The sequence below is a fragment of the Paraburkholderia tagetis genome (assembly GCF_022213065.1).
GTDB classification, from domain to species: Bacteria; Pseudomonadota; Gammaproteobacteria; order Burkholderiales; family Burkholderiaceae; genus Paraburkholderia; species Paraburkholderia tagetis.
Map to the genome: position 1 here is coordinate 1 of NZ_JAKLJA010000032.1, position 56,968 is coordinate 56,968.

Here is a 56,968-nt window from a genome sequence, read left to right on the forward strand (position 1 = left end):
GTTCTCTCGGTCTCCCCTCGGTTAGCCGGTAGTCGATCAACCGATCCGAACCGCCGTGTACGGACCCGTACGCACGGTGGTGTGGGAGGGGTCGGGCCGCGAGGCCTGCCCCTATCCCGATCGTCCGCCGCGCCCAGTCAGGGACCCTCCAGTCCCCATTTCCCATCTCATTCCGGAAACCCGGACGCTGCCCGGTCTCGTTTCTGGAAATCCAGATTCCTCCTGCACTTTCGCGACGCAAAGGCCTTGTCGATCAAGGCTGACGGTGCTCCGCGTCGCTGGCATCAACCTTGCTAAATAGATCGCGCGGCTACCCAGGCCGCGACAAAAAAACATCAAGGAGACAGCCGATGTCCGATCCCTACGTCCGGTTTCGCTGATCCCCCCGTTTCGACCTGTCGCGGCAATGCGCTCGAAAAAGCGCGGCCATCGGCTTAACCTATTTGCGGGATTCAATCGTGAAGAAACCTCTGCACAAAATCCTTTATGTCCAGGTGATCGTGGCGATCATCATCGGCGTGATCCTCGGCCACTACTCGCCGGCCCTCGGCATCGACATGAAGCCGCTCGGCGACGCCTTTATCAAGCTCATCAAGATGGTGATCGGGCCGATCATCTTCTGTACCGTCGTGACCGGTATCGCCGGCATGGAGGACATGAAGAAGGTGGGCCGCGTGGGCGGCAAGGCGCTGCTCTACTTCGAGATCGTCTCGACCTTCGCGCTGCTGCTCGGCCTGCTTGCCACGCACGTGCTCAAGCCGGGCGCGGGCTTCAACGTCGACGTCAACACGCTCGACGGCAAGGCCGTGGCGAGTTACGCGGCGAAGGCGCACGGCCAGAGCACGGTCGACTTCCTGATGCACATCATTCCGGACACGATGTTCTCGGCATTCGCACAAGGCGAGATCCTGCAGATCCTGCTGATCGCGCTGCTCTTTGGCGCGGTGCTCACGCATCTGGGCGAGCGTGGCCGCGTGGTCACCGATCTCATCGAGGGCGTCTCGGGCGTGCTGTTCGGCGTCGTCAAGATCGTCACGAAGCTTGCCCCCATCGGCGCGTTCGGCGCGATGGCGTTCACCATCGGCAAGTACGGCGTGGGCTCACTCATCCCGATGCTCAAGCTGATCGGCACGTTCTATCTCACGTCAGTGGTGTTCGTGCTGGTGGTGCTGGGCACGATCGCGCGCTTCACGGGCTTCTCGATCATCCGCTTCGTTTCCTACATCAAGGAAGAGCTGCTGATCGTGCTGGGCACGAGCTCATCGGAGTCGGCGCTGCCGCAACTGATGCAAAAGCTCGAGCGCCTGGGCTGCTCGCGCTCGGTCGTGGGCCTCGTGGTGCCGACCGGCTACTCGTTCAACCTCGACGGCACCAACATCTATATGACGATGGCGGTGCTCTTCATCGCCCAGGCGACCAACACCGACCTCACGTGGACGCAGCAGCTCACGCTGCTCGCCGTCACCATGCTCACCTCGAAGGGCGCGAGCGGCGTGACCGGCGCGGGCTTCATCACGCTCGCGGCCACGCTGGCCGTGGTGCCCACGATTCCGCTTTCGGGCATGGTGCTGATTCTCGGCATCGACCGCTTCATGAGCGAGTGCCGTGCGCTCACCAACATCGTCGGCAACGGCGTGGCAACGGTCGTGGTCTCTGCATGGGAGAAGGAGCTCGACCGCAACAAGATGCGCGCTGTGCTTTCGGGCCAGGCGGAAGATGTGAAGGAGAGCGCGGGCGTGTGAGCACGTCGGTTGGCTCGTAGTTGGCTCGTTGGCCTGTCTTTGCCGACGGGCCAATTCGATGACCAACGCGATGGACCAACTCGATGCGGCGGCGCGGCGTCCGGGCGGCGCGGGCCGCCGCGCCGAGCCGAGCCGCCGCCGTTCGCAAGATCCGTCGTATCGGTTTTCGCGGCGCCCGCCGCTTTTCCCGCCCACCCTGTGGCGATCCGCCCGCCTGCCCCTCCTGTTTCCCCCGGCGCTTGCCGTTTCTCACCGTGGGCCGCCTCGCGCGGTAAGCGTGTGCCACAATTCCAGCTATCCCCGCACGATCATCCGGAAGCTTCATTCGTGACGCGCCGCCTCCTTCTATTGTTCGCGCTCGCCGTCGGGCTCGCGGCGGTCTGCACGCTTGCGTGGTCGCTCGCCTGGCAGACCGGCGTCGACGCGCTGCGCCGCAATGCCGCCGTGCGCAACGACCGCACGACCGCCGCGCTCAAGAGCACGCTCGAGCGCTATGAATCGCTGCCCTATCTGGTGGGCGCGCATCCGCTCGTGCAGGACGTGCTCGCCGATCCGAAACCCGAGTGGGTGGCGCAGGCGAACCGCTATCTCGAGGACGTGAACCGCCACGCGCGCGCCACCACCACTTACATCATCCGCGCGGATGGCCTGTGCATCGCCGCAAGCAACTGGCGCGGGCCGGATAGTTTCGTGGGCGTGGGCTACCAGTTCCGGCCGTACTTCATCGAGGCGGCGAAGGGAGCGGTAGGGCGCTTCTTCGGCATCGGCACGATCTCGCACGACCCGGGCTACTACATTTCGCAGCCGGTGCGGCGCAACGGCAAAATCGTCGGCGTAGCGGTGGTCAAGCTCAATCTCGAATGGTTTCCGGGCTCGGACGCCTCCGAGCCGTTGCTGGTCACCGACGATCACGGCGTGATCTTTCTCTCCTCGGTGAGCGCATGGAAGTACCGCACGGTGCGCCCGCTGCCCGCTGACGTGGTGGCATCGATCGACGAGACGCGGCAGTACGCGCGCCAGGACATCGCACCGCTGCCCGTGAGCGTGGAGCGCGTGCTGGAGGGCGGCGCCGATATCGTGCGCATCGGCAGCGGCCTGCGCGCGCCGCGCTATCTGGAGACGCGCCGCGCGCTCGGCGGGCCCGACTGGCATCTGGTGACCATGTCGCCGATCGATCCGGTGCTGGACGCGGCGCGCAACGCCACGATCATGACGGGCTTCGGTTATGTCTCGCTGTGCCTGCTGGCGTTCTACTGGCGCATGCGCCGCGCGCGCGTGCGAGAAGTGCTGCGCAGCCGCGCAATGCTGCAAAAGGCCTACGCGATGCTCAACGACCGCGTGGCCGAGCGCACCGCCGATCTCTCGCAGGCCAACGAGCGCTTGCAGCGCGAAGTGGCCGAGCGCACGCGCACCGAAGCGGAGCTGCGCGCGACCCAGGACGAGCTGATTCAGGCGAGCAAGCTCGCCGCGCTCGGGCAGATGGCGGCCGGCATCACGCACGAGCTCAATCAACCGCTCGCGGCGCTGCGCAGCTTCTCCGACAATACCCGCGTGTTTCTGGAGCGCGGCCAGTACGACGTGGCGCACGAGAATCTGGAGGCGATCGGCTCGCTCACCGAGCGCATGGGCAAGATCGTGAATCAGCTCAAGCTCTTCGTGGGGCGCGCCAAGCCGAAGAGCCAGCGCTCGCCGGTGGGGCGCGCGCTGCGCAACGCGCTTGGGCTGCTCGGCAAGCGTCTCGAAGGCGTGAGCGTGGCGCTCACCGTCACCGACGGCGACGCCGCGAGCGTGCCGCTCGACCTGCATGCCGAGTATCCCGGGCTGGTCGCGCAGTGCGACGACCTGCGGCTCGAACAGGTGCTCATCAACCTGATCGGCAATGCGCTCGACGCGGTGGCTGGCACGAGCGCGCCGCGCATCGCGATCGACGTGCGCGCGCAGCCCGCGACCATCGAGATCGCCGTATGCGATAGCGGGCCCGGTATTCCCGCCGATGTCATGCCGCGCCTGTTCGAGCCGTTCTTCACGACGAAGGAGATGGGGCAGGGTCTGGGCCTGGGGCTTGCGATCTCCTCGTCGATCGCGCGCGATTGCGGCGGCGCGCTCGCGGCGCACAATGCCGTGGATGGCGGCGCCTGCTTCGTGCTGACGCTGCGCCGCACGCGAGTGAATGCGGCGCTCGCGGCCGCGAACGAAAGCGCGCCGCCGCCCGCCGATGCGAACATGGCGGGAACGACGAAGGAAAGCACGAAGCGCAACCCGGCGGCGCCCGCGAACGGCGTGCGCCACTGAACTCAGGAAGACGAACCAACATGGTCAGCTCGATGCCCGGCCGGGTGCTCTATGTGGAGGACGACGAACTGGTGCGGCGCGCCGGCGTGCAGAGCCTGCAGCTCGCGGGCTTCGACGCCACCGGTTTCGCGAACGCCGAGGCCGCGCTGCCGCTCGTGGATGCCGAATTCGCCGGCGTCGTGGTAAGCGACATTCGCCTGCCCGGCATGAGCGGGCTCGATCTGCTCGCGCAGTGCCACGAGCGCGCGCCCGACGTGCCGGTGATTCTCGTCACGGGCCACGGCGACATCTCGATGGCCGTGCAGGCGATGCGCGACGGCGCCTATGACTTCATCGAAAAGCCGTTCGCCTCCGAGCGCTTGATCGAGACGGTACGGCGCGCGCTCGAGCGCCGCACGCTGATGCTCGAAAACGTCGCGCTGCGCCGCGAGCTGGCGGGGCAGAACACGCTCGCGCCGCGCATCATCGGCAAGAGCCCGGCGATCGAGCAGGTGCGCAAGCTGATCGCGAACGTCGCGCCCACGGATGCTGCCGTGCTCATCAATGGCGACACCGGCGCCGGCAAGGAGCTGATCGCGCGCAGCCTGCACGAACTTTCGCCGCGTCGCGACAAGCCGTTCGTGGCCGTGAACTGCGGCGCGCTGCCCGAGCCGATGTTCGAATCGGAGATGTTCGGCTACGAGCCTGGCGCGTTCACGGGCGCGGCCAAGCGGCGCATCGGCAAGCTCGAGCACGCCGCGGGCGGCACGCTCTTTCTCGACGAGATCGAGAGCATGCCGCTCGCGCTCCAGGTGAAGCTTCTGCGTGTGCTCCAGGACGGCGTGCTGGAGCGCCTCGGCTCGAATCAACCCGTGCGCGTGGACCTGCGCGTGGTCGCGGCGGCCAAGGGCGACATGATGGAGCACGTGGCTGCGGGCACCTTCCGGCGCGACTTGCTGTATCGCCTCAACGTGGTGACGATTGCGCTGCCGCCGCTCGCCGAGCGCCGTGAAGACATCGTGCCGCTCTTCGAGCACTTCCTGCTGGACGCGGCGGTGCGTTATCAGCGCCCCGCGCCGCTGCTGACCGAGCGCGACCGCGTGCGGCTTGCACAGCGCGACTGGCCGGGCAACGTGCGTGAGCTGCGCAACGCGGCGGACCGCTACGTGCTTGGCATTCCCGACGATGTCGCGCCGCAGGCCGCGAGCGGCGCCGACGACGCGCTGCCGCTCAAGGAGCGCGTCGAGCAGTATGAGCGCGCGCTGATTGCCGATGCGCTCCAGCAGACGCACGGCGCGGTCGCCCAGGCGGCCGAGCGGCTACAGATGGCGAAGGCCACGCTCTACGAGAAGATGCGCCGCTACGGGCTGGTGGCGCGAGGGGAGAACGAAGTGCGCGGGTGAGAGGGGCGAGCGAGCACGGCGGAAATGAAAACGGCAGCGGGGTTCCGCTGCCGTTTGTGTCTGGTGTTACCTGGTGTTGCGTGCTTCTGCGTTCTGAGCGAAGCGCGTCAGGTCGCAAGCGCCTTTTGCAGCAGCGCGTCGAGCTCGGCGAACTTCGGCTCGCCCACATAGCGCTTGAGAATCTTGCCGTTGCGGTCGACCACGAAGGTGGTGGGCGTGAGCTGGACGTTGCCGAACTGCCTGGCCGCCGAGCCGTCGTCCATCGCCACCTTGAACGGCAACTGGCGCGTTTGCGCGTAATTGACGACGTACATGGGCGCGTCGTAGTTCATCGCCACGGCGACGAATTCGAGGCCTTCGCCCTTGAAGCGGTTATAGGTCTGGACCATCTGCGGCATTTCCTTCATGCAGGTGGTGCAACTAGTCGCCCAGAAGTTGACGAGATAGACCTTGCCCTTGAGATCGGCGGTCGAGACCTTTTGGCCGGAGAGCAGCGTGAAGGTGGCGTCGGGCACGCGCTGCTGGCTGCCGAAGAACGCGAAGTAGCCGGCGATTGCCAATGCGGCGACGACGACTACGGCGCCGATACTGCGGATCGCACTGGAGCGCGCCTTCGGGGGTGTCGGGGATGCTGACATGAGTGAAGCCTCGGGCGCCTCTTGGCGCGAAAATGAGCCGAACTATTGTAGCGCCGAATTTCCCGGCATAGCGGTTGCAGCGGCACGGGCGGACATAAGCAAAGGATAATGTCCCGCGCAGTCATTTCCTCACACTTTTCAGCCGCCACGCTTGCGTCCCATGGTCTTCAACGTTCTTTCCCGCACCCGTCTTTCGCAGATTCTGCCGTCGCGCTTGCGCACGCGCCTCGCGCGCGCGGCAGCCGCGGCACTGCTTGCGGGCTCGCTCGCGCCGCTCATCGCCTGCTCGCCCACCTACGACTGGCGCACGATCTCGAATGATGCGAGCGGCTATAGCGTCGATATGCCGGCCAAGCCGGGCTCGGACGAGCGCCGCATCGACGTGGACGGTACGCCGATGCGCATGCGGGTCCAGACCGCCGAGGTGAGCGGCGCGGTGTTCGTGGTCGGCACGCTCGACCTGCCCGACGCGCAACTAGCCACGCAGCAAAAAGCGCTGGCGTTCCTGCGCGCCGCGATCGCGCGCAACCTGAGCGCGGCGCCCGAGGCGCATGCGGTGGCGGTGCCGCTCGAGACGGGAGGCTCGGTCGAGGGCGTCGACATGGCGCTCGCCGGCAAGGCGGGTGGGAAGGAGGAGCAGCGCACGATCCATGCGCGGCTCGTCGTCAAGGGAGCGCATGCTTACCAATTGGCGATCATAGGGCGCGAGCAGCCGGCGACCGAGCAGGTCGATCAGTTCTTCCAATCGTTCAAGCTCCATTGACCGCCGCTTAGGATTACGGAACGACAGGCGGTTGCGAGCGGAAGTGAATGTGCAGCCCTGGGTTTACGGGCTAATACCCGGATTTCATTGAGGGTTTACGAGTTACCCACAGGTCCTGTGGGTAACTTTGTGGAAAAAGACGGTTCATTGCCCGCAAATGGCCACGCTGTGGGCTTTTTGTTAGTTTGGCGCACTTCTTGATAAAAGGTTAATTCGATAAAAATCAACGACTTGCGTTTTGGGTCAAAGCTAAATGCGAATCGTGCAAGAAATTGCCGTCAATAAGGCGAAGTGTGCATAAGTCAAGTCTTGACTTCCTTTTTTTGATCCGTCTGAAGGTTGGAATTCGGGTTTCGGCGCTGGCCGCTCACTGGCCGCTACTGATCGCTGAACACGCGCCGATACTGCACCGCTTCCGCGACGTGCGCCGCTTCGGGCATGGGCGCGCCAGCGAGGTCCGCGATCGTGCGCGCCACCTTGAGCGCACGGTAGTACGCGCGCGCGGACCAACCGAAGCGTTCGCCGGCCTCGCGTAGCAAGGCTTCGCCCGCAGCGTCGGGGTGGCAGACCGCGTCGGTCTCGCGCCCGCTCAGTTCGCGGTTGGTCTTGCCTTGGCGGGCGATCTGGCGCTCGCGCGCCGCCGCCACGCGAGCGGCCACGGCTGCGCTGGGCTCACCGGGCGCGCTCGCGCGCGAGGCGAGTTCGGCTGGCGGCAGCGCGGGAATCTCGATCTGGATGTCGATGCGGTCGAGGAGCGGCCCGGAGAGCTTGCGGCGATAGCGCGCCGCGGCCTCGGGCGTGCAGCGGCACCGCCCCGAGGTATCGCCGCGCCAGCCGCATGGGCACGGATTCATGGCAGCGACGAGCTGACAGGCCGCCGGAAAGTCGGTCTGCCACGCCGCGCGCGAGATGGTGATGGAGCCCGCTTCGAGGGGCTCGCGCAAGGTTTCCAGCACATGGCGGTCAAACTCGGGCAGCTCGTCCAGAAATAGGACACCTGAATGCGCGAGTGTGATCTCGCCGGGCTGAGGCGGATTGCGCCCGCCGATCAGCGCCGCCGCGCTGGACGAATGATGCGGTGCGCGAAACGGCCGCCGACGCCATTGCTGCGGTGAAAAGCCCAGCGCGCTCGACGAGAGCAGAGCGGCGCTGGCGAGTGCCTCGGCGTCGGTCATCGGTGGCAGGAGGCCGGGCAGGCGCGCGGCGAGCATCGACTTGCCCGCGCCCGGCGGACCGACCATCAACAAATGATGACCACCAGCTGCGGCGACTTCGAGCGCGCGGCGCGCGCCGCGCTGACCGATCACGTCGGCCATGTCGGGCTGCGGCGCGGCTGGCGCCGCATCGAGCGCGCCGGCGCGCACGGGCGCAAGGCACGCGTCTTCCGCGCCCGAGAGGTGAGCGCAGAGCGTGCGCAGGTCGGGGACGGCATAGACATCCACGCCGGGCACGAGCGCGGCTTCGGCGGCGTTGTCCGCGGGCAGGTAGAGCTCGGGGGTGTGCGCGCACGTCTCGGTGCACGTCTGGGTGCCGATGTGCGTGTGTGTCGGCGCCGCGTCGTATGTTTCAGGCGGCTGCGGGATGCCGGCATGCGCGCGTGCCGTGCCGCACGCCATCGCGAACGCGCCGCGCATGGGGCGCACTGCGCCCGAGAGCGAGAGCTCGCCCGCGAACTCGCGCGCGGGCGTGAGCGCCGCAGCGGGAATTTGCCCGCTCGCTGCGAGAATGCCTAGCGCGATGGGCAAGTCGAAGCGCCCCGACTCCTTGGGCAAGTCGGCGGGCGCGAGATTCACGGTGATACGGCGCACGGGAAAATCGAAGCCGCAGTTCGAGAGCGCTGCCCGCACGCGCTCGCGGCTTTCGCGGACTTCGAGATCGGGCAGCCCGACGATAGAGAACGACGGCAGCCCGTTGGCGAGATGGACTTCTACGGTCACATCGGGCGCGCGGCCAGCAGCCGGCGCGCGGCTGCGCACCACGGCAAGCGACATGGAGATCTCCGGAAAGGGGCACACGAATGGTGAACGCGAGTGGATGCAGCGAACCACCCTTCATGCGCCAGGCTGGTGAGGCGCGTGCCCCTTTACGGTTCCATTGCGGAACTGTTACGGCTCGCTTGCCTCAGGGCCCGCTGTTTCCGATTAACGATCGATTAATGATCGATTCGTCAGCGATTAGCGCGAACAGGCCCTGGTGCATTGAATTAATCAGGATGACTGGCCAGTGACCGGCTGCTTCTGTTCGAGCTCGGCCACGCGGCGCTCGAGTTCCTCGAGGCGCTGGCGCGTGCGTACCAGCACCTGCGTCTGCGCGTCGAATTCCTCGCGCGTGACGAGATCGAGCTTCGAGAAGCCTTGCGAGAGCATGGCGCGCACGTTGCGCTCGACATCGCGCGCCGGCGAGTTCTTCAGGAGCTCACTCACCTTCGATTGCAGATCGTTGAATACGTCGTTTGGCTGTTTCATTCGGTTCCCCTTACTACCCAAATTCGCTGCACAAAAAATGTGCAGATTTCGTTTCGACTGTGCCTCGCTTTGGATCGTGATCGATCTTGGTGCGAAACCCGCGAGGCTCATGACGCCCATGAGCGCAACTGGTGCACGGTGCGTCGCCCATACGCTGGCGGCGCCTCATGACGCGTACGCGGCCCGCGACCTGCGCTTGCGCCGCGCCGGCCTGCCTGAAAACACTCTAGCAACGATCGACAGGCGCCGCCACCGCGCAGCGTGAGCGCTGGCCGTCCGGCCAGGACCTTGGCGCAGGCCGCTCAGGCCCATTCGGCGCGGGTTGGCGCGCGTGGACCGGCATTGTCCACGGGTTACGCGATTCGTGCACCGAGATCCGTCAGAAAAGATGACGGAACAAATTGGCACGAGTGTTGCTAATACTGCATCGCACACCGAGCAGCGACTGGCTCGCGGTGCGCCAGCGAGGCGAAAGCCGCACCGCCGGCGCCCACTGCGAGACTGAATACGGGACGAAAGCAATCAAGAGCAACCGCGGACCAACCACAGGGCACCCGCAGCGAGGACAACATGAAACTGATCACAGCAATCATCAAGCCGTTCAAGCTCGACGAGGCGCGCGAGGCCCTCTCGGCCATTGGCGTCTCGGGGATCACGGTCACCGAAGTCAAGGGCTTCGGCCGTCAGAAGGGCCATACCGAGCTGTATCGGGGCGCGGAATACGTCGTCGACTTCCTGCCCAAGGTCAAGATCGAAGCCGCCGTCTCCGACGACATTGTCGATCAGGCCATCGAGGCGATCGAACGCGCCGCTCGCACCGGCAAGATCGGCGACGGCAAGATCTTCGTCGCCCCCATCGAACAAGTCATTCGCATCCGCACCGGCGAGACCGGCGCGGACGCACTGTGATCCGACCAATGAAGTCCTTGTGACAGACGAGAGAGACAAGAGGAAACCGAGATGCGCAAACTTTTGATGTCCCTGCTGATGGCCGGCTCGCTGCTGGCCGGTGGCATCGGCGCCGCGCTGGCCGACGATGCGTCCGCGCCGGCTGCTGCGTCCGCGCCTGCCGCGCCCGCACCCGAGGCCACGGCATCGGCCGCCCCAGCCGCATCGGCCACCCCCGCGGCTGCCGATACCGCCTCCGCACCCGCCGCGGCCGCAAGCGCTCCGGCTGAAGCCGCGCCCGCCGCCCCGACCGCGCCGTTCTCGGTCGACTCGTCGAAGATCAACTCGGGCGACACCGCGTGGATGCTCACCTCCACCGCGCTCGTGCTGTTCATGACGATTCCGGGTCTCGCGCTCTTCTACGGCGGCATGGTCCGCAAGAAGAACGTGCTCGCGACGCTCATGCAAAGCTTCGCGATTACCTGCCTCGTCACGGTGATCTGGACCGTGGTGGGCTACACCCTCGCGTTCACGCCGGGCGGCTCGTTCATTGGCGGCTTCTCGCGCGTGTTCCTTGAAGGCATGAACTACATCAAGGGCGACAAGGCGACGACGCTCACTGTGAGCCACCTCGCGCCGACCATCCCCGAGACGGTGTACTTCGTCTATCAAATGACGTTCGCGATCATCACGCCGGCGCTCATCACCGGCGCATTCGCCGACCGCATGAAGTTCTCGGCGATGCTCGTATTCATGACGATCTGGTCGATCGTTGTCTATGCGCCGATCGCGCACATGGTGTGGGAGCCGACCGGCTGGCTCGCCAAGGACGGCATCCTCGACTTCGCGGGCGGCACGGTGGTGCACATCAACGCCGGCGTCGCGGGCCTCGTATGCTGCATCGTGCTCGGCAAGCGCGTGGGCTATGGCCGCGAAGCCATGGCGCCGCACAACCTCGTGCTCACGCTGATCGGCGCGGCCATGCTGTGGGTGGGCTGGTTCGGCTTCAACGCGGGCTCGGCGGTCGCCGCCGACGGCCGTGCCGGCTTCGCGATGCTCACGACGCAAGTGGCGACCGCCTGCGCGGCGCTCGGCTGGATGTTCGCGGAGTGGATCGCCAAGGGCAAGCCCTCGGTGCTCGGTATTGCGTCGGGCGCCGTGGCGGGGCTGGTGGCCGTGACGCCGGCATCGGGCTACGTCGGCGTGATGGGCTCGATGGTGATCGGCGTGGTCGCGGGCGTGGTCTGCTTCTGGTCGGCTACCTGGCTCAAGCACAAGTTCAACTACGACGATTCGCTCGACGCGTTCGGCGTGCACGGCGTGGGCGGCATCCTCGGTGCGCTCCTGACCGGCGTGTTCGCGGTGAAGGACATCGGCGGCGCGGACGGCAGCGTTCTCCTCCAGGCCAAGGGCGTGCTCACGACCCTCATCTACAGCGGCGTGGTGAGCTTCGTCTTGCTCAAGGTGATCGACATGGTGATGGGCCTGCGCGTGAGCGAGGAACAAGAGCGCGAAGGCCTCGACGTGGTGCTGCACGGCGAGCGTGTGGAGTAAGCGGAGGGTGTTTCGCCGCGCGTCGCACACGGCGCGGCAGACCGGTTGAAGCAGTCAATTGAAGCAGTAATGCACCACGCAGCAAATTTGGCCCGCTTTTATGGCGGGCCTTTTTCTTTTTCAGGCGCTGGCTTGCGGCTTGCTGCTTGCGCAGGAATAAGCCTGGTTTCGCCTGCGTTGGCTCCAGTGTCCCTTCTTTTCGTGTGTCTCCATTGCGCCCGACCACGCGTGCGGTCCAGAATGGGTATTCGATGTGGATGAATGGGGGCGCCGAGTCACCCTATGGCGTGTAAGGGAAAAGCCGTCTTGCAACCGCTGCAATCGTCCCCAGATAAGCTCCCGGTTTCCTTACCCTCAATCAGCTTTTGTCCGCGAGTATTACCCTATGGTCCCGCATCTGGTTACGGCGTTGAACGGTCCGCTACTCGAGCTCGAGCAGCGCATCCTTGACGCGACGCCGTCCATCGAGCGCTGGTTCCGCCTCGAATGGCAGGAGCACACGCCGCCGTTCTACTGTTCGGTCGATCTGCGCAACGCGGGCTTCAAGCTCGCGCCGGTCGACACCAATCTCTTTCCCGGCGCCTTCAACTGCCTGCCGCAGGAAGTGCTGCCGCTCGCCGTGCAGGCCGCCATGGCGGCCATCGAGAAGATCTGCCCGGACGCCAAGAACCTGCTCGTGATTCCCGAGATGCACACGCGCAACGCGTTCTATCTGGAGAACGTTGCGCGCCTCGCCACGATCATGCGCCAGGCCGGTCTGAACGTGCGCTTCGGCACGCTCGACGAGACCATTGCCGGGCCGGTCACGATCTCGCTCGCGGACGGCCAGAAGATCGTGCTCGAGCCGCTCGAGCGCTCGCAGCGGCGCCTCGGTCTCAAGAACTTCGATCCATGCTCGATCCTGCTGAACAACGATCTCTCGGGCGGCATTCCGCCGGTGCTGGAGAACCTGCACGAGCAATACTTGCTGCCGCCGCTGCACGCGGGCTGGGCCGTGCGCCGCAAGTCCACGCACTTCTCCTGCTATGACGACGTGGCGAAGAAGTTCGCGAAGATGGTGGGCGTGGATCCGTGGATGATCAACCCGTACTTCGCGCACGTGGAAGGCGTCGACTTCGAGGCGCGCACGGGCGAGGAGAAGCTGGCGGCGTCCATCGACGCGGTGCTCAAGAAGATCGCGAAGAAGTATCGCGAGTACGGCATCACCGAAAAGCCCTACGTGGTGATCAAATCCGATGCCGGCACGGACGGCCGCGGCGTGATGACGGTGCACGACGCCTCCGAGGTCGCCGCGCTCACGAAGCGCGAACGTGCGAAGATGTCGGCCACGAAGGACGGGCTGGAGGTGCGCGACGTGATCGTGCAGGAGGGCGTCTACACGTTCGAGCACATCGGCGACGAAGTGGCCGAGCCGGTCGTCTACATGATCGATCGCTACGTGGTGGGCGGCTTCTACCGCGCGCACGGCAGCCGCGAGCGCGACCAGAACCTGAACGCGCCGGGCATGCACTATGTGCCGCTCGGCTTCGAGCACACGGCGCTGCCCGACACGCGCGCGAAGCCGGGCGCGGCGCCGCCCAACCGCTTCTACATGTACGGCGTGGTGGCGCGTCTCGGCTTGCTCGCGGCGTCGGTGGAGCTGGAGAAGACCGACCCCGAGGCAATCCAGGTGTAGGCACCGCCCGCACGGTTTTGCAGACAATTCAACGCAGCGCCCGCCCCGAGCGGGCGTTGCCGTCATAACACCCGGCACAACCCAGGCCAACCTGGGCATCAAGCAGGGACAAGCCAGGCACAAGGCAGAGACGAGGCAGGAACGAAATGGACATTCTCTTCATCGCCGATCCGCTCGAGCGGTTCAAGATCTACAAGGACTCGACCTACGCGATGATGGCCGAGGCCGCGAAGCGCGGCCACACGCTCTTCGCGTGCGAGCCGCAGCATCTGGCCTGGGTGAACGGCGGGGTCGAGGCCGACGTGCGGCGCTTCGAGATCGTCGGCGACACGGCGGATCTGCATCGTGAGACCTGGTTCAAGGCGACGCCTGACGCGCGTGCGCTCACGGGCTTTGACGCAATCATCATGCGCAAGGACCCGCCGTTCGACATGGAGTACGTGACCTCCACGTGGCTGCTCGAAATTGCCGAGCGCGCGGGTGCGAAGATCTTCAACAAGCCGCAGTCGATTCGCGATCACTCGGAAAAGCTCGCCATCGGCGAATTTCCGCAGTTTGTCGCGCCCACGCTCGTCACGCGCAGCGCGGCGCGCCTGCGCAAGTTCCACGAAGAGCACCAGGACGTGATCTTGAAGCCGCTCGACGGCATGGGCGGCATGGGCGTGTTCCGCGTGAAGGCGGACGGCATGAACCTCGGTTCGATCATCGAGATGCTGAGCCATGACGGCGCGCGCAGCGTGATGGCGCAGAAGTTCATCCCCGAGATCAAGGCGGGCGACAAGCGCATTTTGCTGATTGGCGGCGAGCCGGTGCCGTATTCGCTGGCGCGCATTCCTCAGGGCAACGAGGTGCGCGGCAACCTCGCGGCAGGTGGTCTGGGCGTGGCGCAGCCGCTCACCGCGCGCGACATGGAGATCGCGAAGGCGCTCGGCCCGACGCTCGCGGCACGCGGCCTGCTGCTCGTGGGGTTGGATGCGATCGGCGACTGGCTCACCGAAGTCAACGTGACGAGCCCGACGTGCTTTCGCGAGATCATGGAGCAGACCGGTTTCGACGTGGCGGCGATGTTCGTCGATGCACTGGAGCGCGCGGCGGCTTGAATCCCGCCGCGGCGCCGGCATGTTAGAAGGGCCGGGCGGCTCTGCTTGTGAGCCCGAAGCGCCGGCACGCTGTATCGTGCATGTAGCAGGGGCGCCGGGGGCAAAACAGCGCGCAAAGCGGGTTGGTGTGCGCGAAAATGACCCTGCTACAATGCCGCGAGTCCGCGTTCGGGGCTGGCTGTCCGGCGCACCGCGAGGCGCGCCGGAGTTGTCGCGTGGCGCGTGTTCCGACCCTGCTAGCTCACGGCTGGCCGCAGGTTCGGCGCTGCTGGATGCGATCGACGGGATTGGATCCCGGCCGGGAAGGTCTCGGTATCAACTGAAGCCGTTATTTGCAGCTGACATGGCAGGAATTCTGATCATCGCCCACGCGCCGCTCGCTACCGCGTTGCGCGAGTGCATCGCCCATATCTATGGCGGCTGTCCGGCGCGCATTGGCGCGCTCGACGTGCTGCCCGACAGCGACCCCGTCGAGGTGGTTGCCCAGGCGACGGCCGAAATCGAGCGTCTGCGCGAGGAAAACGGCGCGCTCGTACTCACCGACATGTTCGGCGCCACGCCTTCGAATATCGCCGCCCGACTCGCTACCGTGCCTCAGGTGCGCGTGTTGGCGGGCGTCAATCTGCCGATGCTCGTGCGCGCCGTATGCTACCGCACGACGTCGCTCGATGTGCTGGTGGAAAAGGCGCTCGCAGGCGCGAGCAAGGGCATTCAGGCGATCGGGCCGAGCGCGCCGGCGCCCGCGCACGAATGCGGCTGCGCGCCCACGCCGTGCGCCGAGGCGGCCTCCGATGCAGCGGCCCAGGCCGCCGCTGGCGCGGCGGGCCCGGCATGCGGGACGGATGGCGCCAAGGCAACAAGCACCACAGCGGCGGGCGGCCTTCCTGCCGGGATTCTGAAGCCTGCCGGCGCGGCTTGATTGGGCAACCGATCAGCCGATCAGCTAGCCGATCAAGTCACTGAGCGGGCCAACTCGACAAACCGGATACACGCGGCGAGGGCGCAGCCCACGCAAGCGCGCAGCGCTCTTGCACCGCAATGCGCACCATCGACGCACGAGCGTGAATGGGCCACAGCGGCGAACAGCGACACACAGCGACACACAGCGACACACAGCGACACACAGCGGGCACGCAGTAGATACACAGCGCGTGTCCCGCGCGAACGACGCACAATCACCGAGCATTACATCAACACACACTGCGCCTGGATCGACGAACTATGCTGCAACAAGAAACGACCATCGTGAACAAACTCGGCCTGCATGCGCGCGCGTCGGCGAAGCTGACGCAACTGGCGGGCAACTATCAGTCGGAAATCTGGATGAGCCGCAATGGCCGCCGGATCAACGCCAAGAGCATCATGGGCGTGATGATGCTGGCGGCAGGCATCGGCAGCACGGTGGTGATCGAAACCGAAGGCCCGGACGAGGCCGACGCCATGGGCGCGATGCTCAAGCTTATCGCCGACAAGTTCGGCGAAGGCCAGTGAATTTCGCGCATCGGCGTGCGATGCGGTCCCGGCAATTGCCGCCGGCCTGATGGCTGCCGGGGCGTTGCCATTGGGTTGTCGGCGGATTGCCAGTGGTTACTGGCAATGAGTGAAGATTGCTGACCATTCCTGAGGGCCGCCGCAGCATCGACTGCCGCACCCGACCTCCCCACGACGCCGCGCTTGCCCGCGGCGTTTTCGTTGCTGGGCACCGAGCCAAAGCGTAAGCCGCAGTGCAGCAGTGCGAAAGCTCGCAATCCCTTATGGCAAGGGACATTGGGCAACATCGGCGCGCTGCGGAATTTATAATGAAACCCGGGGTCAGAGAGAGCGCATTGCAGCGGTTTGCCGCGGCATCACATAACCAGAGGAGGTGCGCGTGCCGTTCACGCTGCATGGAATTCCCGTTTCGCGCGGTATTGCCATCGGGCGAGCGTACCTGATCGCTCCGGCTGCGCTCGACGTCGACCACTATCTGATCGAGCCGCCGCAGATCGAAGGCGAAATCGAGCGCTTTCGCGCCGCGCGCGTGCTCGTCGAGCGCGAGCTCGACACGCTGCGCGCCGACCTCGCCGCCGACGCGCCCACCGAAATGGGCGCCTTCATCGATGTGCACCTCATGATCCTGCAAGACGTCATGCTGGTTCAGGAGACCATCGACCTGATCCGCACGCGGCGCTTCAACGTGGAGTGGGCGCTCACCGAGCAGCTCGAACGGCTCACGCGCCACTTCGACGACGTCGAAGACGAATATTTGCGCGAGCGCAAGGCCGACATCGAGCAGGTGGTCGAGCGCATCCTGAAGGCGCTCGCGGGCGCTTCGCCCGCCGCGCTGCACGGCGGCTGCGACGAGATGATCGTGGTTGCGCACGACATCGCGCCCGCCGACATGCTGCAGTTCAAAGGGCAGACGTTCCAGGGCTTCGTCACCGATCTGGGCGGGCGCACCTCGCACACCGCGATCGTCGCGCGCAGTCTCGGCATTCCGGCCGCCGTGGGCGTGCAGCAGGCGAGCGCGCTGATTCGCCAGGACGACCTCATCATCGTCGACGGCGATCACGGCGTCGTGATCGTCGATCCCGCGCCGATCGTGCTGGAGGAGTACACCTATCGCCAGAGCGAGATGGCGCTCGAGCGGCGCAAGCTGCAGCGTCTGAAGTTTTCGCCCACACAAACCTTGTGCGGCGCGAAGATCCAGCTCTACGCGAACATCGAGCTGCCCGAGGACGCCCAGGCCGCGCTCGACTCGGGTGCGACGGGCGTGGGCCTGTTCCGCACCGAGTTCCTGTTCATGAATCACAAGGACCGGTTGCCGGAGGAGGAGGAGCAGTTCATCGCCTATCGCCGCGCGGCCGAGCTGATGAACGGGCTGCCCGTGACGATCCGCACGATCGACGTGGGCGCGGACAAGCCGCTCGACTCGATTGGCGGCGGCGACGGCTACGAGACCGCGGCGAACCCGGCGCTCGGCCTGCGCGCGATCCGCTGGAGTCTTTCCGAGCCGCAGATGTTCCTCACGCAGCTACGCGCGATCCTGCGTGCCTCGGCGTTCGGCACGGTCAAGATCCTGATCCCGATGCTCGCGCACGCGCAGCAGATCGACCAGACGCTCGACCTGATCCGCGAGGCCAAGCGCCAGCTCGACGACGCGGGGCTCGCCTACGACCCGAACGTGCAGGTGGGCGCGATGATCGAGATTCCGGCGGCGGCGCTCGCGGTGCCGATGTTCCTGCGGCGCCTCGACTTCCTCTCGATCGGCACCAACGACCTGATTCAGTACACGCTCGCGATCGACCGCGCCGACAACGCCGTGGCCGATCTCTACGACCCGCTGCATCCGGCCGTGCTGCAGTTGATCGCGCATACGCTGCGCGAGGCGAAGCGCGTGGGCGTGCCGGTCTCGGTGTGCGGCGAGATGGCCGGGGATCCGCAACTCACGCGCTTGCTGCTCGGCATGGGGCTCACCGAGTTCTCGATGCATCCGAGCCAGTTGCTTGTGGTGAAGCAGGAGATCCTGCGCTCGCAGCTCAAAACGCTCGATAAGCCGGTGGCCGACGTGCTGGCCGCCTATGAGCCCGAGGAGCTAGAGGCGGCGCTCGGGCGGCTCGCGCTCGCGTAGCGGCAACGCTACCCCCGAGCGCACGCGGCCCGTAGCGCTCGACATGAAAAAGCCCCGCTGCGTTCATTCACAGCGGGGCTTTTTGCTATCTGGCCGCCAATTTGTCACCTGGCGCCTGCTGTGCGCGCTCAGCCGTGTCGCTCGCCGCAGACCGAGCAATCGGGCTGGCGCGCCACGCGCATCGTGTTCCACTCCATGCGCAGCGAGTCGAGCATCATCAACCGCCCGACGAGCGTGGTGCCGATGCCGCCGATCACGCGCAGCGCCTCGGCGGCCTGCATCGTGCCGATGATGCCCACCGTGGGCGCGAACACGCCCATCGTCGAGCATGCCACTTCCTCGAAGGGCTGATCCTCGGGGAACACGCAGGCGTAGCAGGGCGAGGCCGCGTCGCGGAAATCGAACGTGCTGATCTGTCCGTCGAAGCGCAGCGCCGCGCCGGAGACGAGCGGCACGCCATGCTTCACGCACGCGCGGTTGATGGCGTGGCGCGTGGCGAAGTTGTCGGTGCAGTCGAGCACCACGGTCGCGCCCGGCACGTGAGCGTCGAGCCATGCGTCGTCGATGCGCGCCTGCACGGCGTTCACCTTTACCTCGGGATTCAGGCGCGCGATGGCGCCGCGACCCGACTCGACCTTCGCGTGGCCCACCGAAGCCGTCTCGTGCATGATCTGCCGCTGCAGATTGGTGAGGTCGACGGTGTCGTTGTCGACGAGGGTGAGCGTGCCCACGCCCGAGGCCGCGAGATACATGGCCGCTGGCGAGCCGAGGCCGCCCGCGCCGATCACGAGCGCGTGCGCATCGAGAAAGCGCTGCTGCGCCTCGATGCCGATCTCGTCGACGAGGATATGGCGGGAATAGCGGAGGAGTTGGTCGTCGTTCATCGCAATGCGCACGGTGCTTGGGCGCTGCGACGGGCCTGGGAGCCGTGACGCGCGCCGTGAGTACGGAAGCCTTATTGTACTGGCGCGGGGAGCTTCGTCCTCGCGGCCCACGTTGCGTGCGCCGCGAGACGGGTAACAGCTAACGGCGGGAAGACAGCAAGCAGCCGGTAATCAGTCAGCAAGCAGCCGACGAGCAGCCGGCAAGCAGCGAGCAAGCCGCTTGCCGAACTCCGGTGTTATTTCGCCGGTGCCGAGGCCGGAGCGGGTGCCGAAGCGCCCGGCACCACCGAGGCTGCCGGCTTCACGGCGATCGGAGCGGAAGCCGAGGTAGGCGGCTTCTGCTGCGCGAGGCGGCGCTCCATCGGCGACTTCGATTCCGCCACCGGCTTGCCCTGGAGCTTGTTCAGCGCTTGCTGGAGCATGAAGTCGTCGGGCGTGCCGAACTCGACGGGCTTGCGCTCGCGGTCCTTCTGGCGCTGCTCCGGCGTCTTCTTGTCGTTCTGCTCCTCGAGCTGGCGCAACATGTCCATGCGCTCCTGCTCGCGCGCTTCCTGCTCCTTCTTCTCGTTCGGATCCTGCGTGTTCGCGAGGTGGTTCTGATAGTCGACCTCGCGGGTGACGAGTGCGTCGTCCGGATCGCCGTCGGCGTATTGATCGACCGGCATGTCAGGACGGATGCCCTTGTTCTGGATCGAGCGGCCGCTCGGCGTGTAGTAGTACGCCGTGGTCAGACGCAGCGCCGTGTCGGCGGTCATCGGACGCACGGTTTGCACCGAGCCCTTGCCGAAGGTCGTCTTGCCGATGATGAGCGCACGTTTCTGATCCTGCAGCGCGCCAGCCACAATCTCCGATGCCGACGCCGAATAGGCGTTGGTCAGCACGATCATCGGCACGGTCTTGAACTCGGCTGCTTCGCCCTTGAGCGGGTCGCCGTCGAACGAAGGCAGACGGTAGTTCTCATAGGTGTCGCGATAGACCTGCTTGGAATCCGGGATCTGGCCGTTCGTGGAGACCACGACCGAGTCCGGCGGCAGGAACGCGCCCGCCACGCCCACGGCGCTCTGCAACAGGCCGCCGCCGTTGTTGCGCAGGTCGAGAATGAGGCCCTTGAGATTCGGCTCCTGGCGCGCGATGTCCTGCAGCTTCGCGGCGAGGTCGGGGACCGTGCGCTCCTGGAAGCTCGTGATGCGCACATAGGCGTAACCCGGCTGCACGATCTTCGACTTCACGCTCTGCACCTTGATGATGGCGCGCGTGATGGTGAGCGGGAAGGTGCGGTCGTCGGTCTTGCGGAAGATCGTGAGCGTGACCTTCGTGCCCGGGTCGCCGCGCATCTGCTTGACGGCCTGGTCGAGCGTCATGCCGCGCACGGGCTTGTCGTTGATGCGCGTGATCAGGTCGCCCGGACGGATGCCGGCACGAAACGCGGGCGTGTCTTCGATCGGCGAGATCACCTTGATCAGACCGTCTTCCGACGAAATCTCGATGCCGAGGCCCGCGAAGCGGCCCTTGGTTTGCTCCTGGAGCTCTTGATAGTCAGTCTTGTCGAGATACGACGAGTGCGGGTCGAGGCTCGACACCATGCCCTTGATGGCGGCGGTGAGGAGTTTCTTGTCGTCGACCGGCGTGACGTACTCATGCTTGATTTGACCGAACACTTCGGCGAAGAGCCGGAGCTGGTCGAGCGGCAGCGGCTCGATCACGGTTTGCTGGGTTTGCTGCGCCGAGGCGGAAATCTGCAGAGTGGCAAATACGCCGGTCGCGAGGCCAGCGGCGATCAGGCCGATGTTTTTGAGGTTCTTTCGCATAGAGATTGTTGCGTGCGGTCGAAAGGCGCGTGGCAGCGTCTAATGGAAAAGCGACGGACAAGTATAACTGCACACTTGGCCGCTCTGTGTATAAGGCGCGATCGATCCTGATGGACGAAGTGCCCATGAAGGCGAAACGAAGTGCGGCGCAGGGACGAACGTTGCGGGTTCGACAGTCCGGACCCGGCGGGGTTCGCACGTTGCGTGCCGCAAAGCCTTGCTGGGCATGGGGCTGGCGCGAAGCTGACGGGGCGCGGGCTGCAGGCTGGCGGTGAGCTGACTGCGAGCTGGCCGCAAATTGGCAGCGAGTTGACCGTGCGTTGACTGATTTGTCAGCGAAGGTGGAGGCGCGGAAGGATTTACGCGTTTGGATTTACGCGTTTGAAGCGCGATCGAGGTGTGGTGGCGTGGCTGCGGAGGCCCGGCGAGCGGACCGCCGGCCCCACGCGACTGCGCGGGGCGGCGGTTCTGATGCAACACGGACGAGGAAAGGCTTAGCCCGCCTTCTTGCCCTGGCTCGCGACGGCGGCCGCGGCCTGCGCGATGGCTTCGGCGTCGCCCAGATAGTAGTGCTTGATGGGCTTGAGGTTCTCGTCCAGTTCATAGACGAGCGGCACGCCGTTCGGGATGTTCAGGCCGACGATGTCCGAGTCCGAGATGCCGTCGAGATACTTCACGAGCGCGCGGATCGAGTTGCCGTGCGCGGCGATCACGACCTTCTTGCCTGCCTTGATGGCCGGCGCAATCGATTCGTTCCAGAGCGGCAGCACGCGCGCCACCGTGTCCTTCAGGCACTCGGTGAGCGGCAGCGCTTCGCGCGGCACCTTCGCATAGCGCGGATCGTCGTAGGCCGTGCGCGAGTCGGTGGGCTCGAGCGCGGGCGGCGGCGTGTCGTAGCTGCGGCGCCAGACCAGCACTTGCTCGTCGCCGTATTTCGCGGCCGTTTCCGCCTTGTTCAGGCCCGAAAGCGCACCGTAGTGACGCTCGTTCAGGCGCCACGAGTGGACCACGGGCAGGTACATCTGGTCCATCTGGTCCTGCACGTGCCAGAGCGTGCGGATCGCGCGCTTGAGCACCGACGTGTAGGCGATGTCGAACGAATAGCCTGACTCCTTGAGCAACTGGCCGGCCTGCTGGGCCTCGCGGTTGCCCTGTTCGGTCAGGTCGACATCGACCCAGCCGGTGAAGCGGTTTTCCTTGTTCCACGTCGATTCGCCGTGGCGGATGAGTACGAGTTTGAACATGAAGATGACGGTCGGTAGTGATGGAAGCGGTAATCGGGGCCGGGTGCGTCTGGGTAGATCCTGTGGCGCGAAGATCAGGCGGCAGCCTCGCGATGGCGGTCCGGCCCCGTGGGTCGCATACCAGGTTGCATACCCGGGCTTGGGGGCGGCAACCTTGCGACAAACGGTTATTTTATAATGAGCGGATTGCCTGAATCAGTTTCCTCCCGATTTCTCTTTTTCCCGGCGGATCATCCGTGACGTTCTTTACTAATTACATCAACCTTGTACTCATCGCGATCGTCCTCATCTCGGGAGGGTTGCTTCTGTGGCCGACGCTCAAGCGCGGCGGGCGCGGCGGCATTTCCGCTGCCGAGGCGACGCAGCTCATCAACCGCCGCAACGCGGTGGTGATCGATCTGCGTTCCGCGGCCGACTTCGCGAAGGGCCACCTGCCCGCCGCCCGTCATCTGGAGTTCGGCGAGTTGCAGGCCAAGGTTGGCCAGCTCGTGAAGAACAAGAGCAACCCGGTATTGCTGGTCTGCCAGACGGGCCAGCAGTCGCACAAGGCGCAGCGCCTCGTGAAGGATGCCGGTTTTGCCGAAGTCCACGTGCTGGACGGCGGCGTCAACGCCTGGCAGCAGGCCGGCATGCCGGTCGTGAAACAAGGAGCTTCGAAGTGAACAAGGTGGTCATGTACAGCACCCAGGTGTGCCCGTATTGCCAGATGGCCGAGCGTCTTTTAAAGTCGCGCGGCGTCGACCATATCGAGAAGGTGCTGATCGACCGGGACCCGGCGCGTCGCGAGGAAATGATGACGCGCACCGGTCGCCGGACCGTGCCGCAGGTTTTCATCGGCGAGACGCACGTGGGCGGCTACGATGACCTCTCCGCGCTCGATCGTGCCGGTGGCTTGATGCCGCTGCTCGAAGCCGCGGCCTGACGCTGTTTTAAACGGCGTGTCACCGCGCCGCAGTTTTTCGCCCGCGCGAGCCGGTAAGGCTTGCGCGGGCGCGTTGTCGTCTGTTGCTGCTCATTGCGGCTGCACCGCGTTGCCTCGACATTGCGAGACGGCACGATACTGTGCGGTTGCAACTCAATTTAATCAGGAAGCCAAACACCATGTCTGACGAGAACAACCAGCCGTTCTTCAACATCCAGCGCATCTATCTCAAGGACCTGTCGCTCGAGCAGCCGAATTCGCCGGCCATCTTCCTCGAGCAGGACATGCCTTCGGTGGAAGTGGAAGTCGACGTGAAGGCCGAGCGTCTCGCTGAATCGGTGTTCGAGATTCTCGTGACCGGCACGGTTACCGCCAAGATCAAGGACAAGGTCGCGTTCCTGATCGAAGCCAAGCAAGCGGGCATTTTCGACATCCGCAACATCCCGGCCGAACAGGTCGACCCGCTCGTCGGCATCGCCTGCCCGACCATCCTGTTCCCGTACCTGCGCTCGAACATTGCGGACGCCATCACGCGCGCAGGCTTCCCGCCGATCCACCTGGCCGAAATCAACTTCCAGGCGCTCTACGAGCAACGTCTGCAGCAAATCGCGCAGCAGCAGGAAGGCGCGAGCAACGCCACGCATTGATTGAGCGCTGAAACGAAACCACCGGTGCGGAGTACTGGAATGAAAGTCGCCGTTCTCGGCGCCGGAGCGTGGGGCACCGCGCTGGCAGGGCACCTGGCCCAGGCGCATGACACGGTGTTGTGGGCGCGCGATGCCGCGCTCGTCAACGCAATGCGTCAGACGCACGAGAACGCTCGCTATCTCGCGGGCGTCTCGCTGCCGAAAAAACTCCGCTACGAAACGGATCTTGCCGTCGCGCTCGACCATGCGTCGGACGAGGCGGATCTCGTCGTGCTCGGCACGCCCGTGGCAGGCCTGCGCGATATGCTGCGCACCATGCGCGGCATGAATCGCACGCCCGCGCACTTCGTGTGGCTTTGCAAGGGCTTCGAGGCCGACTCGCAGCGCATGCCGCATCAGGTCGTGGCGGCCGAGTTGCCCGGGCATAAAAGCAACGGCGTGCTCTCGGGGCCGAGCTTCGCACGCGAGGTGGCCGAAGGGCTGCCCGTAGCGCTCACCATTGCGAGCGCTTCGGCCGACTGCCGCGAGCGCACGCTCGCCGCCTTCCATCACCGTGCGATGCGCATCTATACCGGCGACGACGTCGTGGGCGTGGAAGTGGGCGGCGCGGTCAAGAACGTGCTCGCGATCGCGACCGGCATCTCCGACGGCCTCGGCCTCGGCCTGAACGCGCGCGCCGCGCTCATCACGCGCGGCCTCGCGGAGATGACGCGCCTTGGCGTGACGCTCGGCGGGCGCGCGGAAACCTTCACGGGTCTCACGGGTCTGGGCGATCTCATCCTCACCGCGACGGGCGACCTCTCGCGCAACCGCACCGTGGGCAAGCAGCTTGCGAGCGGACGCACGCTCGACGATATCCTCGGTGCGCTCGGCCATGTGGCCGAAGGCGTGCGCTGCGCGCGCGCCGTGCTCGCCATCGCGCGCGCGCACAATATCGAAATGCCGATCACCCAGGCGGTATGCGCCGTGCTGTTCGATGGCGTGGCTTCGCGCGATGCCGTGAGCGCCCTGCTCAGGCGCGACGCGAAGGCGGAGTAGGCTCCAAGGCGCCAACTCCGGATCGCAAGGAGGACCGTCATGCTCACCATTGGAAATTGCTGCATCGAAGCGCAGGTCGTCGACATCACGACGCTGCACGTCGACGCCATCGTGAACGCCGCGAACACATCGCTGCTTGGCGGAGGCGGCGTGGACGGCGCGATCCATCGCGCGGCGGGGCCGGACCTGCTGCGCGAATGCGAGACGCTCCACGGCTGCCCGACTGGCGACGCCAAGGTCACCGCCGGCTACCGGCTTCCCGCGAAACACGTGATTCATACCGTTGGGCCCGTCTGGAACGGCGGCGCGCGCGACGAGGCGTCGCTGCTTGCATCGTGCTACCGGCGCTCGCTCGAATGCGCGCGCGAGGCCGGCGTGAAGAGCATTGCGTTTCCGGCGATCAGTTGCGGCGTTTATCGTTTTCCGCCCGATGAGGCCGTGAAGATTGCGGTGCGGACCGTGATCGACGCGCTGAGTGCCGATCCGTCGCTCGAACGAGTCGTGTTCGCCTGCTTCGACGAGGCGATGCTCGCGCGCTACGAGCGCGAGCTGGGTGCGAACCGAGCTTGATTTAACTTCACTCGCCGCCTTCGAAGCCCGCCTGCCGCCACGCCTCGAACGCCACCACCGCCACGGTGTTCGACAGATTCAGGCTGCGGTTGCCCGGCCGCATCGGCAGACGCACACGCTGTTCGGGCGTGAAACGCTCGAGCACGGCGTCGGGCAGCCCGCGCGTCTCCGCACCGAATACGAACCAGTCGCCCGGCAAGAACGCGTGATCGTGAAAGCGTCCCGAGCCGCGTGTCGTGAACGCGAACATGCGTGATGGATCGGGCGTTTCGGTGGCAATGAACGCATCCCAGTTGCGATGCACGTGCATTTGCGCGTATTCGTGATAGTCGAGGCCTGCGCGACGCATTTTTGCGTCGTCGAGCGGGAAGCCGAGCGGTTCGATCAAATGCAGCCGCGCGCCGGTGTTCGCGCACAGGCGGATCACGTTGCCGGTGTTCGGCGGGATTTCGGGTTCGACGAGAACGACGTTGAACATGGCGATGAAAGTCTTGAAAAGGGCGATAAAAACGATAAAAGCGCGAAAGCGGCGTTCAATCCTTCGGTGTGCGCAACGCCACGAAATTCGTCACGCGGCGCGCGCCCGCTGCCTTTAGCGTGTGCGCGAGTGCATCGAGCGTCGCGCCCGAAGTCATCACGTCGTCGACGACACCTACATGCAGGCCGCAAAGCCCATGGCTCGCACGCATGAGCGCGAACGCCTGGCCCACGTTGCGGCGGCGCGTCTCGCGGTCGAGCTTCGATTGCGCCGCCGTATGCAACGTGCGGCGCACCAGCGTGGCGTCGGCGCGCGTGCCGAGCGCGCGGGCGAGCGGTCGCGCGATCTCCCACGCCTGGTTGTAGCCGCGCTCAATCAGACGTTCGCGCGAGAGCGGCACCGGCACGATGAGACCTGGCGCGTCGGCGGTGTCGAGAACGTCGGCGGCCGCATGCGCGAGACGCCGTGCAAACTCCTCACCGAGCGCGAGCCGCGCGCGAAACTTCAGGCCGAGCGCGAGCGCATCGAGCGGCGCGCGATAGTCCGCAAGTGCGAGCGTCGCGTCGAAAGCAGGTGGCGCTTTCACGCAAGCGTCACATCGGTAGCGATCGCCCGCATGCGTGTGCCGCATTGAGCGACGCATGCCTGGGAGCGGCAGTGCGCAAACCGTGCAGCGCAGACGCGCTTCGTTCCAGTACGCGGCATCGCAAGCCGCGCACAACACGGCGCGCTCGTTACTGCGCACGTCGCGGGCCACACTGTTGACCGCCTCGCGAGTTCTGCGCGACAAATTGCCGCATAATGGGCACAGATCAGGCAGCCCGAACTGGGCAAGCCGCGGCCAATGCGCTTGCACACTCTGCCGGATGCGCGCCATTGCGTGCCTCGCGTGCGTCGTGTGCATTGCGTGCCGTATTGCCTGCGCTTTCGCCACGGTTTGTTCCGCGAGGCGAGCGCGTCGCAAGGCGGGCGACTGGCTTGACGGCGAAGTGGGGGGCGGTGCGGGCTGCTGCGGCATCGAAGGACGGCCCGAACCCGATTCGGGACTCGCGACTGAAAGGATAGGAGTGAGCGAGTATACTTCGCAGACTTCGCCAATACGACCGACATGTCTCCGTCTCACCCCAGACCCGGCCGTCCGGCCTACGATTCGCGCTATCTGCGACGAATATTCGACCGTCGCGCGGCGACGTTCGACGAAGTCGCGTTCCTGCCGCGCGAAATCTCCCAACGCATGCGCGAGCGCCTCGAGTACATCAAGGTGAGTCCTGCGAGCGTGCTCGACATGGGCTGCGGACCCGGCGACGACCTTCCCGGTTTGCGCGAACGCTTTCCCGAAGCGCCCGTGTTCGGTGCTGATCTCTCTTTCGCCATGCTCGAGCGCGCTCGCGCACACGACGCCGGCGACACGAGCTGGCGGCGCTTTCTTCCCGCGTCGATTGGCCGCGCGCTCGGCGCACGCGGCCCGCGTTTCGCGCAAGCCGACTTCGCCGCGTTGCCGTTTGCACACGGCGCGTTCGATATGCTCTGGTCGAATCTCGCCTTGCATTGGCATCCGCGTCCCGACCTCGTGTTCGGCGAGTGGCAGCGCGTGCTCAAGGTGAACGGCCTGCTCATGTTCAGCACGCTCGGTCCCGACACGCTCAAGGAACTGCGCGGCGCCTGGGCCGAAGTCGAAGCGGCGCACGGCGTGCCCACGCGGCCTCACGTGATCGATTTCGTCGACATGCACGATCTCGGCGACATGCTCGTCGAGAACGGCTTCGAGATACCGGTGATGGACCAGGAGACGCTCACCGTCACCTACAAGACGCCCGAGAAACTGCTCGCCGATGTGCGCCGCTGGGGCGCTTATCCGTTTAGCCGCGCATTCGCGGGCGAAGGCCATGAAGGCGATCAGGCCGAAGGCCTCGCATCGCGACGCCTCAATCGCGCACTCGTGGCTGCGCTGGAGGCACGCCGTTTGAAGGACGGGCCCAACGCGGGTACGATTGGGCTCACCTTCGAAATCATCTACGGGCACGCATGGAAGGCCGTGCCGCGCACGACAGCGGAAGGTCACGGCATCGTGCGCATCGAAGATATCGGGCGCGGTCCGACCAGGAATCGCTAACGTGGTAAGGGGGCTTTCGTTATGCCTGAAATTAGCACCGGAAAAGCCCTCGAAAAATTCTGGGAAAATGGCTGAAAGTCCCGCCAGTACTGGGTTTGCGGTAGATCGTGGCTTGCTTGTGAGTGCTTGAGATCGCGCCTATAATGCGTCGGTTGCTGTATGGATTGCCGTCCCCAAATCCGATGCAGCAAGTCCAGATCTCCCGCAGTTGTGTAAGGCGTAAAGCGGCGATAGTCTGCGAATGTTGTAGTGGGGGAGGCGGGCAATGCAGACATCTGATCTGCTGGCGAGTCCGGAGCCGGTCCTGAAGGACTGGGTCATGAAGCGCAACTGTTCGGTTTCGCCCAGGCAATTCGTTTTGTTCTATGTATCGCTGGCGCTGGTATCCATCGCGATCGCCGTTCTGTTGTTGATCCGCGGCGCCTGGCTGGTATTGCCGTTCACCGGCATCGATCTGTTGGTAGCAGGTGGCGCGTTTTTGGTGTATGCGCGCCATGCTGTCGATTACGAACGTATCAGGCTTTATCCGAACCGGCTGGTGATTGAGCAGATGAGCGCCGAAGCGCTCACACAGTTCGAATTCAATCCCCGCTGGGTCCGGGTCGAACCGGGCGCGACCCCACGCGATCCGGTACGTCTCGTGTCCCGTGGCCAGGCGGTCGCTGTCGGGTTGCATTTGCCGCAGTATCGGCGTGCGCAGTTCGCGCTGGAACTGCGCACGTGGCTCGCGCGCGCCGCTTGAATGCGCAAGCGCGTGGCAGGGTGTGGTTCATTCAGAGTGCGCGTCATGATTCGATGCGCACCCAGGGCGTGACCTGGTTGCAGAACCTTCCTGCGGGGTCGAGGGTTTGAATGGAATTTATGGGTAAGGAAGCTATGAAAACAATCAAGCGAGCCCTGATGGGCGTGCTGGCGTGCAGCGGACTCCTCGTCGCCGGCGCGGCACTCGCAGTCGGAGACAGTCCCGGCGGCCCAGCCGTCAACGAGATCAATTTCCAGCCGCCCGTCACACGCATCGCAGAAGAGCTTTACAACCTGCACATGATGATGCTGCTGTTATGCACCGTGATTTTTGTCGGTGTATTCGGCGTCATGTTCTATTCGATGTACGCGCACCGTAAATCGAAAGGGCACAAGGCTTCGCATTTCCACGAGAGCACGACCGTCGAAATCATCTGGACGATCGTACCGTTCGTGATCGTCGTGCTGATGGCGCTGCCGGCCACCAAGGCCGTGGTCGCCATGAAGGACACGACCAACGCCGACCTCACGGTCAAAGTCACGGGTTACCAGTGGAAATGGGGCTACGACTACGTGAAGGGGCCGGGCGAGGGCATCAGCTTCCTCTCGACGCTCACGACGCCGCGCGCGCAAGTGAACGGCCAGGCGCCGATCACCGACACCTATCTGCAGGAAGTCGATAACCCGCTCGTCGTGCCGGTCAACAAGAAGATTCGCATCATCACCACCGCCAACGACGTCGTGCACTCGTGGTACGTGCCCGCGTTCGGCGTGAAGCAGGATGCGATCCCCGGCTTCGTGCGCGACACCTGGTTCAAGGCCGACAAGGTGGGCACGTATCGCGGCTTCTGTACCGAGCTGTGCGGCAAGGAACACGCATTCATGCCGGTCGTGGTCGAAGTGCTCTCCGACGAAGACTATGCAAAGTGGGTGGACACGCAAAAGGCGAAGCTGGCTGCGGCGAACGACGACCCCAACAAGACGTACACGATGGCTGAGCTCAAGGAGCGCGGCGAGAAAGTCTACGCGGCGAACTGCGCGGCGTGCCACCAGGCCAGCGGCAAGGGTGCGGGTGCATTCCCCGCGCTCGACGGCAGCAAGATCGCCAACGGCCCGATCGCCGGGCACGTGAACATCGTGCTGCATGGCAAGGCCGCCATGCCGTCGTGGGCGCCTACGCTGAACGACGTCGAGATTGCCTCGGTGATCACGTTCGAGCGCAATGCATGGGGCAACCATATGGGCGACATGCTGCAACCGCGCCAGGTGGCCGACGCACGCAACGGCAAGATGCCCGAGGGCGGTACGGCTACGGCGGGCGCGAATACGGCGGCAAGCGGCGCCGAGCAGGCGAACGCGGCGAGCGGCGCTGCACAGGCATCGGGCGCAGCGCAAAGCAGTGCAGCGGCACCCGCTGCTGCGGCGGCAGCGCTCCCGGCCAGCATCTACTTCGAAGTGGGCAAGAGCACGCTGCCCGCCGACGCGAAAGACGCAATCCAGGCTGCGGCCGATTACGCGAAGGCGCATCCGGACGCGAAGTTCGCGCTCTCGGGTTTCACCGACGCGAGCGGCAAGGCCGACGCAAATGCGGAACTCGCGAAGCATCGTGCGCAAGCGGTACGCGACGCGCTGAAGGCAGCGGGCATCGCCGAGGACCACATCATCCTCAAGAAGCCGGAGACGGTTACCGGCGGCGGCGACGCGAAGCAAGCGCGGCGCGTGGAAATCAGCGCGGCAGCCTGAGCGAGCTGATCGGCACGGAGCGCGATAAGAAGGAAAGAGGCGCGCGCCGGGCCTCAAAAGAACAGTCGGTCGACAGGCCAATACGGTAGTACGAGACGCAAAGCAATTCGCTTCAGGAGAGAGTCATGTCTAGCATCGGACACGATGTAGCGGGCCACGGTCATGTGCACGGGGACCACGCCCACGAGACGCCCCACGGGTGGCGACGCTGGTTGTTCGCCACCAATCACAAGGACATCGGAACGCTGTATCTGATTTTTTCGTTCGTGATGTTCCTGTCCGGCGGTGTGATGGCTCTGGCCATTCGTGCCGAGCTGTTCGAGCCGGGGCTGCAGATCATGCGCCCCGAGTTCTTCAACCAGCTCACCACAATGCACGGCCTTATCATGGTGTTCGGCGCGATCATGCCGGCATTCGTGGGCTTCGCGAACTGGATGGTGCCGTTGCAGATCGGCGCATCGGACATGGCGTTCGCGCGCATGAACAACTTCAGCTTCTGGCTGCTGCCGGCTGCCGCCGTGCTGCTCGTGGGGTCGTTCTTCACGCCGGGCGGCGCCACTGCCGCGGGCTGGACGCTCTATGCGCCGCTCTCCACGCAGATGGGCCCGGGCATGGACTTCGCGATCTTCGCGGTGCACATCATGGGCGCGTCGTCGATCATGGGCGGCATCAACATCGTCGTGACGATCCTGAACATGCGCGCACCGGGCATGACGCTCATGAAGATGCCGATGTTCGCATGGACGTGGCTGATTACCGCCTATCTGCTGATTGCCGTGATGCCGGTGCTCGCTGGCGCAATCACGATGCTGCTGTTCGACCGTCACTTCGGCACGAGCTTCTTTAATGCGGCAGGCGGCGGCGACCCGGTCATGTACCAGCACATTTTCTGGTTCTTCGGCCACCCCGAGGTCTACATCATGATCTTGCCGGCGTTCGGGATCGTTTCGCAGGTGATTCCGGCGTTCTCGCGCAAGCCGCTGTTCGGCTATAGCTCGATGGTGTATGCCACGGCGTCGATCGCGATTCTCTCGTTCATGGTCTGGGCGCACCACATGTTCGCGACCGGCATGCCGGTCACGGGCCAACTGTTCTTCATGTACGCGACCATGCTGATCGCCGTGCCCACGGGCGTGAAGGTGTTCAACTGGGTGGCGACGATGTGGCGCGGCGCGCTTTCGTTCGAAACGCCGATGCTGTTCGCCGTGGGCTTCCTGATCGTGTTCACGTTCGGTGGCCTCTCGGGTCTGATGCTCGCCATGGCGCCGCTCGATATCCAGTACCACGGAACCTATTTCGTCGTTGCGCACTTCCATTACGTGCTGGTGGCCGGGTCATTATTCGCGTTGTTCTCAGGGTGGTATTACTGGTCGCCGAAATGGACCGGCTGGATGTACAACGAGATGCGCGGCAAGATCCACTTCTGGTGCTCGCTGATCTTCTTCAACCTCGCGTTCCTGCCGATGCACTTCGTCGGTCTCGCCGGGATGCCGCGTCGCTATGCCGACTACCCGGCCCAGTTCACCGACTGGAACCAGGTGATCACGATCGGCGCGTTCGGCTTCGGTCTCTCGCAGGTGTACTTCCTGTTCTTCGTGGCGCTGCCCGCATACCGTGGCGGCGGCGAACTGGAAAAGGCCGCGGACAAGCCGTGGGACGGCGCGACCGGCCTCGAGTGGACCGTGCCGAGCCCGGCTCCGTTCCACACGTTCGAAAATCCGCCGACGGTCGAATAAGCCATCGGTCCAGGGCGTCCGGCGCGTGCGCGGCCGGACGCGAGACGAAAGCCGCGTTTGCGCAATTCACCAGACATAGCGGTCACAAGCATGAATACGCATCCCGCGGCAACCGGCAACACAGGCATGACCCGGAATCCACAAAAAAGACGTACACCCGAACAGATCCGTGCGGGCAACCTGCGGCTCGGCCTCGTATTGCTGGCTATCGTCGCCGTCTTTTTTCTGGGTGCCGTCCTGAAGCAACTGTATTTCGGCGGCCTGGCTAATTGAAGCCGCATTGACACTATTGGTAGTGAGGCGCTTCGCAGCGGCGTGAGCGCTGGTGTTCGTACGAGGAAGTCCGATGTCTACGCAGCACTCTGGCAACGATCGCGCGTTTAACCGCTCGATGCTTATCAAGCTCGTCGTTGTCGCGTTCCTGATGTTCGGTTTCGGTTTTGCGCTCATCCCGATGTACCGCGCGATCTGCCAGATCACCGGCGTCAACAATCTCGTGCAGCGCGACGCCACCGAGCGCGAGGCGCGCAACACGCAGGTGGACATGACGCGCACGATTTCGGTGGAATTCGACGCGAACGCTCGCGGGCTGCTCGGCTTCAAGCCTGAGCAGACGAGCCTCGACGTGCATCCAGGCGAAGTCATGACGGTGATGTACGACATTTCGAACAACGAAGGACGCACGATCGACGCGCAGGCGATTCCGAGTTACGCGCCGAAGCAGGCGACGGAGTACTTCCGCAAGATCGAGTGCTTCTGTTTCAAGCAGCAGACTTTGAAGCCGAACGAGACGAAGCGCATGCCGGTGGTGTTCGTGATCGATCCGAAGCTGCCGAAGGACGTGAAGACGATCACGCTGTCGTACACGTTTTTCGAACTGAACAAGCCCGCAGTGCCGAAGGCGCCGAAGCAGTCGGCCGGCGCCTGAGGTGAGCGAGGCGTGACGCCACTGAGACGAAGCGCATGAACGGCAATGAATCGAACGGAGAGCGTGACGGCGCAAAGCAGGGCGCCGGCGCGGCAAAGAAGAAGAGCGGCGTGCTGCAACTGGCGAAAGCCGTGGGTTGGTCGTTCTTCGGCATACGCAGGCGTGCCGATCTCGAAGCGGACGCAGCACAGTTGCACCCCCTGGCGCTGATTGCGGCGGCGCTCATCGGCGCGGTGATTTTCATCGTCGTGCTGCTGCTGATCGTGCACGCAGTGGTGGGCTAGGTGCAGGGCGGCGCGCAGGACGCATGCTCTCGCGCTTGAAGTGAATACGAATAACGAAGACAGACCGCCGGCAGAAGTCGGCAAAAGCCGGCACTGTCCGGAGCAACTGGAAATTGGAGAATCAGGCATGAGCGGCCAAAACGATAGCCCGTACTACTTCGTACCGCACCCGTCGCGGCATCCGATCAGCGCGTCCATTGGTCTTCTGATCATGCTCGCGTCGCTTGCGTCGTGGATCAACGGCGAGTCGTGGGGGCCGATCGGCGTGGCCGCCGGTCTGCTGTGGGTGCTCTTCACGCTGTGGCACTGGTTCGGCGACGCCATCGCCGAATCGGAAGGCGGCATGTACGGCAAGCGTGTCGACAAGTCGTATCGCTGGAGCATGAGCTGGTTCATCTTCTCCGAAGTGATGTTCTTCGGCGCGTTCTTCGGTGCGCTCTTCTACGCGCGCCAGATCGCACTTCATCAGCTCGGCAGCCTCGACTACAAGCTGATCTGGCCGGACTTCGCGGCGGTGTGGCCGAACAACGGTCCGGCGGCGCTCGTATCGCATTTCCGTTCGATGACGCCCTGGCCGGTTCCGACCATCAACACGGCGCTGCTGCTCTCCTCGGGCGCGACGCTCACGGTTGCTCACCACGCACTGCGCGACGATCATCGCAAGAAGACCATCGCATGGCTCGCGGCGACGATAGCGCTGGGCCTGTGCTTCCTGTGCCTGCAGGTCTTCGAGTACGTTCACGCGTACAACGAACTGAACCTCACGCTCGCTTCGGGCATCTACGGTTCGACGTTCTTCCTGCTCACGGGCTTCCACGGCTTCCACGTGTTCCTCGGCGGCACGATGCTCACGGTGGTGATGATGCGGCTGATTCGTGGCCACTTCACAGCGGAGCACCACTTCGCATTCGAAGGCGCCGCGTGGTACTGGCACTTCGTGGACGTGGTCTGGCTCGGCCTCTACGTTGTCGTGTACTGGCTGTAACGCGCAGGATGCGGGGCATTCGCGTGACACGCGAATGCCGCAGCGCAGCGGACATAAAAAAGCCAAGGCGCCGCTCCGACATCGTCGGCGCGGCGCCTTGGCTTTTGCAGGATCGGATGTGAACGTCAGCGGTTGAGCGGAATCCCGGTGGACTGGATCCAGCCCATCCAGTGCGCGAAGAGGATGAAGAGGAACAGCGAGATGGACAAGCCGACGCGCGTCGCGAGCGACCAGACCATCCGCTTGCTGCGGCCCCGGTCGTGCATCATGAAGTAAAGCGCCGAGATCATACTCGTGATGATCAGCGCAAATGCAATGGGGACAAGTATGTGCATGAAATTCACTGAAGTTGGCATGCCTGAAAACGCCTGTCTCATTATCGCACCGTGCTCCCAAGGGCGGGGTTCGGTCCTGCGAATGCTACGCATCGGATGTGCCTGATGAAGATCCGTCTCGTTCCCGCGCTGCTTATCCTGATCGTGATGGCCGTGACAATTCGTCTCGGCTTCTGGCAGCGCGACCGCGCCCATCAGAAGGAAGCGCTGCAGGTGCAGATCACACGCTATGAGAACGCGAGCCCGCAGGCGGTGGGCACTGCGCCCATCGCCCTGAAGGACATCGAGTTCCATCGGGTGAGCGCAAAGGGCACGTTCATGCCCGAACGTGTGGTGTATCTCGACAATCGTCCCTATAACGACCAGCCAGGCTTTTACGTGGTGATGCCGCTTAAACTGGAAGGCGGTGGCTATGTGCTCGTGAACCGCGGCTGGCTGCCGCGCAACATTCAGGTTCGCGAGCGGATTGCGCCCTATCTGACCCCGGCGGGTCCGGTCGAAGTAGTGGGCATTGTGCGCGCCGATGCTTCGCGTGCCTTCGAACTGGGGACCGGCGGCTCTGCAGCGCATCAGAAGATACGGCAGAATCTCGGCGTCGCTTCCTACGCGGCGGAAACCGGGCTGCCGTTGCAGCCCTTCGTGATCCAGCAAACGGGCGCGGTGCCGGCCTTGAAGGACGGCCTCGTGCGCGACTGGCCGGTGCCGGCCACGGACGTCGAACGCAACTATGGCTACATGCTTCAGTGGTGGGGCATGGCGGCCGCGGCGCTCGGATTCGGCCTTTACGCGGCTCGTCGGGCCGCGACAAAAGAGCGCAGCAAAGAGCGCGGTCAGGGGCCGGCTCACAGCACAAAGGACGCCTGACGATCGGTTGGCTTTTAGCCGATTGCATCGCCGGACGATTCCGCCGGACGATTCGTCAGGCACAAGGATTCGCTGCAACCTGGCAGCGCATGGATAACTGGAAGCGACAGAAACGAGGTTCAGGCAGTGTCGACGCATTCTCCCGATTCATCGCAGGTTTCGAGCAGCGCATCGCTGCAAAAGGGCGCTTCGTCCAAGGGCGCTCCGCCCAAGGGTGCCCAGCCGAATGGCGCTGCACCCAAGGGCGCCCCCCGGAAGGGCTCATGGCAGCGCGGCCGCTGGATGCTGCTGCTGATTGCGGTGATCTGCGGCGCGCCCATCGCGCTTTCGTACTTCACCTATTACGTGATCAAGCCGAAGGGCGGCTCGACGAGTTACGGCACGCTGATCGAGCCGCAACGCACGATTCCGTCCGCGCTGATGGTGACCGGCGACGACGGCCGCGAAGTGCCGCTCGCCTCGCTCAAGGGCCGCTGGCTGATGATCTCGGTGGACGGTGGCGTGTGCGGGGCGTCGTGCGTGCAGAAGCTCTACTTCATGCGTCAGGTGCGCGCGACGCAAGGCGTGGAGCGCGAGCGCGTCGTCACGGTCTGGCTGCGTACCGACGACGCCGCGGTGCCGGCCGTCGTGAAGACCGCCTACCCGGACACGCGCATGCTGCGCGCCGATTCGACCTCGGTGTCCGCATGGCTGCCCGCGACCGACAAGACGAAGGACACCGACCACATCTACCTGGTCGACCCGAACGGCAACCTGATGATGCGGTTCCCCGAGCAGCCGGACCCGTCGAAGATCAAGCAGGACTTGACCAAACTCCTCAAGTGGTCGCGCATCGGTTAAGGTGCGCAGCGCAAGTCTGACAGAGAAGAGTACGAGAGATGTTTATTCTGGAGTTGGGCCTGATTGGCCTGTGCATCGCGTTGCTGCCGCTGTCGTGGGTCTGGGTGAAGGCCGACGACGACAAGTTCCGCAAGCTCGTGTGGCTCACGACGTTCATGACGCTCGACCTCGTGATGTTCGGCGGCTTCACGCGCCTGACCGACTCGGGCCTCGGCTGTCCTGACTGGCCGGGTTGCTACGGCACCTCGTCGCCGTTCATCGCGCATGCGCAGATCGCGGCCGCGCACCTTGCCATGCCGAGCGGCCCCGTGAGCATGACGAAGGCGTGGATCGAGATGATTCACCGCTATTTCGCGATGGCCATCGGTGTCCTGATCATTGCGCAGACGGCGATCGCCTGGCGCGCGCGCATCAAGCGGATGGCGCTGCATGTCTCGCCGTGGTGGCCCACGGCGCTGCTCGGCCTGATCGTCTTGCAGGGCGTGTTCGGCGCGTGGACGGTGACGATGAAACTGCAACCCATCATCGTCACTACGCACCTCATGCTTGGCCTCATGCTGCTCGGCTCGCTCGCGTGGCTCGCCGCGCGCATGACGCCGCTGCCCGCGTTCGAGCCCGACGCCGCGCGCTGGCGCGTGGCCGCGCTCGCGGCGCTGGTCCTGCTCGTCGCGCAGATTGCGCTGGGCGGCTGGGTGAGCACGAACTACGCGGTGCTCGCGTGCACGGACTTCCCGACCTGCAACGGCGCGCTGATCCCGCCGATGGACTTTCACCATGGCTTCCATCTCTGGCGCGCGCTCGGCATGGACGGCAACGGCGACGTGATTACGCAGGACGCGCTCGTCGCGATCCACTGGACACATCGCACGTTCGCGTTCGTGGTGATCGCTTATCTGGTATGGTTCGCCCTCAAGTTGCGGCGTTACGCTTCGCTGCGACGCCCCGCTAACTGGGTCCTGATCGTGATCGCGATCCAGTTTCTGACAGGGCTATCCAACATCGTGCTGCAGTGGCCGCTGCCCGTGGCAGTGGCGCACAACGGTGGCGCGGCGATCCTGTTGCTTCTTGTCGTCGTGCTAAACTTTCGAATTGCTTGTAGCCGCCCCGGCCGCGCCGTCCTCCCTGCGCGCGACACCGCTGCGGTGTGACCCCGCCCCATGGAAAGTACAACCCTCTCCCAGACATCAGGTAAGCCCGGTAGCCGGATTTCCCAATATCTCGCGCTCACCAAGCCGCGTGTCACGCAACTGGCCGTGTTCTGCGCGGTCATCGGCATGTTCCTCGCCGTGCCGGGCATGGTGCCCTGGAAGCAACTCGTTGGCGGCACCATCGGCATCTGGCTGACGTCCGGTGCAGCCTTCGCGATCAACTGCCTCGTCGAGCAGAAGGTGGATGCGCGCATGCGTCGCACCTCCTGGCGTCCTTCGGCGCGCGGCGAGATCACCAGCGCGCAGATCCTGCTGTTCTCCGCAGTGATCGGCGGCATTGGCATGTGGACGCTCTACACGTTCACCAACCCGCTCACCATGTGGCTCACGTTCGCGACCTTCATCGGCTACGCGATCATCTACACGCTGCTGCTCAAGCCCGCCACGCCCCAGAACATCGTGATCGGCGGCGCCTCGGGCGCGATGCCGCCGGCGCTCGGCTGGGCGGCTGTCACGGGCCACGTGCCCGCCGACGCCTGGATTCTCGTCCTCATCATCTTCGTGTGGACGCCGCCGCACTTCTGGGCCCTCGCGCTCTATCGCCGCAAGGACTACGAAAACGCCGGCCTGCCGATGCTGCCCAACACGCACGGCGAGAAGTACACGCGCCTGCATATCCTGCTCTACACCGTGATCCTTTTCGCGGTCACGCTGATGCCCTATATCTCGGGCATGAGCGGCCTCGTGTATCTGGTCACGGCGGTCCTGCTCGGCGCGGTGTTCCTCGCCTATGCGTGGAAGATCTACGTCGACTATTCGGACGCACTCGCACGCAAGACTTTCCGCTATTCGATCGTTTACCTCTCGGTGCTGTTCGCCGCGCTGCTCGTCGACCACTACGTGCACGCACTCATCGGGATGTAACCATATGGCCCATTCAACGCTCGCGCGCGCAGCACGCGCCGCGCGTATCACGCTCATTGCGCTCGCCGCGGCGGGCGCGCTCGGCGGCACGTTGCTGCTCGAAGGCTGCGGTCAGCAGCCACCATCGTTCTCGAACCTCGACATCACCGGCAACACGCAGTTCGGCAAGGACTTCTCGCTGCCGGACACGAGCGGCAAGATGCGCTCGCTCGCCGACTTCAAGGGCAAGGCGGTCGTGCTGTTCTTCGGCTACACGCATTGCCCGGACGTCTGCCCGACCACCATGGCCGAGCTTTCTCAGGCGCTCCAGCAACTGGGACCCGATGCCGCGAAGCGCGTGCAGGTGATCTTCGTGAGCGTCGATCCCGAGCGTGACAGCGCTGCGATCCTGAGTCAGTACGTGAGCGCGTTCAATCCCACCTTCATCGCGCTGCGCCCGGCCAACGAAGAGCAGCTCAAGCAGATCACGAAGGACTTCCGCGTCTACTACGCGAAGGTGCCCGGCAATACGCCCGATAGCTACACGATGGATCACACCGCCGCGAGCTACGTGTTCGACACCACCGGCAAGCTGCGGCTCTTCGCGCGCGACGGGCAGGGCGTCACGCCATGGCTGCACGATCTGAAGATCCTGCTCGCTTCGAACGACTGAAGCTGCCAGGGTCTCTGGCACATTCCGGCTTTCTAAACACGTCGCCGCTAGCCGGCGACGTGTTTAGTTGTGCACGCCGGCATATCTGTATGCGATTTCTTTATTTCGCGGGGCCTGCGCCATATGAGACCATTTATGTCCACCCGGCGGGCGGCACACAATGCCGCCACAGTCGGGATATGACAAACACGCAACAAGCGGGAACAACAACGCCATGCAGCGCAGAAATCTGATTAAAGCTCTCCTCGCCGGCTTTGCAGCCGCCACCACGCTCGCGGCCAGCTTCGGCGCCCACGCCGACGACAAGGTCATCAAGGTCGGTACCGTTTCGGGTCCGGACGCACAGGTCTGGACCGTGGTCCAGAAGGTCGCCAGGCGCGAAGGCCTGAACGTCAAGGTCATCGAATTCAACGACTACGTGCAGCCGAACGCGGCGCTCGACTCGGGCGACCTCGACGCCAATAGCTTCCAGACGGGGCCGTACCTCGACGGCCAGGTCAAGCAGCGCGGCTACAAGCTCGTGAACGTGGGCCTCACGTACATCTCGCCGATCGGCGTGTACTCGAAGAAGCTCAAGTCGCTGAACGACCTGCCGCAAGGCGCAAAGGTCGCGGTGCCGAACGATCCCTCGAATGAGAACCGCGCGCTGCTGCTCCTGCAGAACAAGGGTGTGATCAAGCTGCGCGCCGGTGCGGGCACGAACGGCAATAACGCGACGCCGCTCGACGTCGCCGAGAATCCGAAGAAGGTGAAGCTCGTCGAACTGGATGCCGCGCAACTGCCGCGCGCGCTCGGCGATGTGGACGCCGCCGTGATCAACACGAACTACGCGCTGGCGGCCGGCCTGCAGCCGACCAAGGACGCCATCGCGCTGGAAGACACCCACAGCCCGTACGCGAACCTGATCGCGGTGCGCGCCCAGGACAAGGACAAGCCTTGGGTGAAGAAGCTGGTCGCGGCTTATCAGTCGGAAGACGTGCGCCAGTTCATCAAGAACGAGTTCAAGGGTTCGATGATTCCGTCGTTCTAAGCGACGCAAACTCTCATCCCGATCGCAGCGCGCGGCGTGCAAGCCGTTCGCTGGCGATCCAGCAAATTGAAAAGCCGCTTCCATGAAGCGGCTTTTTTGTGTTCGCTGACACGTCTTTGCGAGCGGTTCGACTGCTGCGCGGCGGCGAGAACCGCTGGACATATTCAGACTCAGGGCTGCGCGCTCATCCCAGCAGCCTCTGCACGACCTCCATCGCGTCGACCAATTGTTGCTGCTCGGCGGCCGAGAGCTTCGCGAGCAGCCCCATCACTCCGCCGACTGCCGCCGCGGCAAGCGATGCGCACGCGATGCGGCCCGCTTCGGTCAGGCTCACGTGCGTCAGACGTGCGTCGGCTTCGGAGGCGCGCCGCGTGATCAGTTGCTGGCGCTCGAACCCGGCAAGAATCCGGCTCAGATAACCCGAATCGAGCGTCAGATCGCGTGCGAGAGCCGCAGCGGTGTCCGTGCGACCGCTCTCCAGCTCGCGAAGAATGCGGATCTCAGTCAGCGAAAAAGAGGTGCGCGGAAGCTCGCTATGTCGCGCACCAAGAAACTTCCGATAGAAGCGATTGAACTGAAGGACGGCCTCGGCGCGCCGTTTCATGGCGGAATCGTTCGACAACCCTGTACCTCGTCGTCACTTGTGGATGTTGATCAGGCACCACTATATGGGATGTCAGGGCATCGCGATATCGCCTTTGTGTCCTCCGAAGCGGTGTGGTGGTCCTGATCCGGTATCCGGTTGGTCTGCATGGTTGGTATGTCGAGCGGTCCGCTGGCTTCTCAAAAAGAGCCCACAGGTATCTTTCCAGGGAAAGTCCCAATCTCCAGTTTGCCTCAACGGCGCCTTTGTTAATCGCATAACACATTGATTTTTAAGTTATTTTTGTTGATTCGCGAGTGGCGATCGCACATGTTGACTGGTATTATTGTGGTTATATAATGGGCTCAAATTCGCACCGGGACCCTGCCATGACGGCACTGCTGAAAGTGCCAGATGGCCTGCCCGGATGCGCCACGATCTGTCCAACCGCTGGTCGGAGTTCCATGGAAACCCGTTGGTCTGCCCTGATGCCCGATGCGCGCAATATCACGCCGCTGTATCTGCAACTGGCGCGCAACCTTGCCACCGCGATTCATTGCGGCGTGTGGTCGGCGGGCGAGGCGCTGCCGTCGGAGCGCACGCTCTCGGACGCCATCGGCGTTTCGCGCATCACGGCGCGCAAAGCCATCGAGTTGCTAGTCGAGCAGGGGTTGATTCGGCGCGCACGCGGCGCGGGCAGCTTCATCACGCCGCGCGTGGAGGATCCGCTTTCGCGCCTGACCGGTTTCACGAAAAAGATGGAGCAGCGCGGCTTCACGCCCGACTCGGTGTGGCTGGAACGCGAGGTGCGTCCCGCACACCGCGAAGAGATCGTGCAGCTCGGGCTTTCGCCGGGCGCCTCGGTCGCGAGCCTGCGGCGTCTGCGCCGCGCGGACGGCATCGTGATGGCCGTCGAGCATACGGCGCTGCCGGCGTCCATCGTGCCGGACCCAAACGCCATCGACGGCTCGCTCTATGCGTATCTCGAAGGGCGCGGCATGCCGGTCGTGCGCGCGCTCCAGCACTTTCGCGCGGTCAACGCGACGGGCGAGGTCGCGACGCTGATGGGCGTGGAGCCGGGCGCCGCGCTGCTCGTGATCACGCGCGTGGGTTTTTCGCGCGATCAGCACGCCATCGAGCTCACCGATACCTACTGCCGCGACGGCTTTTACGACTTCGTCGCGGAGCTCAGGCAATGAACGGAGTAACGATCGGAATAACGATCGGAACAACAGCAGCGGCTCGCGGGAACGGAACGCCGCGCCACGAATCTCTCATGCACGTCACCGTCAAGACTCACCGCGCACCCGAATTCGTGGTGCACAAAATCGGAAAAATCTCATGCTGAGCGGAAACATTCTCACCCCTGATGGCTGGATCAACGGCACGCTGACGTTCGAAAACGGACGCATCACGTCGATCGAGGGCGAGGCCACGGATCCGGCGAAGAACGATGCGCCTTATATCCTGCCTGGCTTCATCGACCTGCACGTGCATGGCGGCGGCGGTGCCGACGTCATGGAAGCGGGCGACGCCATCGAAACCATCGCGCGCACCCATGCACGCTACGGCACGACGAGCCTGCTCGCCACCACCATGACCGCGCCGCGCGAGGAGCTGATGAGCGTGGTCTCGGGACTCGGCGACGTGGCGCGCCGGCGCACACCAGGCGGCGCGCGCGTGCTGGGCGTGCATCTGGAAGGGCCGTACATCAATCCGGGCAAGCTGGGCGCGCAACCCGACGCGGCCGTGTCCGCCGTGCTCGACGAAGTGCTCAGGTATCTGTCGATCGCGCCGATCCGCGTGGTGACCGTGGCGCCGGAAATCGCGGGCCATATCGAGATTATCGGCGAGATGGCGGCGCGCGGCGTGCGCGTGCAACTCGGTCACTCGCTCGCGACCTACGACGACGCAGTCGCCGCGCTCAAGCATGGTGCGCGCGGCTTCACGCACCTCTTCAATGCGATGTCGCCGCTGCATCACCGCAATCCGGGCCTCGTTGGCGCGGCGCTCGCGCACGCGGAATACGCGGAGATCATTCCCGACCTGCTGCACGTGCACCCGGGCGCGATCCGCGCGGCGCTGCGCGCCATTCCGCGTCTCTATGTCGTGACCGACAGCACCTCGGCCACCGGCATGCCCGACGGCGAATACCGTCTCGGCAGCCAGCACGTGACCAAGTGCCTCGGCGGCGTGCGCCTTGCCGACGGCACGCTGGCCGGCAGCACCCTCACCATGGACCAGGCCCTGCGCAATCTCGTGTCGCTCGGCTTGCCTATCGCAGATGTTTCCGCGCGCCTGTCGCGCTATGCGGCCGATTATCTCGGCGTCGAAGACCGTGGCCGCCTCGTGCGCGGCGCATGGGCCGATGTCAACGTGTTCGACCGCGAACTGACGCTTACCGCGACCTATGTCGAAGGAGAATCGATTGTCGAATATGCTTAAAGAAGCGCTGGCCTCGGCTAGCGTCGTCGCCGCGCAGCTCGCGGACACCTCGCGCGTCGAGGCGCTCGCCCGCGCGCTCGAGGCCGAGCCCCGCAACGTCGCGCTCACGGTCGCGCGCGGCAGTTCGGACCACGCGGCGAGTTATTTCGCAGCACTCACCATGAGCCGCATCGGTGTGCCGGTCGCCTCGATTCCCATGTCGATCGCGACGCTGCAACAGGCACCTTTGCGCGTAAAGGGCCAGTTTGCCTTGGCTTTTTCCCAATCGGGCAGGAGTCCTGATCTGGTGGCAACGCTGCGCGCGCTGCACGATGCAGGCGCGCTCACGGCGGCCATGGTCAACGTGGCCGGCTCGCCGCTGGCTGACGCTGCAAGCGCGGAGCTGCCGCTGCTCGCGGGCCCGGAGCTGAGCGTCGCGGCCACCAAGAGCTATATCGGGATGCTCGCGATGTCGGCGCAACTGGTCGCGTTCTGGCAGCGCGACGCCGCGTTTCTCGACGCCGTGCGCGCGCTGCCGGAAGCGCTCGGCCGCGCGGGCGCGCTCGACTGGTCGAAGGCCGTGGACGAACTGCGCGACGTCTCGCAGATGATCGTGATCGGACGCGGCCCGGGTCTCGCCATTGCGCAGGAAGCGGCGCTCAAGCTCAAGGAGACGTCGGGCATCCAGGCCGAAGCGTTTTCGAGCGCCGAAGTGCGCCACGGCCCGATGGAGCTGATCGACCGCGACTATCCGCTGCTCGTGTTCGCGCCGCGCGGGCCGGAGCAGGCCGGTCTCGTGCAGTTCGCGCACGACATGCAAAAGCGCGGCGCGCGCGTGCTGCTCGCAGCGCCCGCCGACGTGCCCGAGGCCACGCTGCCGCTCGTCGCGACGGCCGACCCGGCGCTCGATCCGATTACCTCGATTCTTTCGTTCTACGTGATGGCGGCGAGCCTCGCCGCCGCGCGCGGCCGCAACCCGGACGAGCCGCGCTACCTGAACAAAGTCACCGAAACCCACTAGATTGGAACGCTGATGGAACGCATCCAGGAGTCTCGCCTGATGAAGCCGGAAAATTCCGCCAAGGGCGGTATCGAACTGATCGCGCCGCTGACCGGCCCAGTCGTGCCGCTCGCGTCGGTGCCCGATCCGGTGTTTTCGGAAGGCCTGTTCGGCGACGGCATCGGCATCGATCCGCTCGTCGGCCGGCTGGTCTCGCCGTGCGACGGCACGATCATGCACCTCGCGCGCACCGGCCACGCCGTCACGGTGCAGACTGCCGAAGGCGCGCAGGTGCTCGTGCATATCGGCATCGACACGGTCGAGCTGAACGGCAAGGGCTTTACGCCGAAGGTCGAACAAGGCGCGCAGGTGCGCCGCGGCGACCTGCTGATCGAATTCGATCTCGACGTGGTGGCGTGCAATGCGCCCAGCCTCGTCTCCGTGATCGCGGTGGCGAACTCCGATGCGTTCGAAGTGGTCGAGCGTGCGGGCTACGCAGACCATGTCGAGGCGGGCGAGTCGCAGCTCCTCGTGCTGCGTGCGCGTGACGGCGCAGTGCCTGCTGCCGATGTCGCGGAAGTCGTGACGAACGAAGCGCGCCGCAGCGTGACGCTCACGCATGCGGGCGGCCTCCATGCGCGGCCTGCGGCCCGTGCGCGTGAAGCGGTGCGCGGAATCGATGCGCGCGTGGAGGTGCGCTTCGGCGAGCGCAAGGCGGCCATCGAAAGCGTAGTGGGCCTGCTTGGTCTGGGGGCGGGCGAGGGCGCGACCATCGAGCTGGTCGGCATGGGCAACGAGGCGCAGAAGGCCGTCGATGCCGTCGCCAACGAACTCCTGCGCGAAGCGCCCGGCGAAGGCGGCGAGGCGCCCGCGCGGCAATTGTCGCCGGCGCCGGTGGCTGCCGCCGTGGCCGGCGTGAGCAGTGCGGCCAGCGCGGCGGGTGCCGCCGTCGCCACGCAGCGGATCGCGCAAGGCGCGCCGGGCACGCTGGTTGGCGTGTGTGCCGCGCCTGGCGTGGCCGTCGGCAAGCTGGTGCGCTGGGACGACGCCGAACTCAAACCGGCCGAACTCGCGAGCGGTCCCTCGGCGGCGGAGAGCCGTCTGCTCGACAAGGCGGTCGCGTCCGTCGATGCCGAGCTGGACGTCTCCGTGCGCGCGGCCTCGCAGCGCGGCGCCATCGGTGAGGCAGGCATTTTCACGATGCATCGCGTGCTGCTCGAAGACCCCACGCTGATCGACGCCGCGCGCGACCTCATCAGCCTCGGCAAGAGCGCGGGCTTCGCATGGCGCGAAGCGATCCGCGCGCAGATCGCGGTGCTCGGCAAGGTGGACGACCCGCTGCTCGCGGAGCGTGCCGCCGATCTGCGCGATCTCGAAAAGCGCGTGCTGCGCGCGCTCGCGAACGCGAGCGGCGCAGGCAACGCGGCGGGCGCGGCGCGGCGCGAGCTGCCCGAGGAAGCGGTGCTCGCCGCCGACGAATTCACGCCTTCCGACCTCGCCTCGCTCGACCGCAAGCGCGTCACCGCGCTCGTGATGGCGCGTGGCGGGGCGACCTCGCACGCCGCGATCATCGCGCGGCAGGCGGGCATCCCGGCGCTCGTCGCACTCGGCGACGCCTTGCACAAGATCGAAGAGGGCACGACGGTGGTGGTGGACGCGGGCGCGGGCAGTTTTGCCTTCTCGCCGAGCGAGCAGGACGTCGAACGCGCTCGAGCCGAGAAGCAGCGCCTCGCCGGTGTGCGCGAAGCGAACCGGCGCACCTCGCGTGAGGCTGCGGCCACGCGCGACGGCCATGCGGTCGAAGTCGCGGCGAATATCGCGACGCTCGAAGACGCCCGCACCGCAGTGGAAAACGGCGCAGACTCCGTGGGCCTGCTGCGCACCGAACTCATGTTCATCCATCGGCAGGCGGCACCCACCGCGGACGAGCATCGTCAGGGCTACCAGGCGATCGCCGAGGCGCTGGGCGGCCGCACGGCGATCATTCGCACGCTCGACGTGGGCGCGGACAAGGAAGTCGACTATCTCACGCTGCCGCCCGAGCCGAACCCCGCGCTAGGTTTGCGCGGCATCCGCTTGGCGCAGGTGCGCCCCGATCTGCTCGACGACCAGTTGCGCGGCCTGCTCGCGGTCGAGCCGATGGGCGCCGTGCGCATCCTGCTGCCGATGGTCACCGACGTGGGCGAGCTCGTGCGCCTGCGCGAGCGCATCGACACGTTTGCCCGCGAGGCGGGCCGCACTGGCCGCATCGAGGTGGGCGTGATGATCGAAGTGCCTTCGGCGGCGCTGCTGGCCGACCAGCTCGCGCGCCACGCCGATTTCCTCTCGATCGGCACCAACGACCTCACGCAGTACACGCTCGCGATGGACCGCTGCCAGCCCGATCTGGCAGCACAGGCCGACGGCCTGCATCCGGCGGTGCTGCGCCTCGTCTCCGTGGCGGTGGAGGGCGCGAGCAAGCATGGCAAGTGGGTTGGGGTGTGCGGCGCGCTGGCGGGAGACCCGCTCGCGGTGCCGCTGCTCGTCGGCCTTGGCGTGACCGAGCTGTCGGTCGATCCGGTTTCCGTGCCGACGATCAAAGCGCGTGTGCGCAAGCTCGATTACAGCCAGTGCCGCGAGCGTGCGTTCGAAGTGCTCGCTTTGGAGTCGGCGCAGGCGGTGCGTGCGGCGAGCCGCGCAAACTGGCCGCTCGACTGATCGCCTGTGCGGTTTCGGGATGAATCGCCGGATTGCTCGCTGATCTGGCGGTTCACGCGCCCGGGCAGGCGGCAGCATTAATGATTCGATTTCCTTAATAACTGCGTTAGCCACCACGCGTTGATTGCGCGCTAGCTGCAAGCTAATTACACGCTAACTACACGCCGGCGGGCGCAGCGATCGCGCGCCGGTTTATCTCATCTCACTTGTCACGCAACAGACAGGGACTGGAGGCATTTCAATGGATGGCAATCCGTTTCTCAAGATTCAGAGCCTCGGCCGCGCGCTGATGCTTCCGATCGCAGTACTGCCGGTGGCCGGCATTCTGCTGCGCTTCGGGCAGGCCGACATGCTCAACATCAAGATCATCGCCGACGCAGGCGGCGCGATCTTCGACAATCTGCCGCTGCTGTTCGCAATCGGCATCGCGGTGGGCTTCGCGAAGGACAATAACGGCGTGGCGGCGCTCGCGGGCGCGCTCGGCTATCTGGTCGAGACCGCCGTGATGAAGGACATCAACGACAAGCTCAACATGGGCGTGCTCTCGGGCGTCGTGGCCGGCGTCGTGGCGGGGATGCTGTACAACCGCTTCAAGGACATCAAGCTGCCCGAGTTCCTGGCCTTCTTCGGCGGCAAGCGCTTCGTGCCGATCGTGACCGGGCTCGTGTGTCTCGTGCTCGGCATTGCGTTTGGCTATGCGTGGGGGCCGGTGCAGCACGCGATCGACACGGCGGGCCACTGGCTCACCACGGCGGGCGCGATCGGCACGTTCGTCTACGGCTTGCTGAACCGGCTGCTGCTCGTGACCGGGCTGCACCACATCCTGAACTCGCTCGTGTGGTTCGTGTTCGGCTCGTTTACGCCCGCCGGCGGCGCGGCCGTGACCGGCGACCTGCACCGCTTCTTCGCGGGCGATCCCACCGCGGGCGGCTTCATGGCCGGCTTCTTCCCGGTGATGATGTTCGGCCTGCCGGCTGCGTGTCTCGCGATGCTGCACGAGGCGCCCAAGGAGCGCCGCGCGATGGTGGGCGGCCTGCTGCTCTCGATGGCGCTCACCTCGTTCCTCACGGGCGTGACCGAGCCGATCGAGTTCACCTTCATGTTCCTCGCGCCGGTGCTCTACGGTATCCACGCCGTGCTCACGGGCCTGTCGCTCGCGATTTGCTCGCTGCTGAATATCAAGCTCGGCTTCACATTCTCGGCGGGCGCGATCGACTACGTGCTGAACTACGGTCTTTCGACGCACGGCTGGGAAGCGATTCCGCTCGGTATCGCCTATGCGGTGGTCTACTACGCGCTGTTCCGCTTCTTCATCCGCCGCTTCAATCTACCGACTCCGGGCCGCGAAGCCTCGGCCGGCGACACGGCAATCGCCTCGTCGATGGCGGGCGTGGAAGTCGCGGCCGGCGATGCGGCAGCGGCCACGGGGCTCTCGCGCGCGGCGCGTTATATCGATGCGCTCGGCGGCGCGGCCAACCTGAAGGTGGTCGATGCATGCACGACACGCCTGCGTCTCACGGTGGCCGATCCGGCCCACGTTTCGGAGCCGGTGCTGAAGGCAATCGGCGCGCGTGGCGTGCTCAAGCGCGGCGGCGAAAGCGTGCAGGTCATCATCGGGCCGGAAGCCGACATGATCGCCGACGAGATCCGTCGCGAGATCGCCAGCGGCCGCCCGGCTGCTGCGGCGGCGAAAGCGGCACCGGTGGCGCAGGCGGCAGCGCAATTTTCGGCGCAGTCATCGGCCAGTACGGACGACGAAGCTGGCCCGCTCGACCCGAATCCGTCGCGCTGGCTGGCGGTGCTGGGCGGCGCGGCGAACATCGTCTCGCTCGACGCGGTTGCGGTCACGCGCTTGCGCGTGATCGTGCGCGACCCGGCCGCGGTCGACCGTGCGCAGCTTGGCACGCTCGACGTGGCCTGGGTGTCGGCGGATACGCTGCACATCGTCGTGGGGAGCGCGGCGCAGCGCTATGCACGCGAGCTTGCCTTGCAGGCTGCCTGAACGCTCAAAAGGAAAAGGCCCCGCTCTCGGTAAGAGTGGGGCCTCGCGGAACGCGCTTGCAGGCGCAGCCTCGTGGGGCCGCGCCGTGCGACTCGGTGCCTTAGCTGTAGTCAGCCAGCGCCGTGCGCATCTTCTTCATGGCGCTTGCTTCGATCTGACGAATACGCTCAGCCGAAACGCCGAACTCGTCGGCCAGCTCGTGCAGCGTCGAGCCGCCCGAGCCGTCGTCTTCGACGTTCAGCCAGCGCGCTTCGATGATGCGGCGGCTGCGCGCATCGAGTGCTTCCAGCGCGCTCGCGATGCCGTCCGATTGCAGACGGTCGCGCTGACGTGCGGCGATCACGGCGGTCGGCTCGCTGTGCGAGTCGGCGAGCCACGCGATCGGGGCGAACGACTCTTCGCCGTCTTCGGTCTGGCTTTCGAGCGCGATATCCGAACCCGAGAGGCGCGTTTCCATCTCCACGACTTCTTCGCGCTTCACGTTCAGTTCCTGCGCGAGGCCTTCGATTTCCTCGGGCGTGAACGACTGCAGGCCCTGCTTGTGGCTGCGCAGATTGAAGAACAGCTTGCGCTGCGCCTTGGTCGTGGCGACCTTCACCATGCGCCAGTTGCGCAGGATGTACTCATGGATCTCCGCCTTGATCCAGTGCATGGCGTACGAGACGAGACGTACGTTTTGCTCGGGGTCAAAGCGCTTTACTGCCTTCATCAGGCCGATATTGCCTTCCTGGATCAGGTCGGCATGCGGCAGGCCATAGCCCAAATAATTGCGCGCGATCGACACCACGAGGCGCAGGTGCGACAGCACGAGGCGTCGTGCGCCTTCGAGATTGTTTTGCTCGCGATACTCGGTCGCGAACTGGCGCTCCTCTTGCGGCGTCAACATCGGGATCCGGTTCACGGCCTGAATGTAGGCGTCGATGTTGCCCAGTTGGCCAGGCAGCATGGAAGCGTTCGCGAGCGCCAGTACACCCGAACCCCCGGCCTTGGCCGACGACGGGCTAAGCATATTCGGAAGGGTCATGGTCATTGCGTTGCTCACGTAGCGAACTCCTCAGGAATCTTGCAAAAGTCGGACTTCGACTCCACGGTGGATGTTAGCACTCTCAATTATCGAGTGCTAATACTTCGAGTCTGTAGGGGCTTCAAGGTTCCGATAACCCTATCGAAATATTTGTTTCGATAGATTTCAGCGAAACCATGAGAGGCAAGCTGGACGGGGCTTGCCGCCCGTTGCGGTCCCGCGCAGTGTCTGGGGCCGAAGGAACACTCTAGAACGAGGCTGTCATTCGCTGCGGATGCGGCGAAGAAAAAGGGCTGGAATCGACGGTTTTCGGGTTGTTGGCGCCTTGGGGCGATGCTTTGAATCCGGCCCGGATTTTGGAGCGGGCATCTATCCCGGAGTCTTTCCAGTAGACACTGGATCGGCCCAAAAGTGCTGCGATGCGACATACAGGCGCGCTTCGTCATGCGTCTGTGTCGCGTAACCCTCATATGGGCGCGGTCCTTTTGATCGCAAGTTTCCACGCGTCAAAACCTGGTATAGATTTCAACGAGACGCGTGCGATCAATCTTCGGCGCGGGTCGACGCGATGATGCGAACTCTTGCGCAAGGGGCTCGAGCAATGGCTGCAAAAGTAATCGATGCGATTCGCGGACTGGAGCGCGAGCGGTTTCGCGCGATGGTGGACGGCGACGGCTCGTCGCTGGATCAACTCCTGTCCGACAATGCCACCTTCATCCACACCAACGGCAAACGCGAGACCAAACAGCAGTTCATCGACGCGATCACGGCGGGGCGTCGCCGCTATCGCCAGATCGAGGTCCAGTCGCAGGACGTGCTGCCGGTGGGGCGCGAGACCTGTGTGATCTCGGGCCGCGCGCTGATCGAAATGGAAGCGAACAACGGTGCGCTGCTCTATCCCATTGCCTATACCGCGATCCAGACGCAGGAGGATGGCCACTGGCGTCTGCTCGCGTGGCAGGCGACGCGTTGCGCTGTCGAGTGATGACCGGTAGGTCCACTCGCCGACATTGCCTGCTGGGCATGTCGGGCGCACGCTGGCGGCCCGTTTTGCCGCTAGCGCTCAACGCAAAGTCCTGGCACTGCTTCTACTAAACCGCTGGTTTCGCTGTGTCGTCGCGCTCCAGCGCGGCGACACCCTCTTGTGCTTGTTTCCGTGCTCGTTTCCCTGATCAAGCCGCCGCGCGACGGTCGACCTGCGGCCAGGCGGCGCGGTTGACGGCGCTCACCATTGCGGCGATGGCCGCGTGCGAGGCGTCGTCGGCAACGCCCACGCCGTGACGCAGCGGCTGGCCGCCAACACGGCAGCCGACGAAGACTGCCGTGGCGCCTTGCGCCGTGCGCACGGTCTCGAACGACGTGACTTCGATACTTTCACCCGCGGCTACCGAGATTGCTCCGGCCACGGCCTGCGCGTGGGCTTCGTCGATCTGCGTCGCCACCGGCACGGCGACATCGCGGCCCTCCCAGCGCATACGTTCAGCGCCGACGTGTGCGGCCGGTCCGCGCGTCTCGAGATATTCGCGCGAGAAGAGGCCGCAAATTGCCTCGCTCGTGATTTCTTCGCCCGAGCCGTCGGTGACGGTCTGCACGGCGTGGCTGAATTCGATCTGCACGCGGCGCGGCGGCGTGAAGCCCATGCCGCGCTCGAGCAGCCACGTGGCGCCGCCCTTGCCCGACTGGCTGTTCACGCGGATCACCGCGTCATAGCTGCGGCCGAGATCGGCGGGGTCGATCGGCAAATAGGGCACTTCCCAGAGCGCGTCGGGCTTTTGCTGCGCGAAGCCCTTGCGGATCGCGTCCTGATGCGAGCCCGAGAACGCCGTGAACACGAGGTCGCCCGCATACGGGTGGCGCGGATGCACCGGCAACTGGTTGCAGCGCTCGACCACGCGGCGCACGGCGTCGATATCGGAGAAGTCGAGGCCCGGGTCGATGCCCTGCGTGTAGAGGTTCATCGCGAGCGTAACGAGGTCGACGTTGCCGGTGCGCTCGCCGTTGCCGAACAGGCACCCTTCGATGCGGTCCGCGCCCGCGAGCAGCGCCATTTCTGCGGCGGCCACGGCCGTGCCGCGGTCGTTGTGCGGATGCACCGAGAGCACGATGCTGTCGCGGTACGCGAGATTGCGGTCCATCCACTCGATCTGGTCAGCGTAGACGTTGGGCATCGCGGCTTCGACGGTCGCAGGCAGATTCACGATCATCTTGTGATCGCGCGTCGGGCGCCAGGTCTGGGCGACGGCGTCGCAGACTTCGCGAGCGAACGAAAGCTCGGTCATGCTGAAGGTTTCCGGCGAATACTGGTAGATCCAATGCGTGCCGGGGCGCGCGTCGGCGTACTGGCGGATGAGGCGTGTGCCTTCCACTGCGAGCGCCTTGACCTCGTCCTTCGACTGCCCGAACACGATCTTGCGGAACGACGGGCAGATCGCGTTGTAGAGATGCACGATCGCGCGCGGCGCGCCTTCGAGTGCCTCGAACGTGCGGGCGATGAGCTCTTCGCGCGATTGCACGAGCACTTCGATCGTCACGTCCTCGGGAATGCGCTTTTGCTCGATCAGCTTGCGCACGAAATCGAAGTCGGTTTGCGACGCCGACGGAAAGCCGACTTCGATCTCCTTGAAGCCAATCGCGACCAGCATCTCGAAGAACTCGAGCTTCTGCTCGATGCTCATCGGTTCGATCAGCGACTGGTTGCCGTCGCGCAGGTCGGTGCTCATCCAGACGGGCGCGCGCTCGACGGTGCGCGTGGGCCATCGGCGGCCGTTCAAACGGACAGCGGGGAAGGGACGGTATTTCTCGGCGGGATTACGCAACATGACATGCCTCGTTCTTCGGGGTGTCGTTTGCGATGGCGGTCGGCAGCGGGCGGCTGGCTTGCTGACGACGAGGCACGATGCGCACAGTTTTGGGCGAACGGGCGGCAACCGCGGACGCGCAGAAGATGGCCACGGTGACGGCGGTAACCGGCGCGGCAAAAGCGGACATGAACGAAGCCCATGCAACGTGCATTTTGACCCTCGCGACTCGTCCGAACGGTAAACGGACGAATGCAGACGACTAGGTTGTAGAGAAACTGCGGTTTGGGGTACTGCGAGAACGGCTTGGGAGGACTGCCGACCGGGGAGGTGGTCGTGCAGCGCTACGCCTGGCTTACGCTAGACGTAGCGATAGGGCCGCTAGGCGGCCGGAGGTAATTCGGAGGGTGTTCGGGAAGGAACGCATTTGTCCAATGTAAGTCAGGACCGACGAATGTGTCAACAGGGAATTCGCGCGGCCCTACGCGCCCCTATGTACGTTTCGCGATGCGCTTGATTGTCTCGACCTGGAGTGCGATGGCTTCGGGCACCGGCGCGTCGCCGCGCAGCACCGCTTCGATCCAGGCCGCTGTCGTCGGGGCGTCCCGGCCTTCGGGCAAGTCGACTTCTGGCATGTCCGGCGACGAGCGCACCGGCTCGATCAGCGTCTCGCAGATGCCGTCGTGCAGCCAGTCCACTTGCACCTGGCGGCGCGTATCGGCGACGGCTTCGCCTTCGGTGCCACGTGCGAGCAGCGCGCCGCCCAAGGCCGCGTCCGGGTGCGCGGCGAACAGTGCGCTCAGGCTCTCGCGATAGGCCGGATGCGTGTAGTTCACGAGCCGCAGGCCGGGCTGCGCGAACGGCTGCAGCAGCTTGACGAGCGTATGCGTTGAGTTGCGCACGCCCATGCGCCGGCGCAGCGACAAGAGACGCGCGAGCTTGGGGGCGAGCGTTTCGATCGACGCGAACGCCGCGCGGCGCTCGCGGAGTTGCGCCTCGATCTCGGCGTGATCGCGTGCGGCGGGCAGGTTCAGCGCGGCGAAGATCTCTGCGCTGGTCACGCGGCCCGGATCTTCGGTCACGCCGTGCACGAGCGTCGGCACGCCTTCGCGCGCGAGCAGCAGCGCAAGCAGCGGCACGAGGTTTGGCTGCTTGCGCGCGCCGTTGTAGCTTGGAATCGATACCGGGCGATACGTGCCCTTGGTATTCTCGGTGCCCTCGGTCACCGCGATAGGCGCGAACGATGCGTGCGCGGCCGCGAGCATCGTGGCGAGCTCAGCGGCGGTTTCGCCCTTTAGCCGGTAGGCGAGCAGCACCGCGCCCAGTTCGAGCTCGGGCACGCGGCCGTCGAGCATCGCCGTGTAGAGCATCTGCGTGTCTTCCGGCGACAGCGAGCGCGCGCCGTGCGGCCCGCGGCCGATCTCCTTGATGAAGCGGGCGCAGGAGAAGGTGTCGGTGGAGTCGGGGACGTTCATGGCGGCGTGGGTGTGGTGCAGGGGGCGGGCAGAGCAATTGCAGCGCGATGGGTGTCCATGGGCACTCATGGGCACCCCGGGCACCCCGGCCACAACGCGCTGCTTTAGTCTGCGCCTTGGGTCTGGATCGGTCCAGGGGCAGTCCGGGATACGGGAAGTATCGCACGAGCGACACGAGCGGCACGAGCGCTGAGGCGCGCCGCAGCGCGTTACACTCGCGTTCTACGTCGCGTGGGCTTCGCCGCTGCGCCTGCGCGCCGCGCCCGCTTGCCGTGCGCGCTTTTGCCGTGTGCGCGTAATGGCGCGCGACCTATCAAGAAGACGGAGAACCCGATGACATACGTATTCGACCCAGCGCCGCAAGCCGCTGTGCCCGTGGCCGGCAGCGATGCGCGCTTTCCGGTGCGCCGCATCTACTGCGTCGGCCGCAATTACGAGGCACATGCGCGTGAGATGGGTCACGATCCGAACCGCGAGCCGCCGTTCTTTTTCGCCAAGCCCGCTGACGCGCTGCTCTACGTCGCGCCTGGCCAGACCGCCGAATTCCCGTATCCCGCCCAGTCGCAGAACGTCCACTTCGAGATGGAACTGGTCGCCGCGATCGGCAAGGGCGGCAAGAATATCCCCGTCGAGCGCGCGCTCGACCACGTGTTTGGCTATGCGCTGGGTCTCGACATGACGCGTCGGGACCTGCAAGCCGAAGCGAAGAAGCTCGGCCGCCCATGGGACACCGCGAAGGGCTTCGACCACTCCGCGCCCATCGGCCCGATTCATTCCGTCGCGCAAGTCGGCCAGATGGCCAGCGGCGCGATCTGGCTTTCGGTGAACGGCGAGGAGAAGCAGCGCTCGGACATCTCGCAGATGATCTGGCCCGTCGCCGACACTATCGCGTTTCTCTCCACGCTGTTCGAACTGAAGGCGGGCGACCTGATCTATACGGGCACGCCGGAGGGCGTCGGCGCAGTGAATACGGGCGACCTGATGAAGGGCGGTGTGGACGGCATCGGCGAATTCGCTGTCCGCGTAGTGTGACGCGGGCATAGCTTTGCATGGGACCGGAGCGCTCTGCGCGAGACCGGAGCAAGCGCTAAAGCGCCAACTCCGGATCGCAAAGTGCTAAAGCACTAACTCCGGCCGACAGAGGAGGCATGAGGAAAACATGAAGCTTTACAGCTATTTCCGCAGTTCGGCGTCGTATCGCGTGCGCATCGCGCTGAATCTGAAGAACCTGTCATACGAGTACGTGCCAGTGCATCTGGTGCGCGAGGGTGGCGAGCAACTGAAGCCCGCATACCGCAAGATCAATCCCGACGCGATCGTGCCGACGCTCATCGACGATGAGAATCACGCGCTCCAGCAATCGCTCGCGATCATCGAGTATCTCGAGGAAACGCACCCCGAGCCGCCGTTGTTGCCGAAGTTGCCCGCCGACCGCGCGCACGTGCGCTCAATTGCGCTGCAGATTGCGTGCGAGATCCATCCGGTCGACAACCTGCGCGTGCTGAGGTATCTGAAGCACACGCTGGGCGTGGACGATGCGGCCAAGGATGCGTGGTATCGGCACTGGATCGAAGCCGGCTTCACCACGCTGGAGGAGCGTCTGGCGAACGATCCGCGCACGGGCAAGCTCTGTTATGGCGATACGCCGACGCTCGCCGACCTGTGCCTCGTGCCGCAGATCTACAACGCGCATCGCTTCAAGATCGACACGACGCGCTATCCGACCATCCAGCGCATTCACGATCATGCGGTGCAGCTCGACGCGTTCGTGCGCGCGGCGCCGGGCGTGCAGCCCGATGCCGAGTGAACTGGGCGCGTGAGTCGTCAGGCGCATGAAAAAAGGCGTCGTTCGCGAGAACGACGCCTTTTGTGTTTGGGCGCGCTTTGGGCTCGCGCCTTGCCCCCTGGCTGGGAGCGGGATCAGTTTCCGAGCAGCGCGTCCGCGAACTCTTCGGCCACGAACGGTTGCAGGTCCTCGACCTTCTCGCCCACGCCGATGAAGTACACCGGGATCGGACGCTGACGCGCGATCGCGGCAAGAATGCCGCCCTTCGCGGTGCCGTCGAGCTTCGTGACGACGAGGCCGGTCAGGCCGAGCGCGTCGTCGAATACCTTCACCTGCGTGAGCGCGTTCTGGCCCGTGTTCGCGTCGATCACGAGCAGCACTTCGTGCGGCGCACCGTCGAGCGCCTTGCCGATTACCCGCTTAACCTTCTTGAGCTCATCCATGAGATGCAGCTGCGTGGGCAGGCGGCCTGCCGTATCGGCCATCACCACGTTGATGCCGCGCGCGCGCGCCGCGCTCACCGCGTCGAAGATCACGGCGGCCGGGTCGCCGCTTTCTTGCTGCACGACCGTCACGTTGTTGCGCTCGCCCCAGATCGCGAGTTGCTCGCGCGCGGCCGCGCGGAACGTGTCGCCCGCGGCCAGCAGCACGCTCTGGTTGAAGCTCTGCATATGCTTTGCGAGCTTGCCGATGCTCGTGGTCTTGCCCGCGCCGTTCACGCCCGCGATCATCATCACGAGCGGCTGCGCGTGGCCCAGCATGAGCGATTTTTCGAGCGGCTTGAGCAAGTCGATGAGCAACTGCCGCAGTGCGTCCTTCACTTGCTGGGCGTCGGTCAGGCGCTCGGCGCGCACCTTCTGGCGCAGCGTCTCCAGCAGGTACTCGGTGGCGTCGACGCCCGCGTCGGACATCAGCAGCGCGGTCTCGAGCTCTTCGTAGAGGTCGTCGTCGATCTTCGCGTTGACGAAGATGCTCTGAATGTTGGAACTCGTCTTCGAAAGCCCCGACTTCAGGCGCGAGAGCCACGACTTCTTTGCGTTGGCGTCGAGCGCGGGCGGCGGGACGATTTCGACGGCTTCGAGCTCGACTTCCGAATCCTTCCGGGTGTCGTCGGCTTGCGGCGCATTGGGCGCCTGCGGAGCGGGCGCGCGAGTGA

The 56,968-nt window shown here is 65.1% G+C and carries 53 protein-coding genes (1 of these 53 cut by a window edge); 38 read left to right on the plus strand and 15 right to left on the minus strand.

The genetic code is table 11. The features are described from left to right. Window positions 1–455 precede the first annotated feature (455 nt). From L5014_RS27945 to L5014_RS27955, 3 genes are all read left to right on the plus strand, one after another. Window positions 456–1,742: a dicarboxylate/amino acid:cation symporter gene (locus L5014_RS27945; protein ID WP_238467115.1), complete on the plus strand. Its 1,287-nt coding sequence runs from the start codon at window positions 456–458 to the stop codon at window positions 1,740–1,742. Window positions 1,743–1,946: 204 nt separating this feature from the next. Continuing rightward, window positions 1,947–4,034 (plus strand): sensor histidine kinase, encoded by a 2,088-nt coding sequence (locus L5014_RS27950; protein WP_420800155.1) that lies wholly within the window; start codon window positions 1,947–1,949, stop codon window positions 4,032–4,034. Between the two features lie 20 nt (window positions 4,035–4,054). Beyond that, window positions 4,055–5,416 carry a sigma-54-dependent transcriptional regulator gene (locus L5014_RS27955; RefSeq protein WP_238467043.1) on the plus strand — a complete coding sequence of 454 codons (1,362 nt, stop codon included), beginning with the start codon at window positions 4,055–4,057 and terminating at the stop codon, window positions 5,414–5,416. A gap of 107 nt (window positions 5,417–5,523) precedes the next feature. Here L5014_RS27955 and L5014_RS27960 read toward each other — a convergent pair whose 3' ends face one another. Next, window positions 5,524–6,054 carry a TlpA disulfide reductase family protein gene (locus tag L5014_RS27960; RefSeq protein WP_238467044.1) on the minus strand — a complete coding sequence of 177 codons (531 nt, stop codon included), beginning with the start codon at window positions 6,052–6,054 and terminating at the stop codon, window positions 5,524–5,526. Window positions 6,055–6,214: 160 nt separating this feature from the next. Between L5014_RS27960 and L5014_RS27965 the strand changes: the two genes are divergently transcribed. Then, entirely contained in the window at window positions 6,215–6,817 is a 603-nt protein-coding gene (locus tag L5014_RS27965) for a hypothetical protein (protein ID WP_238467045.1), read from the plus strand. 377 nt (window positions 6,818–7,194) lie between these two features. Here the strand turns inward: L5014_RS27965 and L5014_RS27970 are convergent, their stop codons facing one another. Both L5014_RS27970 and L5014_RS27975 read right to left on the minus strand, forming a co-directional pair. Next, window positions 7,195–8,808, minus strand: coding sequence for a YifB family Mg chelatase-like AAA ATPase (locus L5014_RS27970; RefSeq protein ID WP_238467046.1), 1,614 nt, complete (start codon window positions 8,806–8,808; stop codon window positions 7,195–7,197). A gap of 216 nt (window positions 8,809–9,024) precedes the next feature. Then, entirely contained in the window at window positions 9,025–9,282 is a 258-nt protein-coding gene (locus L5014_RS27975) for an accessory factor UbiK family protein (RefSeq protein ID WP_238467047.1), read from the minus strand. Window positions 9,283–9,852: 570 nt separating this feature from the next. Here L5014_RS27975 and L5014_RS27980 point away from each other — a divergent pair. The 7 genes from L5014_RS27980 to ptsP (L5014_RS28010) all read left to right on the plus strand — a co-directional run bounded on the left by L5014_RS27980 (window position 9,853) and on the right by ptsP (L5014_RS28010) (window position 18,109). Continuing rightward, window positions 9,853–10,191 carry a P-II family nitrogen regulator gene (locus tag L5014_RS27980; protein WP_238467048.1) on the plus strand — a complete coding sequence of 113 codons (339 nt, stop codon included), beginning with the start codon at window positions 9,853–9,855 and terminating at the stop codon, window positions 10,189–10,191. Window positions 10,192–10,242: 51 nt separating this feature from the next. Beyond that, window positions 10,243–11,724, plus strand: a complete 1,482-nt coding sequence (locus L5014_RS27985) for an ammonium transporter (protein WP_238467049.1) — start codon at window positions 10,243–10,245, stop codon at window positions 11,722–11,724. Window positions 11,725–12,109: 385 nt separating this feature from the next. Further along, window positions 12,110–13,399 (plus strand): glutamate--cysteine ligase, encoded by a 1,290-nt coding sequence (gene gshA, locus L5014_RS27990; protein ID WP_035523703.1) that lies wholly within the window; start codon window positions 12,110–12,112, stop codon window positions 13,397–13,399. Between the two features lie 146 nt (window positions 13,400–13,545). After that, complete coding sequence (gene gshB, locus L5014_RS27995; protein ID WP_238467050.1) at window positions 13,546–14,499, plus strand: glutathione synthase; 954 nt, start codon at window positions 13,546–13,548, stop codon at window positions 14,497–14,499. Window positions 14,500–14,842: 343 nt separating this feature from the next. Then, entirely contained in the window at window positions 14,843–15,418 is a 576-nt protein-coding gene (locus L5014_RS28000; RefSeq protein WP_238467051.1) for a PTS sugar transporter subunit IIA, read from the plus strand. Between the two features lie 302 nt (window positions 15,419–15,720). Next, entirely contained in the window at window positions 15,721–15,990 is a 270-nt protein-coding gene (locus tag L5014_RS28005; protein ID WP_238467052.1) for an HPr family phosphocarrier protein, read from the plus strand. A 379-nt stretch (window positions 15,991–16,369) separates the two neighbouring features. Continuing rightward, a complete protein-coding gene (gene ptsP, locus L5014_RS28010; protein ID WP_238467053.1) occupies window positions 16,370–18,109 on the plus strand; it encodes a phosphoenolpyruvate--protein phosphotransferase in 1,740 nt (579 codons plus the stop codon). Between the two features lie 128 nt (window positions 18,110–18,237). Here the strand turns inward: ptsP (L5014_RS28010) and L5014_RS28015 are convergent, their stop codons facing one another. From L5014_RS28015 to gpmA, 3 genes are all read right to left on the minus strand, one after another. Next, a complete protein-coding gene (locus L5014_RS28015) occupies window positions 18,238–18,993 on the minus strand; it encodes a HesA/MoeB/ThiF family protein (RefSeq protein ID WP_238467054.1) in 756 nt (251 codons plus the stop codon). Window positions 18,994–19,229: 236 nt separating this feature from the next. Further along, window positions 19,230–20,801 (minus strand): S41 family peptidase, encoded by a 1,572-nt coding sequence (locus L5014_RS28020; RefSeq protein ID WP_238467055.1) that lies wholly within the window; start codon window positions 20,799–20,801, stop codon window positions 19,230–19,232. Window positions 20,802–21,295: 494 nt separating this feature from the next. Then, window positions 21,296–22,045: a 2,3-diphosphoglycerate-dependent phosphoglycerate mutase gene (gene gpmA, locus L5014_RS28025; protein ID WP_238467056.1), complete on the minus strand. Its 750-nt coding sequence runs from the start codon at window positions 22,043–22,045 to the stop codon at window positions 21,296–21,298. 236 nt (window positions 22,046–22,281) lie between these two features. Between gpmA and L5014_RS28030 the strand changes: the two genes are divergently transcribed. The 5 genes from L5014_RS28030 to L5014_RS28050 all read left to right on the plus strand — a co-directional run bounded on the left by L5014_RS28030 (window position 22,282) and on the right by L5014_RS28050 (window position 25,222). Continuing rightward, entirely contained in the window at window positions 22,282–22,707 is a 426-nt protein-coding gene (locus L5014_RS28030) for a rhodanese-like domain-containing protein (protein ID WP_238467057.1), read from the plus strand. Further along, window positions 22,704–22,967: a glutaredoxin 3 gene (gene grxC, locus L5014_RS28035; RefSeq protein WP_238467058.1), complete on the plus strand. Its 264-nt coding sequence runs from the start codon at window positions 22,704–22,706 to the stop codon at window positions 22,965–22,967. The genes L5014_RS28030 and grxC overlap by 4 nt, the downstream gene beginning before the upstream one ends. A 179-nt stretch (window positions 22,968–23,146) precedes the next feature. Further along, complete coding sequence (gene secB, locus L5014_RS28040) at window positions 23,147–23,614, plus strand: protein-export chaperone SecB (protein WP_238467059.1); 468 nt, start codon at window positions 23,147–23,149, stop codon at window positions 23,612–23,614. A 39-nt stretch (window positions 23,615–23,653) separates the two neighbouring features. Continuing rightward, on the plus strand, window positions 23,654–24,652 hold the full coding sequence (locus L5014_RS28045) for an NAD(P)H-dependent glycerol-3-phosphate dehydrogenase (protein ID WP_238467060.1): 999 nt from the start codon (window positions 23,654–23,656) through the stop codon (window positions 24,650–24,652). A 39-nt stretch (window positions 24,653–24,691) separates the two neighbouring features. Continuing rightward, complete coding sequence (locus L5014_RS28050) at window positions 24,692–25,222, plus strand: O-acetyl-ADP-ribose deacetylase (protein WP_238467061.1); 531 nt, start codon at window positions 24,692–24,694, stop codon at window positions 25,220–25,222. A gap of 7 nt (window positions 25,223–25,229) precedes the next feature. Here L5014_RS28050 and trmL read toward each other — a convergent pair whose 3' ends face one another. Both trmL and L5014_RS28060 read right to left on the minus strand, forming a co-directional pair. After that, window positions 25,230–25,700: a tRNA (uridine(34)/cytosine(34)/5-carboxymethylaminomethyluridine(34)-2'-O)-methyltransferase TrmL gene (trmL, locus tag L5014_RS28055; RefSeq protein WP_238467062.1), complete on the minus strand. Its 471-nt coding sequence runs from the start codon at window positions 25,698–25,700 to the stop codon at window positions 25,230–25,232. Between the two features lie 55 nt (window positions 25,701–25,755). Beyond that, entirely contained in the window at window positions 25,756–26,577 is an 822-nt protein-coding gene (locus tag L5014_RS28060; RefSeq protein WP_238467063.1) for a ComF family protein, read from the minus strand. Window positions 26,578–26,808: 231 nt separating this feature from the next. Between L5014_RS28060 and L5014_RS28065 the strand changes: the two genes are divergently transcribed. The 8 genes from L5014_RS28065 (at window position 26,809) to L5014_RS28100 (ending at window position 34,230) form a co-directional block, all read left to right on the plus strand. Next, window positions 26,809–27,813, plus strand: a complete 1,005-nt coding sequence (locus L5014_RS28065; protein ID WP_238467064.1) for a methyltransferase domain-containing protein — start codon at window positions 26,809–26,811, stop codon at window positions 27,811–27,813. A 265-nt stretch (window positions 27,814–28,078) separates the two neighbouring features. Next, window positions 28,079–28,555: a DUF2244 domain-containing protein gene (locus L5014_RS28070; RefSeq protein WP_238467065.1), complete on the plus strand. Its 477-nt coding sequence runs from the start codon at window positions 28,079–28,081 to the stop codon at window positions 28,553–28,555. A gap of 110 nt (window positions 28,556–28,665) precedes the next feature. Then, on the plus strand, window positions 28,666–30,297 hold the full coding sequence (gene coxB, locus L5014_RS28075; RefSeq protein ID WP_238467066.1) for a cytochrome c oxidase subunit II: 1,632 nt from the start codon (window positions 28,666–28,668) through the stop codon (window positions 30,295–30,297). A gap of 125 nt (window positions 30,298–30,422) precedes the next feature. After that, a complete protein-coding gene (ctaD, locus tag L5014_RS28080; protein WP_238467067.1) occupies window positions 30,423–32,033 on the plus strand; it encodes a cytochrome c oxidase subunit I in 1,611 nt (536 codons plus the stop codon). A 126-nt stretch (window positions 32,034–32,159) separates the two neighbouring features. After that, complete coding sequence (locus tag L5014_RS28085; RefSeq protein ID WP_238467116.1) at window positions 32,160–32,306, plus strand: cytochrome oxidase small assembly protein; 147 nt, start codon at window positions 32,160–32,162, stop codon at window positions 32,304–32,306. 73 nt (window positions 32,307–32,379) lie between these two features. Continuing rightward, the gene (locus L5014_RS28090) at window positions 32,380–32,961 is read left to right on the plus strand and encodes a cytochrome c oxidase assembly protein (RefSeq protein WP_238467068.1); all 582 of its coding nucleotides are present in this window, start codon (window positions 32,380–32,382) and stop codon (window positions 32,959–32,961) included. A gap of 35 nt (window positions 32,962–32,996) precedes the next feature. Further along, complete coding sequence (locus L5014_RS28095; protein ID WP_238467069.1) at window positions 32,997–33,245, plus strand: DUF2970 domain-containing protein; 249 nt, start codon at window positions 32,997–32,999, stop codon at window positions 33,243–33,245. 127 nt (window positions 33,246–33,372) lie between these two features. After that, window positions 33,373–34,230, plus strand: coding sequence for a cytochrome c oxidase subunit 3 (locus L5014_RS28100; RefSeq protein WP_238467070.1), 858 nt, complete (start codon window positions 33,373–33,375; stop codon window positions 34,228–34,230). A 125-nt stretch (window positions 34,231–34,355) separates the two neighbouring features. On the opposite strand, the gene L5014_RS28105 is transcribed toward L5014_RS28100, so the two are convergent. Beyond that, complete coding sequence (locus L5014_RS28105) at window positions 34,356–34,565, minus strand: twin transmembrane helix small protein (protein ID WP_238467071.1); 210 nt, start codon at window positions 34,563–34,565, stop codon at window positions 34,356–34,358. A 105-nt stretch (window positions 34,566–34,670) separates the two neighbouring features. Here L5014_RS28105 and L5014_RS28110 point away from each other — a divergent pair, with 105 nt between their 5' ends. From L5014_RS28110 to L5014_RS28135, 6 genes are all read left to right on the plus strand, one after another. After that, on the plus strand, window positions 34,671–35,429 hold the full coding sequence (locus L5014_RS28110; protein WP_238467072.1) for an SURF1 family protein: 759 nt from the start codon (window positions 34,671–34,673) through the stop codon (window positions 35,427–35,429). A 126-nt stretch (window positions 35,430–35,555) separates the two neighbouring features. Then, window positions 35,556–36,269 (plus strand): SCO family protein, encoded by a 714-nt coding sequence (locus L5014_RS28115; protein WP_420800154.1) that lies wholly within the window; start codon window positions 35,556–35,558, stop codon window positions 36,267–36,269. Window positions 36,270–36,307: 38 nt separating this feature from the next. Further along, window positions 36,308–37,417, plus strand: a complete 1,110-nt coding sequence (locus L5014_RS28120) for a COX15/CtaA family protein (RefSeq protein ID WP_238467073.1) — start codon at window positions 36,308–36,310, stop codon at window positions 37,415–37,417. 9 nt (window positions 37,418–37,426) lie between these two features. Continuing rightward, entirely contained in the window at window positions 37,427–38,341 is a 915-nt protein-coding gene (gene cyoE / locus L5014_RS28125) for a heme o synthase (RefSeq protein ID WP_238467074.1), read from the plus strand. 4 nt (window positions 38,342–38,345) lie between these two features. Continuing rightward, window positions 38,346–38,993, plus strand: a complete 648-nt coding sequence (locus tag L5014_RS28130) for an SCO family protein (RefSeq protein ID WP_238467075.1) — start codon at window positions 38,346–38,348, stop codon at window positions 38,991–38,993. A 214-nt stretch (window positions 38,994–39,207) separates the two neighbouring features. Further along, on the plus strand, window positions 39,208–40,023 hold the full coding sequence (locus L5014_RS28135; protein WP_238467076.1) for a MetQ/NlpA family ABC transporter substrate-binding protein: 816 nt from the start codon (window positions 39,208–39,210) through the stop codon (window positions 40,021–40,023). 184 nt (window positions 40,024–40,207) lie between these two features. Here L5014_RS28135 and L5014_RS28140 read toward each other — a convergent pair whose 3' ends face one another. After that, window positions 40,208–40,627 carry a MarR family winged helix-turn-helix transcriptional regulator gene (locus L5014_RS28140; RefSeq protein ID WP_238467077.1) on the minus strand — a complete coding sequence of 140 codons (420 nt, stop codon included), beginning with the start codon at window positions 40,625–40,627 and terminating at the stop codon, window positions 40,208–40,210. A 443-nt stretch (window positions 40,628–41,070) separates the two neighbouring features. Between L5014_RS28140 and L5014_RS28145 the strand changes: the two genes are divergently transcribed. From L5014_RS28145 to nagE, 5 genes are all read left to right on the plus strand, one after another. Further along, entirely contained in the window at window positions 41,071–41,805 is a 735-nt protein-coding gene (locus tag L5014_RS28145) for a GntR family transcriptional regulator (protein ID WP_238467078.1), read from the plus strand. 142 nt (window positions 41,806–41,947) lie between these two features. Further along, entirely contained in the window at window positions 41,948–43,051 is a 1,104-nt protein-coding gene (gene nagA / locus L5014_RS28150; protein ID WP_238467079.1) for an N-acetylglucosamine-6-phosphate deacetylase, read from the plus strand. Further along, window positions 43,044–44,051, plus strand: a complete 1,008-nt coding sequence (locus L5014_RS28155; RefSeq protein WP_238467118.1) for an SIS domain-containing protein — start codon at window positions 43,044–43,046, stop codon at window positions 44,049–44,051. The genes nagA and L5014_RS28155 overlap by 8 nt, the downstream gene beginning before the upstream one ends. 12 nt (window positions 44,052–44,063) lie before the next feature. Continuing rightward, window positions 44,064–46,727 carry a phosphoenolpyruvate--protein phosphotransferase gene (gene ptsP, locus L5014_RS28160; protein ID WP_238467080.1) on the plus strand — a complete coding sequence of 888 codons (2,664 nt, stop codon included), beginning with the start codon at window positions 44,064–44,066 and terminating at the stop codon, window positions 46,725–46,727. A 241-nt stretch (window positions 46,728–46,968) separates the two neighbouring features. Then, entirely contained in the window at window positions 46,969–48,729 is a 1,761-nt protein-coding gene (gene nagE / locus L5014_RS28165) for an N-acetylglucosamine-specific PTS transporter subunit IIBC (protein ID WP_238467081.1), read from the plus strand. Window positions 48,730–48,829: 100 nt separating this feature from the next. On the opposite strand, the gene rpoH is transcribed toward nagE, so the two are convergent. Continuing rightward, window positions 48,830–49,771: an RNA polymerase sigma factor RpoH gene (rpoH, locus tag L5014_RS28170; RefSeq protein WP_238467082.1), complete on the minus strand. Its 942-nt coding sequence runs from the start codon at window positions 49,769–49,771 to the stop codon at window positions 48,830–48,832. Between the two features lie 583 nt (window positions 49,772–50,354). On the opposite strand from rpoH, the gene L5014_RS28175 reads away from it, so the two are divergent. Continuing rightward, the gene (locus L5014_RS28175) at window positions 50,355–50,738 is read left to right on the plus strand and encodes a nuclear transport factor 2 family protein (RefSeq protein ID WP_238467083.1); all 384 of its coding nucleotides are present in this window, start codon (window positions 50,355–50,357) and stop codon (window positions 50,736–50,738) included. Between the two features lie 187 nt (window positions 50,739–50,925). On the opposite strand, the gene leuA is transcribed toward L5014_RS28175, so the two are convergent. The 3 genes from leuA to ybiB all read right to left on the minus strand — a co-directional run bounded on the left by leuA (window position 50,926) and on the right by ybiB (window position 54,026). Further along, complete coding sequence (gene leuA / locus L5014_RS28180; protein WP_238467084.1) at window positions 50,926–52,572, minus strand: 2-isopropylmalate synthase; 1,647 nt, start codon at window positions 52,570–52,572, stop codon at window positions 50,926–50,928. Beyond that, a complete protein-coding gene (locus L5014_RS28185; RefSeq protein ID WP_238467085.1) occupies window positions 52,562–52,741 on the minus strand; it encodes a hypothetical protein in 180 nt (59 codons plus the stop codon). Before L5014_RS28185 ends, leuA begins: the two co-directional genes overlap by 11 nt. Before the next feature lie 301 nt (window positions 52,742–53,042). Further along, a complete protein-coding gene (gene ybiB / locus L5014_RS28190) occupies window positions 53,043–54,026 on the minus strand; it encodes a DNA-binding protein YbiB (RefSeq protein WP_238467086.1) in 984 nt (327 codons plus the stop codon). Between the two features lie 333 nt (window positions 54,027–54,359). Here ybiB and L5014_RS28195 point away from each other — a divergent pair, with 333 nt between their 5' ends. Next, window positions 54,360–55,058 (plus strand): fumarylacetoacetate hydrolase family protein, encoded by a 699-nt coding sequence (locus L5014_RS28195; protein WP_238467087.1) that lies wholly within the window; start codon window positions 54,360–54,362, stop codon window positions 55,056–55,058. 127 nt (window positions 55,059–55,185) lie between these two features. Beyond that, the gene (maiA, locus tag L5014_RS28200; RefSeq protein WP_238467088.1) at window positions 55,186–55,833 is read left to right on the plus strand and encodes a maleylacetoacetate isomerase; all 648 of its coding nucleotides are present in this window, start codon (window positions 55,186–55,188) and stop codon (window positions 55,831–55,833) included. A gap of 113 nt (window positions 55,834–55,946) precedes the next feature. Here the strand turns inward: maiA and ftsY are convergent, their stop codons facing one another. Next, window positions 55,947–56,968, minus strand: partial view of a signal recognition particle-docking protein FtsY gene (ftsY, locus tag L5014_RS28205; RefSeq protein ID WP_238467089.1) — the 3' portion only. The gene runs 148 nt beyond the window's last position; 1,022 of the gene's 1,170 nt are visible here — the last part of the coding sequence; its start codon lies off the right edge, out of view — the gene reads right to left on this strand; its stop codon occupies window positions 55,947–55,949.

Bases quoted from the DNA above. Each gene is read 5' to 3' on its own strand.
- L5014_RS27955 (WP_238467043.1), top strand. From the start codon at position 4,055: ATGGTCAGCTCGATGCCCGGCCGGGTGCTCTATGTGGAGGACGACGAA.
- L5014_RS27960 (WP_238467044.1), bottom strand. From the start codon at position 6,054: ATGTCAGCATCCCCGACACCCCCGAAGGCGCGCTCCAGTGCGATCCGC.
- L5014_RS27965 (WP_238467045.1), top strand. From the start codon at position 6,215: ATGGTCTTCAACGTTCTTTCCCGCACCCGTCTTTCGCAGATTCTGCCG.
- L5014_RS27970 (WP_238467046.1), bottom strand. From the start codon at position 8,808: ATGTCGCTTGCCGTGGTGCGCAGCCGCGCGCCGGCTGCTGGCCGCGCG.
- L5014_RS27975 (WP_238467047.1), bottom strand. From the start codon at position 9,282: ATGAAACAGCCAAACGACGTATTCAACGATCTGCAATCGAAGGTGAGT.
- L5014_RS27980 (WP_238467048.1), top strand. From the start codon at position 9,853: ATGAAACTGATCACAGCAATCATCAAGCCGTTCAAGCTCGACGAGGCG.
- L5014_RS27985 (WP_238467049.1), top strand. From the start codon at position 10,243: ATGCGCAAACTTTTGATGTCCCTGCTGATGGCCGGCTCGCTGCTGGCC.
- gshA (WP_035523703.1), top strand. From the start codon at position 12,110: ATGGTCCCGCATCTGGTTACGGCGTTGAACGGTCCGCTACTCGAGCTC.
- gshB (WP_238467050.1), top strand. From the start codon at position 13,546: ATGGACATTCTCTTCATCGCCGATCCGCTCGAGCGGTTCAAGATCTAC.
- L5014_RS28000 (WP_238467051.1), top strand. From the start codon at position 14,843: ATGGCAGGAATTCTGATCATCGCCCACGCGCCGCTCGCTACCGCGTTG.
- L5014_RS28005 (WP_238467052.1), top strand. From the start codon at position 15,721: ATGCTGCAACAAGAAACGACCATCGTGAACAAACTCGGCCTGCATGCG.
- L5014_RS28015 (WP_238467054.1), bottom strand. From the start codon at position 18,993: ATGAACGACGACCAACTCCTCCGCTATTCCCGCCATATCCTCGTCGAC.
- L5014_RS28020 (WP_238467055.1), bottom strand. From the start codon at position 20,801: ATGCGAAAGAACCTCAAAAACATCGGCCTGATCGCCGCTGGCCTCGCG.
- gpmA (WP_238467056.1), bottom strand. From the start codon at position 22,045: ATGTTCAAACTCGTACTCATCCGCCACGGCGAATCGACGTGGAACAAG.
- secB (WP_238467059.1), top strand. From the start codon at position 23,147: ATGTCTGACGAGAACAACCAGCCGTTCTTCAACATCCAGCGCATCTAT.
- L5014_RS28045 (WP_238467060.1), top strand. From the start codon at position 23,654: ATGAAAGTCGCCGTTCTCGGCGCCGGAGCGTGGGGCACCGCGCTGGCA.
- L5014_RS28050 (WP_238467061.1), top strand. From the start codon at position 24,692: ATGCTCACCATTGGAAATTGCTGCATCGAAGCGCAGGTCGTCGACATC.
- trmL (WP_238467062.1), bottom strand. From the start codon at position 25,700: ATGTTCAACGTCGTTCTCGTCGAACCCGAAATCCCGCCGAACACCGGC.
- L5014_RS28060 (WP_238467063.1), bottom strand. From the start codon at position 26,577: ATGGCGCGCATCCGGCAGAGTGTGCAAGCGCATTGGCCGCGGCTTGCC.
- L5014_RS28065 (WP_238467064.1), top strand. From the start codon at position 26,809: ATGTCTCCGTCTCACCCCAGACCCGGCCGTCCGGCCTACGATTCGCGC.
- L5014_RS28070 (WP_238467065.1), top strand. From the start codon at position 28,079: ATGCAGACATCTGATCTGCTGGCGAGTCCGGAGCCGGTCCTGAAGGAC.
- coxB (WP_238467066.1), top strand. From the start codon at position 28,666: ATGGAATTTATGGGTAAGGAAGCTATGAAAACAATCAAGCGAGCCCTG.
- ctaD (WP_238467067.1), top strand. From the start codon at position 30,423: ATGTCTAGCATCGGACACGATGTAGCGGGCCACGGTCATGTGCACGGG.
- L5014_RS28085 (WP_238467116.1), top strand. From the start codon at position 32,160: ATGACCCGGAATCCACAAAAAAGACGTACACCCGAACAGATCCGTGCG.
- L5014_RS28090 (WP_238467068.1), top strand. From the start codon at position 32,380: ATGTCTACGCAGCACTCTGGCAACGATCGCGCGTTTAACCGCTCGATG.
- L5014_RS28095 (WP_238467069.1), top strand. From the start codon at position 32,997: ATGAACGGCAATGAATCGAACGGAGAGCGTGACGGCGCAAAGCAGGGC.
- L5014_RS28100 (WP_238467070.1), top strand. From the start codon at position 33,373: ATGAGCGGCCAAAACGATAGCCCGTACTACTTCGTACCGCACCCGTCG.
- L5014_RS28105 (WP_238467071.1), bottom strand. From the start codon at position 34,565: ATGCACATACTTGTCCCCATTGCATTTGCGCTGATCATCACGAGTATG.
- L5014_RS28110 (WP_238467072.1), top strand. From the start codon at position 34,671: ATGAAGATCCGTCTCGTTCCCGCGCTGCTTATCCTGATCGTGATGGCC.
- L5014_RS28120 (WP_238467073.1), top strand. From the start codon at position 36,308: ATGTTTATTCTGGAGTTGGGCCTGATTGGCCTGTGCATCGCGTTGCTG.
- cyoE (WP_238467074.1), top strand. From the start codon at position 37,427: ATGGAAAGTACAACCCTCTCCCAGACATCAGGTAAGCCCGGTAGCCGG.
- L5014_RS28130 (WP_238467075.1), top strand. From the start codon at position 38,346: ATGGCCCATTCAACGCTCGCGCGCGCAGCACGCGCCGCGCGTATCACG.
- L5014_RS28135 (WP_238467076.1), top strand. From the start codon at position 39,208: ATGCAGCGCAGAAATCTGATTAAAGCTCTCCTCGCCGGCTTTGCAGCC.
- L5014_RS28140 (WP_238467077.1), bottom strand. From the start codon at position 40,627: ATGAAACGGCGCGCCGAGGCCGTCCTTCAGTTCAATCGCTTCTATCGG.
- L5014_RS28145 (WP_238467078.1), top strand. From the start codon at position 41,071: ATGGAAACCCGTTGGTCTGCCCTGATGCCCGATGCGCGCAATATCACG.
- nagA (WP_238467079.1), top strand. From the start codon at position 41,948: ATGCTGAGCGGAAACATTCTCACCCCTGATGGCTGGATCAACGGCACG.
- L5014_RS28155 (WP_238467118.1), top strand. From the start codon at position 43,044: ATGCTTAAAGAAGCGCTGGCCTCGGCTAGCGTCGTCGCCGCGCAGCTC.
- ptsP (WP_238467080.1), top strand. From the start codon at position 44,064: ATGGAACGCATCCAGGAGTCTCGCCTGATGAAGCCGGAAAATTCCGCC.
- nagE (WP_238467081.1), top strand. From the start codon at position 46,969: ATGGATGGCAATCCGTTTCTCAAGATTCAGAGCCTCGGCCGCGCGCTG.
- L5014_RS28175 (WP_238467083.1), top strand. From the start codon at position 50,355: ATGGCTGCAAAAGTAATCGATGCGATTCGCGGACTGGAGCGCGAGCGG.
- leuA (WP_238467084.1), bottom strand. From the start codon at position 52,572: ATGTTGCGTAATCCCGCCGAGAAATACCGTCCCTTCCCCGCTGTCCGT.
- L5014_RS28185 (WP_238467085.1), bottom strand. From the start codon at position 52,741: ATGTCCGCTTTTGCCGCGCCGGTTACCGCCGTCACCGTGGCCATCTTC.
- ybiB (WP_238467086.1), bottom strand. From the start codon at position 54,026: ATGAACGTCCCCGACTCCACCGACACCTTCTCCTGCGCCCGCTTCATC.
- L5014_RS28195 (WP_238467087.1), top strand. From the start codon at position 54,360: ATGACATACGTATTCGACCCAGCGCCGCAAGCCGCTGTGCCCGTGGCC.
- maiA (WP_238467088.1), top strand. From the start codon at position 55,186: ATGAAGCTTTACAGCTATTTCCGCAGTTCGGCGTCGTATCGCGTGCGC.